We start from the raw sequence: 56831 nt of genomic DNA, 5'->3' as shown, positions 1-56831 counted from the left end.
GCTACGGATATCCCTGGGCGGCCAGCCAGCCGCGAAGCATGCGCCGATGCTCCGGGGCCATTCCCCGCAGCACCTCCTCCAACCCCGCCCCACCCTGCAAGGCACGCACCAGCGGCGCCAGTTCGATCCCCTGCAGGTGCCAGATGCCCAGCGGCTGATCGGCGCTGACCACCACGTCGGCCTCGTCGATCAGGCCGTCGCGGATCACCGGCAGGCGCTCCACCCGTACCTGGCCGAAGTCGGCGGCGGCATGCAGTGGCTCGGCATCCGGCCAGGCGCTGCGCTTGCGCCAGAACGGCTGGTCCGCCCAGCGCTGTTCCAGCGCGTAGAAATCGCGTCCGGTGCGGGCGAAGCGCAGGAACAGTTGCTCCACCCGCGACTGGTGGAAGCGCCGGGCCAGTTGCGCGCGTTCGGGATGGCGCAACAGGGTGTTGATCACCGCCGGCGCCTGTAGCGCCGAGGACAGCGACTGGAAGATGCCGTTGCCGGACAGCGGGTCCACCGCCATGGCCGCGTCGCCCACCCGCAGCCAGTTCGCCCCGCTGGCCTCCTGGAACAGGATCGCCGTGCTGCTGCGCGCATGCAGTTCCGCAGGTTGCAGGGCCGTCGCGCCGAACAGCTCGCTCACCAGCGCGGACTGCCGGCGCCGCTCGGCGCACCAGGCAGGCAACCGTTCCTTGGCCGGCAGTCCGGCACTGGCCACGTCCAGGGTGATCTGCCAATAGCAGCGGCCATCGGCCAGGCGCGCCATCCAGGCCCAGCCGTCGGGCAGGCTCTGCACTGCCGAGGCCGGTGCGCCGGGCGCTTCCCGCCACTGGTTGAGCAGGCTGAGGGTTTCCGGTCCGCGCAGGCGGCCGGCGGCGAGCGGCGCCTGGCGGCCACGCGCCTCGACGAGGAAGTCGGCCCGGCGGGTCTCGCCCGGATCGAGATGCAGCAGATGGCCGGCGGCATCGCTGCCCACGCTGCGCACCCGCGCCTCGACCAGTTCGACGCCCGCCGCGCGCAGGTCCTCGCGCAGGGCGGCATCGAAGCTGGGGCGGTCCAGCAGGCACTCCTGGTTGGCGGACTGGCCGTCGCCGTTCCACTGCACCCGCCGTGGCGAAGGCGGCGCGGCGCTGGCCAGGGCGCGGGTCAGGCCGGCGTGGCGCAGGCCTTCCAGCACGCGCTGGGAAACGCCCTCCACCGCCGCGAAGCGGCGCCATTCGCTGATCACGCACACTTCGTAGCCCAGGCGCGCAAGGCCGATGGCCACCGCCGCCCCCGCCGGCCCGGCTCCCAGCACGGCGATGCGCGCGTCAGCCATGCTCCGCCCCCCGGCGCTCGGGACCGATAAAGGCCGCGCCGCTGCGCAGATGCTCCAGCACCGCCTCGCGCCCCGCGTCCGGCCGGTCTTGCAGGAAAGCGGCGATCTGCCCGCTCAGCGCCGCGCAGGCGACACTGGCACCCGCCAGCCCGGAGGCCGCGTTGACCGGCGCGCCGAAATCGGCCTGGGGGCTGTCCAGCCAGGACCACTGCCCCGGCGCGCAACGGGCATCCCCGGTAACGCGGATCACCCCTGGATAGCTGGCGGGAAACACCGGCTCGCCCCGCGCCGGGCTGGAGGCGCAGAGCAGCACGCCGGCCTCCAGCGCCATGGCGCAGGCTTCGCGCAGCACCGGCCGATCGTTGCGCAGGCCGAGGCTGAGGTTGATCAGCGCCACCCGCCGCTCCACCAGCCAGTGCAGCGCGGCGGCCACCTGCAGCGGGCTGGTCGCCCAGCGCTCGGCGAATACCTGGGCGACGTACACGGGCAACGGCCCCGCCTGGGCCGCCAGGGTGTCGAGCAGCGCACTGCCATGGCCTAGGCGATCCGCCTGGGCCTCGCCTTCGTGCAATTCGCCGCCCGCCAGCCAGAAACGCCGGGAGCCGGCCACCCGGCTCGCCTGGGCCGGCGAATGGCCGCTGTCGATCAGGCCGATGCGCAGTTCAGTGGCCATGGCCGAGGAACTCTCCTTCCAGCACCCGCAACGTCCCGCCCGCCAGGTGCAGGCGCAGGTCGGCCTCCGCCAGGGTCGTGGCACGGTGGCTGATGAGGATGCGCGTGCGCCCGGCGAACAAGTGGTCGATGGCGGCGATCACCTCGCGCTCGGTGGCCTCGTCCACCGCCGAGGTGGCTTCGTCGAGTACCAGGATCGCCGGGTCCTGCAACAGCGCGCGGGCGATGGCGATGCGCTGTTTCTGCCCGCCGGAAAGCTGCTGGCCGCGCTCGCCGAGCTGGCTGTCGAGACCCTGCGGCAGGCTGGCGACCAGGCCGTCGAGCCGGGCCAGGCGCGCCACTTCCTCGAGCTGCGCAGGGCTGGCCCCGGGCGCGCCGTAGGCCAGGTTGTCGGCCAGGCTGCCGCGAAACAGCACGATGTCCTGGCTGACCACGGCGATACGCCGGCGCAGAGCGAACAGGTCCAGCTCGCGCAGGTCCGCGCCGTCGAGCAGGATGCGCCCCTGATCCGGGTCGTAGAAGCGTTGCAGCAGGTCGATCAGGGTCGACTTGCCGACCCCGGAAGCGCCGCTGATGGCCACCTTGAGGCCGCCGGGAATGCACAGGTCGACACCCCGCAGCAACGCTTCGGCGCGTTCCTCGTGGGCGAACCAGACGCCCTCCAGGCGCAGTTCGCCCGGCCCTTCGGGCAGCGGCCGGGGCGTCTCGGGCTGGCCCACCTGCGCCGGCTCGTCGCGCAGTTCGGCGACGCGGCCGAGGCTGACGGTCATGCGTTGCAGGGCGACGTACAGGCCGAGCAGGCTCTGCACCGGCCCCACCGCCATGCCCAGGTAGGTAGAGAAGGCGATCAGCGCGCCGAGCTGCCAGGTGCCCTGCACCACCCAGTAGCCGCCGATGATGAAAGCGGCGGCCCGCGACAGCGACGTCAGGGTGCCCGGCACCGCCTGGGTGAAGAACTCGGTGACCTGCAACTTCAGCAACTGGCGCATGTAGCCCTGGCCGAGCCCTTCCAGGCGCTGCGACTCGCGCCGCTGCTGGCCGGCGGACTGGATGAACTTCATCGCCGGCAGGGTCTCGACGAGGAACGACGACACGTCCGCCGAGCGCTCGCGCAGGTGGCGCGCCTCGCGTTCCACCTTGCGCCGCATCCAGCGCAGCCAGAGTACTTCGATGGGGATCAGCACGGCCAGCAGCAGCGACAGTTGCCAGGACAGCACCAGCATCAGCGCCACGGCGCCGATCAGGCCAATCACGCTGGACACCGCGGCGAACAGCGAATCCACCGCGAAGCGCTGGATCTCGGCGACGTCGCCGTCCAACCGCGACAGCAGGTCGCCGATCCGCCGGCGTCCGTAGAAGGTCGGCGACAGTTTCTGCAGGTGGCGGTACAGGGCATCGCGCAGGGCGAACAGGATTCGCCCGGAAAGCTGGGTATGCAGGTAACGGTTGAGACCGCCCAGCAGCGTGCCGAGGATGCCCACCAGGATCATCGCCACGGCGACCTGCACCAGCACGCCGAAATCGCGGGCCAGCAGGCCGTCGTCGATCAGCATCTTGGTCAGCCAGGGCTGCGCCAGCACCAGCAGCGAGGCGCACAGGGACAGGCCGAGCAGGCGCAGGATCGCGCGCCGCTGCGGGCGCACGAAGCCGTAGAGCCAGTGCAGGGCCCGTCGCAGGCGCTCGGGATCGGTGGACTCGACCAGGCGCAGGAGCAGGCGGATCATCGTGCGCGGCGACCGCGAAATGCCGGCCGTCCGGGTATAGCCACTGCCATGTTCAGCCCCGCAACTGCTTGAGCTTGCGATACAGCGTGGCACGGCTGATGCCGAGCGCGTCGGCGGCGGCCGAGACATTGCCCTGGTGCCGTTCCAGCGCGCCGCGGATCAGCTCCAGCTCGGTCTCGCGGATGCTGCCGGGCTGCCGGCAACTGGCGGTCAGGTCGTCCAGCAGGCTGTCGGTCAGGTGGTCCAGGCCGAGCACGCTTTCGCCGCTCTCGCGCATGGCCAGGGCCGAGCGCAGGACCATCTCCAGTTGGCGGATGTTGCCCGGCCAGTCGTAGTTGCCGAACAGTTCGAGGAGGTCCTTGTCCAGGCTCACCCCGCCGGCTCCCAGCTTGTGCAGCACCACGCCGATCAGGCCGCTCATGTCGTTGCGCTCGCGCAGCGCCGGCAGGCGCAGGCTGATGCCGTTGATGCGGTAGTAGAGGTCTTCGCGGAAGCTCTTCTCGCGGACCAGCCGCTTGAGGTCGCGGTGGGTGGCGCAGATCACCGCCACGTCGATCTCCTGCTCGTCGCCGGCGCCCAGCGGCGCCACCTTGCGCTCCTGCAGCACGCGCAGCAGGCGGGCTTGCAGGCTCAACGGCATGTCGCCGATCTCGTCGAGGAACAGCGTGCCGCCATGGGCCTGCATCAATCGGCCGACCATGCCGCCCTTGCGCGAGCCGGTGAAGGCGCCGTCGCGGTAGCCGAACAGTTCGGACTCGATCAGCCCCTCGGGAATCGCCGCGCAATTGACCGCCACGAACGGCTTGTCGGCGCGCCGGCTGGCCTGGTGCAGGGCGCGCGCCACCACCTCCTTGCCGGTCCCGGTCTCGCCCAGCAGCAGCACCGGCAGGTCGCCGGCCAGCCCCTGGCTGGCCATGCGCAGCGCACGGGCCAGGCGCGGATCGTTGCCGGCCAGGGCCTCGAGCAACGGCGGCCTGGCGACCGGCGGGCGTGGCAGCGCGACGCCGTGGCCCAGGGTGGCATGGCGCGGCACCTGCAAGGCACGGAAATAGAACTCGCCCTTGGCGGTCTGCACGCTGCTCACCACGCCCTGCAGCAGGCGCGCGATGAACTGCGGGGAGCGGCTGCCCAGCAGGTCGCTGCTGTGCCGGCCGACCAGCGCCTCGCGACTCGATTGCAGCAGGCTGCAAGCCTGTTCGTTGACCGCCAGCACCTCGCCATCGAGGCTGAGCGCCAGCAGGCCGTGCCAGGCGGAGCCGAGATACTGCGGGCGGGAGTGGAAGGCCAGGACGATGTGTTCGGGGTACATGGCGCCGAACAGCCGGCTCTCGATGTTGCTCGCCGCCAGTATCAGCGCGGTGAGGCTGTCCTCGGGCTGGCTCATGACGCCGTCGCGGGTCAGGTCGAGCACGCCGACCACCTTGCCTTGCGGGTCCTTGATCGGCACCGAGGTGCAGGCGAAGCGGCTGAGCCGGTCGAGGAAATGCTCGCCGCAGTTGATCAGCGTCGGCCGCGCCTCCACCAGCGCGGTGCCGAGGGCGTTGGTACCGCGCAGCGACTCGCTCCAGCAGGTGCCGAGGCGCAAGTCGCCGAGCCCGGCGTTGTACAGGCAGTCGGTCTGCCCCTCGATGGCGAGTACGTTGGCCTCGGCATCGCCGAGAATGATCAGGCCGCCCTTGCCCTGCTGCCGGACCAGGTATTCCAGCTCCGGCGTGCTCGCGTCGAGCAGCAGCCGGTTGCTGGCCAGCAGGGCCTCCAGGTCGCGGGCGGTTTCCCGGCCCCGGGCCTCACCCTCCAGGCAGTTCAGTCCGTGCTGCAGGCTGCGCCGCCATGAGGCGTCGATTTCTTCGCGCAGCAGCCCCTGGGGCAACTGTCCTTCGCTGCGCAGTCTCTGGCGGACCTGCCGGGCGTTGGACAAGGAATCATCAATTGTTGTTATTCGAATGCTTTGCGCCATGCCTCGCTCCAGCCTACCCCTCGGCCGGCGCGGCCAGAATGGCCACGCACGGACACGGCGGGGGGAGTTGCCTGCCCTGAATGTCTACACCCGCCGCACGCCCCCGTAAAGGGCCAAGGCGTGCTGACCCGGGTACGACAGCAAGGCAAGTATCAGGCCATGCAGCGTCCGTCAGCCGTGCGCTACACATTGTTTGCCCGCTGTTGACAGACAGCTTTGCACAGGCTTACGTTAACGTAAAGGTAAACGAGACGACGAGCCCCGCCCATGTCCATCACTTATGGCATTTCCGATCTGGCCCGCGAACTGGACGTCACCACCCGCGCCATCCGCTTCTACGAGGAGCAAGGCATGCTCAGCCCCGAGCGGCGCGGCCAGGAGCGCATCTACAGCGCCAAGGACCTGGTGGCGCTGAAGCTGATCCTACGCGGCAAGCGCATCGGCTTCTCGCTGGCCGAGTGCAAGGAGCTGATCGACCTCTACGACCCCAGCAGCGGCAACCGCAGGCAACTGGAGACCTTCATGGAGAAGATCGCCGCCCGCCGCGCCCAGCTCGAACAGCAACTGCTCGACATCCAGCAGATGCAGCTCGAGCTGGACACGGCCGAGGAACGCTGCCTGGCGGCCATGGCCGAAACCGATAGAAAACAACGTGTTACTTCCTGAACCTGACAAACACAATTACAGGTGGAACCATGAGCTACCCCTCCCTCAACTTCGCCCTGGGCGAAACCATCGACATGCTCCGCGAGCAGGTGCAGTCCTTCGTCGCCGCCGAGCTGGCGCCGCGCGCCGCCGAGATCGACGGCAGCAACCAGTTCCCCATGGACATGTGGCGCAAGTTCGGCGACATGGGCCTGCTCGGCATCACCGTGGAAGAGGAATATGGCGGCTCGGGCCTGGGCTACCTGGCCCACGTGATCGCCATGGAGGAGATCAGCCGTGGTTCGGCCTCGGTCGCCCTCTCCTACGGCGCCCACTCCAACCTCTGCGTCAACCAGATCAAGCGCAACGGCAACTCCGAGCAGAAGGCCAGGTACCTGCCCAAGCTGGTCAGCGGCGAGCATGTCGGCGCCCTGGCGATGAGCGAGCCGAACGCAGGCTCCGACGTGGTTTCCATGAAGCTGCGCGCCGACAGGAAAGGCGACCGCTACGTGCTCAACGGCAGCAAGACCTGGATCACCAACGGCCCGGACGCCAACACCTACGTGATCTACGCCAAGACCGACCTGGACAAGGGCCCGCACGGCATCACCGCGTTCATCGTCGAGCGCGACTGGAAGGGTTTCTCCCGCGGCAACAAGTTCGACAAGCTGGGCATGCGCGGCTCCAACACCTGCGAGCTGTTCTTCGACGACGTGGAAGTGCCGGAAGAGAACGTGCTGGGCAAGGAGAACGGCGGCGTGCGCGTGCTGATGAGCGGCCTCGACTACGAGCGCGTGGTGCTCTCCGGCGGCCCGGTGGGCATCATGCAGGCGGCCATGGACGTGATCGTGCCCTACATCCACGACCGCAAGCAGTTCGGCCAGAGCATCGGCGAGTTCCAGCTGATCCAGGGCAAGGTCGCCGACATGTACACCCAGCTCAACGCCAGTCGCGCCTACCTGTACGCCGTGGCCAACGCCTGCGACCGTGGCGAGACCACCCGCAAGGACGCCGCCGGGGTGATCCTCTACACCGCCGAACGCGCCACGCAGATGGCCCTCGACGCCATCCAGATCCTCGGCGGCAACGGCTACATCAACGAATTCCCCACCGGCCGCCTGCTGCGCGACGCCAAGCTCTACGAGATCGGCGCCGGCACCAGCGAAATCCGCCGGATGCTGATCGGACGCGAGCTGTTCAACGAAACGAAATAACGGCAGCTACAAGCCGCAAGCTACAAGCTGCAAGCAAGAGCGCCCCGCTGTTCTCTTGCAGCTTGAGGCTTGTAGCTTGCAGCTCATGGAGAAGCCATGATCCTGCACACTCAGATCAATCCGCGTTCCCCCGAGTTCGCCGCCAATAGCGCGGCCATGCTCGAGCAGGTGGACGAGCTGCGCGCCCTGCTCGCCCGCCTGCACGAAGGCGGCGGCAAGAAGGCCCAGGCGCGTCACACCGCACGCGGCAAGCTGCTGCCGCGCGAGCGCATCAACCGCCTGCTCGACCCCGGCTCGCCGTTCCTGGAAGTCGGCCAGCTCGCCGCCCATGAGGTCTACGGCGAGGACGTGCCCGCCGCCGGGGTGATCGCCGGTATCGGCCGGGTCGAGGGCGTCGAGTGCATGATCATCGCCAACGACGCCACGGTGAAGGGCGGCAGCTACTACCCGCTGACGGTGAAGAAGCACCTGCGCGCCCAGGCCATCGCCCGCGAGAACCGCCTGCCGTGCATCTACCTGGTGGACTCCGGCGGCGCCAACCTGCCGCGCCAGGACGAGGTGTTCCCCGACCGCGAGCACTTCGGCCGGATCTTCTTCAACCAGGCCAATATGAGCGCAATAGGGATTCCCCAAATTGCAGTCGTCATGGGTTCCTGCACCGCCGGCGGCGCCTACGTGCCGGCGATGAGCGACGAGACCATCATGGTGCGCAACCAGGCCACCATCTTTCTCGCCGGCCCGCCGCTGGTGAAGGCCGCCACCGGCGAAGTCGTGAGCGCCGAGGACCTCGGCGGCGCCGACGTGCACTGCAAGACCAGCGGCGTGGCCGACCACTATGCCGACGACGACGAGCACGCCCTGGCCCTGGCCCGACGCAGCATCGCCAACCTCAACTGGCGCAAGCTCGGCCAGCTCGACGCCCGCGCCCCCGTCGCCCCGCGCTACCCGGCCGAGGAGCTGTACGGGGTGATCCCGAGCGATGCCAAGCAGCCTTTCGACGTGCGCGAGGTGATCGCGCGCATCGTCGACGACTCGCTGTTCGATGAGTTCAAGGCGCTGTTCGGCAGCACCCTGGTCTGCGGTTTCGCCCGCATCGACGGCTACCCGGTGGCGATCCTGGCGAATAACGGCATTTTGTTCGCCGAGTCGGCGCAGAAAGGCGCGCACTTCGTCGAACTGGCCTGCCAGCGCGGCATCCCGCTGCTGTTCCTGCAGAACATCACCGGTTTCATGGTCGGGCAGAAATACGAAGCCGGCGGCATCGCCAAGCACGGCGCCAAGCTGGTCACCGCCGTGGCCTGCGCCCAGGTGCCGAAGTTCACCGTGATCATCGGCGGCAGCTTCGGCGCCGGCAACTACGGCATGTGCGGCCGCGCCTACGACCCACGCTTCCTGTGGATGTGGCCCAACGCCAAGATCGGCGTGATGGGCGCGCAGCAGGCCGCAGGCGTCTTGGTACAGGTCAAGCGCGAGCAGGCCGAACGGGCCGGCCAGCACTACTCGGACGAAGAGGAACAGCGCCTCAAGCAGCCCATCGTCGAGCAGTACGAGCGCCAGGCCCATGCCTTCTACTCCAGCGCGCGGCTGTGGGACGACGGCGTCATCGACCCGGCGCAAACCCGCGAGGTGCTGGCCCTGGCGCTGTCGGCCAGCCTCAACGCCCCCATCGAGCCGACCCGCTTCGGCGTGTTCCGCATGTAAAAGCAGCGGCAAGCTTCAAGCTATAAGCTGCAAGCAGTGCTCTTTGCGGCTTGCGGCTTGCCGCTGGCGACCGAAGGTAGCCTTATGACCGACTTCATCACTATCGAGCTTGAAAAAGACCCGCGCGGCATCGCCACCCTCTGGCTCAACCGCCCGGAGAAGAACAACGCCTTCAACGCCGAGACCATCCGCGAGCTGATCCTCGCCCTTGACGAAGTCGGCGCCGACAAGGCCGTGCGCCTGCTGGTCCTGCGCGGCCGTGGCAAGCATTTCTGCGCCGGCGGCGACCTGGCCTGGATGCAGCAGCTCGGCGAGCTGGACTACAACGGCAACCTGGCCGACGCCCAGCAACTGGCCGAGCTGATGTACAACCTCTACCACCTGAAGAAACCGACCCTGGCCGTGGTGCAGGGCGCCGCCTTCGCCGGCGGGCTGGGGCTGGTCAGTTGTTGCGACCTGGCGATCGGCGCCGACAACGCCCAGTTCAGCCTGTCCGAGGTGCGCATCGGCCTGGCCCCGGCGACCATCGCTCCGTTCGTGGCCAAGGCCATCGGCCAGCGCGCCGCGGCCCGCTACTCGCTGACCGCCGAGCGCTTCGACGGCCGGCGCGCGGTCGCCCTCGGCCTGCTCGCCGAATGCTATCCGGCCGAGGAACTGGAGGCCCAGGCCGACGCCTGGATCGCCAACCTGCTGCTCAACAGCCCGGCCGCCATGGTCGCCTGCAAGGCGCTGTTCCATGAAGTCGCCGGCGGCGAACTGACTCCGGCGCTGCGCCGCTACACCGAAAGCGCCATCGCCCGCATCCGCATGAGCCCGGAGGGCCAGGAAGGCCTGCGCGCCTTCCTCGACAAACGCAAACCGGCCTGGCAGGAGTCCCAAGCATGACTATCACCACCCTCCTCGTCGCCAACCGTGGCGAGATCGCCTGCCGGGTGATGCGCACCGCCAAGGCCCTGGGCCTGAAGACCGTGGCCGTACATAGCGCCATCGACGCCAATGCACGGCATGTGCGCGAGGCCGACCTGGCGGTGAACCTGGGCGGCGCCAAGCCGGCGGAAAGCTACCTGCTGGTCGACAAGCTGATCGAAGCGGCCAGGGCCAGCGGTGCCCAGGCGATCCACCCCGGCTATGGTTTTCTCTCGGAGAACGCCGGCTTCGCCCGCGCCATCGAGGACGCCGGGCTGATCTTCCTCGGCCCGCCCGCCAGCGCCATCGACGCCATGGGCAGCAAGTCGGCCGCCAAGGCGCTGATGGAGGAAGCTGGCGTGCCGCTGGTGCCCGGCTACCACGGCGAAGCGCAGGACATCGAGACCTTCCGCGCCGCCGCCAAACGCATCGGCTACCCGGTGCTGCTCAAGGCCGCGGCCGGTGGCGGCGGCAAGGGCATGAAGGTGGTCGAGCGCGAAAGCGAGCTGGCCGAGGCCCTGGCCTCCGCGCAGCGCGAGGCACAGGCGGCGTTCGGCGACTCGCGCATGCTGGTCGAGAAGTACGTGCTCAAGCCGCGCCACGTGGAGATCCAGGTGTTCGCCGACCGTCACGGCAACTGCCTGTACCTCTTTGAGCGCGACTGCTCGATCCAGCGCCGCCACCAGAAGGTGGTCGAGGAAGCGCCGGCCCCCGGCCTGACGCCGGAACTGCGCCGGGCCATGGGCGAGGCGGCGGTCAAGGCCGCCCAGGCCATCGGCTACGTCGGCGCCGGCACCGTGGAATTCCTGCTGGACGAGCGCGGTGACTTCTTCTTCATGGAGATGAACACCCGCCTGCAGGTCGAGCACCCGGTCACCGAGGCGATCACCGGCCTCGACCTGGTGGCCTGGCAGATTCGCGTGGCGCGCGGCGAGCCGCTGCCGATCACCCAGGAACAGGTGCCGCTGAACGGCCACGCCATCGAAGTGCGCCTGTACGCGGAAGACCCGGACAACGACTTCCTGCCCGCCACCGGCACCCTCGCCCTCTATCGGGAAGCCGCCGCAGGCGCCGGTCGCCGCAGCGACAGCGGCGTGGCCGAGGGCGACGTGGTGTCGCCCTTCTACGACCCGATGCTGGGCAAGCTGATCGCCTGGGGCGAGAGCCGCGAGGAAGCACGCCTGCGCCTGCTGGCCATGCTCGACGACACCCTGGTCGGCGGGGTGAAGACCAACCTGGCCTTCCTGCGCCGCGTGCTGGCCCACCCGGCCTTCGCCGCCGCCGAGCTGGATACCGGCTTCATCCCGCGCCATCAGGACGTGCTGCTGCCCCTGCCCGGCGAGCTGCCGGACGCCTTCTGGCAGGCCGCCGCCGACGCCTTCATCCAGAGTGAGGCCGAACAGCGCCGCAGCGACGACCCACACTCGCCCTGGAGCGCCCGCAGCGGCTGGCGCGCGGGCGTGGCGGCGGAGACCGAGTTGCATCTGGTCTGCAATGGCGTCGGCCGCAAGGTGCGGCCCGGCGGCAATGCGCAGCTCCAGGGCGAAACGCTGACCTGTGGGAGCCAGCTTGCTGGCGATGCCTTGATCGCGAGCAAGCTCGCTCCTACAACAGCGGTGCAGCGCCGGCTGCACGCCATCCGCCGTGGCGATACCCTGTACCTCGAATGGAACGGCGAACTGCACGCCATCACCCGCTTCGACCCGATCGCCGAAGTGGAGGCCAGCCACAGCCACCACGGCGGCCTGACCGCGCCCATGAACGGCAGCATCGTCCGCGTGCTGGTGGAAGCCGGCCAGCGGGTCGAGGCCGGCACCGCCCTGGTGGTGCTGGAGGCGATGAAGATGGAGCACAGCATCCGCGCGCCGCAGGCCGGCACGGTCAAGGCGCTGTACTGCGTCGAGGGCGAGCTGGTCAGCGAAGGCACCGCCCTGGTGGAACTGGAGTCGGAATCGTAGGCTGGCACAGACCAGTTCCCTCTCCCCCCGGGAGAGGGTTAGGGTGAGGGGCCGAGTTTCCAAGGGCACACAGCCGAACCTGACTCACGTTGCAGGGTGGAAAACCCACGAAGCGGTTTTCCACCACAGAACGGTGGATGGATAAAGCGTCATCCCCCCCACGGAGAAATTGCATGAACCTGCCCCAACACGTGCGCCTGGTCGAAGTCGGCCCGCGCGACGGCCTGCAGAACGAGAAACAGCCGATCAGCGTGGCCGACAAGGTCCGCCTGGTGGACGACCTCACCGCCGCCGGGCTCGGCTACGTCGAGGTCGGCAGTTTCGTCTCGCCCAAGTGGGTGCCACAGATGGCCGGCAGCGCCGAGGTGTTCGCACAGATCCAGCGCAAGCCGGGCGTCACCTACGCCGCGCTGACGCCCAACCTCAAGGGCTTCGAGGCGGCGCTGGAGTCCAGGGTCGAGGAAGTAGCGGTGTTCGCCGCCGCTTCCGAAGCCTTCTCGCAGAAGAACATCAACTGCTCCATCGCCGAAAGCCTGGAGCGCTTCGTGCCAGTGATGGAGGCCGCCCGGCAGCACGGCGTGCGCGTGCGTGGCTACGTGTCCTGCGTGCTCGGCTGCCCCTACGAGGGCGAAGTGAAGCCCGAGCAGGTCGCCCATGTCGCCCGCGAACTGTTCGCCATGGGCTGCTACGAGGTGTCCCTCGGCGACACCATCGGCGTCGGCACCGCCGGCGCCACCCGGCGCATGTTCGAGGTGGTCGGCCGCGACGTGCCGCGCGACAGGCTCGCCGGCCACTTCCACGACACCTACGGCCAGGCCCTGGCCAACATCTACGCCAGCCTGCTCGAAGGCATCGCCGTGTTCGACAGCTCGGTCGCCGGCCTCGGCGGCTGCCCCTACGCCAAGGGCGCCACCGGCAACGTGGCCAGCGAGGACGTGCTCTACCTGCTCGACGGCCTGGGTATCGAGACGGGCATCGACCTCGACCGGCTGATCGCCGCCGGCCAGCGCATCTGCCAGGTGCTCGGCCGCGCCAACGGCTCGCGGGTCGCCCGCGCCAGGAACCCGGACCGCATGGCATGAAGGCACCGGAAGAGCTCAAGGACTACCAGCGCGTCCGCCTGCTGGCGATCCGCTCGCTGTTCGAGATCGTCGAGCAATCCAGCGAAGGCACGGTGATCGTCGACCGGGACGCGCGGATCGTCTGGATGAACGAGCGCTACGCCCGCCGCTTCGGCCTGGAGAGCGCCGAGCAGGCCATCGGCAAGCCCTGCGAAAGCGTGATTCCCGGCTCCCTGATGCGCGAGGTGGTGCGCAGCGGCCGGCCGATCCTGCTGGACATGCTCGACGCGCCCAAGGACCCGCTGGTGGTGATGCGCCTGCCGATCCACGACGACCAGGGCGTGACCATCGGCGCCATCGGCTTCGCCCTGTTCGACCAGTTGCGCTCGCTGTCGCCGCTGCTCACCCGCTACCAGGCCATGCAGGCCGAACTGGCCTCGACCCGCTCGCTGCTACAGGCGCGCCAGGCCAAGTACAGCTTCTCGCACTTCATCGGCACCAGCGCCGCCAGCCTGGAGGTCAAGCGCCGCGCCCGGCGCAGCGCCACCACCGAGTCGCCGGTGCTGCTGCTCGGCGAGACCGGCACCGGCAAGGAACTGCTCGCCCACGCCATCCATTCCGCCTCGCCGCGCGCCGGCAAAGCGTTCGTCAGCGTCAACAGCGCGGCGATTCCCGAGGCGCTGCTGGAGGCGGAGTTCTTCGGCACCGCGCCGGGCGCCTTCACCGGCGCCGAGCGCAAGGCGCGACCGGGCAAGTTGCAGGTCGCCCAGGGCGGCACGCTGTTCCTCGACGAGATCGGCGACATGCCGCTGAACCTGCAGAGCAAGCTGCTGCGCGTGTTGCAGGAAAAGGAGTTCGAGCCGGTCGGCTCCAACCAGGTGATCCGCAGCGACGTCCGCCTGATCGCCGCCACCTCCATCGACCTCGAGGACGCCGTGCGCCAGGGCCGCTTCCGCGCCGACCTCTACTATCGCCTCAACGTCCTGCCGATCCAGGTGCCGCCGCTGCGCGAACGGCTGGAAGACCTGCCGGTACTCTGCGAGTCGATCCTCGACGAGCTGCGCCTCGGCGCCGGCCACCAGCACCATGAGCTGGACGACGAAGCCCTCGCCCTGCTCGCCCGCCACGCCTGGCCGGGCAATATCCGCGAACTGCGCAACGTGCTGGAACGCGCCGCCCTGCTCGGCGACGACACCCTGCTCGGCGCCGAAGCGCTGCGCGCGGCCATCGGCACCCTGTCGCCGCTGCCGGAACCACGGCCCTCGGCGAACGCGGCACTGCACATCGCTCCCGGCCTGGACTTCCAGAGCGCCCGCGAAGCGTTCGAGCGCCAGTTGATCGGCGAAACCCTCGCCGCGCACGACGGCAACGTCAACGAGGCCGCCCGGCAACTGGGCCTGGGCCGCTCGACGCTGTACAAGAAGATGGCGACGCTGGGGCTTTCGTCCTGATCCGGAGACAAAGTCTCCAATCAGAGACAGTCGTCCATGGCCTGAGAAATCGGTCTTCCCGCCCACAGCCTGGCTCCAGATCGTCTCCATTTCGAGACATAATCTAGATGTCGTCTAATAAATAAAATATAAGTTATTGTTTTTAAACGATTTAAATATCTGGCACGAAAAGCGCTATTGGGTTCCTGCGGCCAGTCCGCAGCCGAATAACAACAAGACCGCTGCACGTTGTGCGAACGCTCCCCCGGAACGCTCCGGCACCGTTCCCGTTCGCCACGTCGCCGTGCCAGGAGTCATACATGAGCCATAAGCTCACCCAGGGCCTCGCCCTCGCTACCTTCGGCATCACCGCCAGCCTTTCCGCCTCCGCCCATGCCGCCTTCCTCGATGACAGCAAGGCCAGCCTGGAACTGCGCAACTTCTACTTCAACCGTGACTTCCGCCAGGACGGCGCCGCCCAGTCGAAGGCCGAGGAATGGGCGCAAGGCTTCCTGCTGCGCTACGAATCCGGCTTCACCGAAGGCCCCATCGGGGTTGGCGTCGACGCCATCGGCCTGCTCGGCGTCAAGCTGGATTCCAGCCCCGACCGCGCCGGCTCCGGCCTGCTGCCGCGCGACCGCGAAGCCCCCAGGGGCGCCCATGACGACTACAGCGAGCTCGGCCTGACCGCCAAGCTGCGCGCCTCCAACAGCGTGCTGAAGGTCGGCACCCTGTTGCCCAAGCTGCCCAGCGTGCTGGCCAACGACTCGCGCCTGCTGCCGCAGACCTTCCAGGGCGCGCACCTGAGCTCCAGCGAATTCGCCGGCCTGACCCTCGACGCCGGCCACCTGCGCCAGGTGAGCCAGCGCGATTCGTCGGACAGCGAGGACATGATCATCACCGGCGGCGGCGCGAAGAACATCACCTACCGCGCCGGCGACAGCAGCGACGAATTCGACTTCGCCGGCGCCAGCTACCAGTGGAACGAACGGCTCACCACCGCCTACCACTACGGCGGCCTGGACGGCTTCTACCGCCAGCACACGGTCAGCCTGCTGCACGTGCTGCCGCTCGGCGAAGGCCGGTCGCTGAAGAGCGACCTGCGCTACAGCGACTCCAGCGACGACGGCAGCAGCAACGTCGACAACCGGGCCTTCGGCGCGATGTTCACCTACAAGTCCGGCGCCCACGCGCTGGGAGCCGGCTACCAGTCCATGAGCGGCGACACCGGTTTCGCCTACATCAACGGGACCGACGCTTTCCTGGTCAACTTCGTGCAGATCGGCGATTTCGCCAACAAGGACGAGAAATCCTGGCAGCTCCGCTACGACTATGACTTCGCCGCCCTCGGCGTGCCCGGCCTGACCTTCATGACCCGCTACCTGTCCGGCGACGACATCGACCTCGGCGCCGGCCGGCCCGAAGGCAAGGAGTGGGAACGCGACACCGACATCGGCTACGTGGTGCAGAGCGGCGCCCTGAAGAACCTCGGCGTCAAATGGCGCAACGCCACGGTGCGTTCCAGCCACTTCGGCAGCGACCTGGACGAGAACCGGCTGATCGTCAGCTATACGCTGCCGCTCTGGTAAGGGATGCGGGCTCGCGGGCCACCCGGTCCGCGAGCCCGTGAACGGCAACGAACCCACAATCACAAGAACGACAGGCGCATCGCAGGGTCCACTCCCGATGCGTCCCCCGGATCAGGAGACATCCCGATGAGTGTGCTCATCGCCCTTGCGGCCCTCGCCCTGCTGATGCTCGCCGCCTATCGCGGCTACAGCGTCATCCTCTTCGCCCCCATCGCCGCCCTCGGCGCGGTGCTGCTCACCGATCCGTCCGCCGTGGCGCCGGCCTTCACCGGCGTGTTCATGGAGAAGATGGTCGGCTTCATCAAGCTGTACTTCCCGGTATTCCTGCTCGGCGCGGTGTTCGGCAAGCTGATCGAACTGTCCGGCTTCTCGCGCTCCATCGTCGCCGCGGCGATCAGCGTGCTCGGCACCCGCCAGGCGATGCTGGTGATCGTGCTGGTCTGCGCCCTGCTCACCTACGGCGGCGTGTCGCTGTTCGTGGTGGTGTTCGCGGTCTACCCGTTCGCTGCCGAGATGTTCCGCCAGAGCGACATTCCCAAGCGCCTGATCCCCGCGACCATCGCCCTCGGCGCGTTCAGCTTCACCATGGACGCCCTGCCCGGCACGCCACAGATCCAGAACATCATCCCCACCACCTTCTTCGGCACCACCTCCTGGGCAGCGCCCTGGCTGGGCGTGGTCGGCACCCTGTTCGTGTTCGGCGTCGGCATGCTCTACCTGCACCGCCAGGCCGGCAAGGCCCGCCGCGCCGGCGAGGGCTACGGCACCGAGCTGCGCAACGAGCCGGAAACCCCGGACGACATCAAGCTGCCCAATCCCTGGCTGGCGCTGTCGCCGCTGGTGCTGGTGGGCGTGGCGAACCTGATGTTCACCAGTTGGATTCCCCAGGTCTACGGCAAGGTCCACACCCTGCAATTGGCCGGCATGGCCACGCCGATCCAGAGTGAAGTCGCCAAGCTGACCGGCATCTGGGCGGTCCAGGCGGCGCTGCTGCTGGGCATCCTGCTGGTGCTGGTGTGCGCCTTCGGCACCATCCGCGCCAAGCTGGCCGAAGGCACCCGCACGGCGGTCGGCGGTTCGCTGCTGGCGTCGATGAACACCGCCTCGGAATACGGCTTCGGCGCGGTGATCGCCTCGCTGCCGGGCTTCCTGGTGCTGGCCGACGCGCTGAAGAACATCCCCAACCCGCTGGTCAACGAAGCGATCACCGTCACCCTGCTGGCCGGCATCACCGGTTCGGCATCCGGCGGCATGAGCATCGCCCTGGCGGCCATGTCCGACAGCTTCATCGCCACCGCCAACGCCGCCAACATCCCGCTGGAAGTGCTGCACCGGGTGGCCTCGATGGCCAGCGGCGGCATGGACACCCTGCCCCACAACGGCGCGGTGATCACCCTGCTGGCGGTCACCGGCCTGACCCACCGCGAGGCCTACAAGGACATCTTCGGCATCACCCTGATCAAGACCCTGGCGGTATTCGTGGTAATCGCCACCTTCTACGCTACCGGCATCGTCTGATCGCTCCGCGCGACAAGGAGAAACACATGCACCTCACAGGCAAGACCGCACTGGTCACCGGCTCCACCAGCGGCATCGGCCTCGGCATCGCCGAGCGCCTGGCCGCGGCCGGCGCGAACATCCTGCTCAACGGTTTCGGCGACGCCGGCGCGGCCTTGGCCGAGGTCGGCCGGCACGGCGGCAAGGTCGCCCACCACCCGGCGGACATGTCCAGCCCCGAGGCCATCGCCGAGATGATCGCCTACGCCGAGCACGAGTTCGGCGGCGTCGACATCCTGGTCAACAACGCCGGCATCCAGCACGTGGCGCCGGTGGAGGCATTCCCGGTGGAGCGCTGGGACGCGATCATCGCCATCAACCTCTCGGCGGTGTTCCACACCACCCGCCTGGCCCTGCCGGGCATGCGCCGGCGCGGCTGGGGGCGGATCGTCAACATCGCCTCGGCCCACGGCATGGTGGGCTCGGAGCAGAAGGCCGCCTACGTGGCCGCCAAGCACGGCGTGGTCGGCCTGACCAAGGTGGTGGCGCTGGAAACCGCCCGCGAGCCGATCACCTGCAACGCCATCTGCCCCGGCTGGGTGCTGACCCCGCTGGTGCAGAAACAGATCGACGACCGCATCGCCGCCGGCACGCCAGCGGAGCAGGCACGCCACGACCTGCTGGCCGAGAAACAACCGTCGCTGGAGTTCGTCACCCCCGAACAGCTCGGCGAACTGGCGCTGTTCCTGTGCGGCGAAGGAGCCGCCCAGGTGCGCGGCGCGGCCTGGAACGTCGATGGCGGCTGGTTGGCGCGGTAAGGGGGGCTGGTTCATTGGATTCCCGCGTTCGCGGGCATGACGGGGTGGTGAAGGCCCGCACAAGGTTTCCCTCGTCATCCTCGCGAACGCGGGGATCCAATCGAACTCGAGGCCCCACTCTACGGGCAGTCCCCCGGGCGGCGCCGCCCGGCCTAGAATGTCCAGAGTCAGGAAAGTGGAGTTTCAGCATGCCCCGACCACTCTGGAGCCCCTCCCCGGAACGCATCGCCACCACCCGGATGGATGCCTTCCGCCGCTTCGTCAACCAGCGTCACAGCCTCGACCTCGCCGATTACCCAGCCCTGCACGCCTGGAGCGTGGAGCGCCGCGAGGAGTTCTGGCAGGCCATCGTCGACTTCTTCGACATCCGCTTCCGCACGCAGCCGAGCGCCGTGCTGGAGGAAGGCCCGGCCATGCCCAGCGCACACTGGTTCTCCGGCGCCACCCTGAACTTCGCCGAACACCTGCTGCGCCGCCGCGATGACCGGCCGGCGCTGGTCGCCGTCGGCGAGGACGGCTCGCGCGAGCAGCTCACCCATGCCGAACTGGCGCAACATGTCGCGGGCCTGCAACGAAGCCTGAAGGCGACCGGAGTTGGCGTCGGCGACCGGGTCGCGGCCTTCATGCCCAACACCTGGCAGACCGTGGTCGGCATGCTCGCCGCCACCAGCCTGGGCGCCACATGGTCGAGCTGTTCGCCAGACTTCGGCACCCAGGGCGTGATCGACCGCTTCGGGCAGATCGAGCCCAAGGTGCTGATCGCCGCCGCCGGCTACCGCTACGCCGGCAAGAACCTCGACCTGACCGGCAAGCTGAACGAAATCCTCGAACGCCTGCCATCGCTGCAACACCTGGTCGTAGTGCCCTACTCACGCTCGGATGCCCGTACGACGGATTGCAAATCCGCTGCACGAATCACCCTGTGGGATGATTTCTACCAACCCGGCGGCGAGCCGGATTTCGTCCCGGTGCCTTTCGAGCAACCGCTGTACATCCTCTACTCCAGCGGCACCACCGGGGTGCCCAAGTGCATCGTCCACGGCGTCGGCGGCACCCTGCTGCAACACGTCAAGGAACACGGCCTGCACACCGACCTGCACGACACCGACACGCTGTTCTACTACACCACCTGCGGCTGGATGATGTGGAACTGGCTGGTCTCCGGGCTGGCCCTGGGCGCCACCCTGGTGCTCTACGACGGCTCGCCCTTCCACCCCGCCCCGGAACGCCTGACCGACCTGATCGATGCGGAAGGCATCAGCATCTTCGGGACCAGCGCCAAGTACCTGGCCGCCCTGGAAAAGGCCGGCGTGGAACCCAATCGCAGCCACCGCCTGGAACGCCTCAAGGCCGTGCTCTCCACCGGCTCGCCACTGGCCCACGAGAGTTTCGACTACGTCTACCGCACCTTCAAGGACGACCTGTGCCTGTCGTCCATTTCCGGCGGGACCGACATCGTTTCCTGCTTCGTCCTCGGCAACCCGGTGCTGCCGGTGTGGCGCGGCGAGCTGCAATGCAGGGGCCTGGGCATGGACGTACAGGTCTGGAACGACGAAGGCCAACCGGTGCTCGGCGAGAAAGGCGAACTGGTCTGCGCCCGCCACTTCCCATCGATGCCGGTGGGCTTCTGGAACGACCCGGATGGCGAGAAATTCCACGCCGCCTATTTCGACAGCTTCCCCGGCGTCTGGGCCCATGGCGACTACGCGGAGATCACCGAGCACGGCGGCCTGGTGATCCACGGCCGCTCCGACGCCGTGCTCAACCCCGGCGGCGTGCGCATCGGCACCGCAGAGATCTACCGCCAGGTGGAAAAGGTCGAGCAGGTGCTGGAATCCATCGCCATCGGCCAGGAATGGGAAGGCGACGTGCGCGTGGTGCTGTTCGTCCGCCTGCGCGACGGCGTGACGCTCAGCGACGAACTGCAAGCCGAGATCCGCCAGGTCATCCGCGCCAACACCACCCCGCGCCACGTCCCGGCGAAGATCATCCAGGTCGCCGACATCCCCCGTACCATCAGCGGCAAGATCGTCGAGCTGGCGGTGCGCAACGTTGTGCACGGCAAACCGGTGAAGAACACCGACGCGCTGGCCAACCCGGAAGCGCTGGAGCTGTATCGGGATCTGGTGGAGTTGCGGAACTGACTACGAACAGCAGCCCGAGCACTATTCGGCTCATTTTATGAGCCGAATGATCGACCCATTCGGCTCACGCCGCTACGAGAGCCAAGCATGTCGACTAAAAGCTCTTCGTAGGGTGCGGAGGTTCAGATACCCCGGCGACCCGGATCTTCCGGCGGCTGGTCTTCCTCGATGTCCTCGAGTTTCAGTTCCATGCTCCAGTCGCCGGACTCGCTCGGGCGCGTGGTGGCGGCTACCGGTGCGGCGGCGGGCGCCGGGGTCGGAGCCGCTGGGGGTGGTGTTTCGCGGTACAGCTTGAGCTTGAGGCGCACGTTGTTGGCCGAATCGGCGTTCTTCACCGCCTCGTCCTCGCTGATCGCACCTTCGTTGACCAGGTCGATCAGCGCCTGGTCGAAGGTCTGCATGCCGAGGTTCTTCGACTTCTCCATGATTTCCTTGATCTCGGAAAACTCGTTGCGCTTGATCAGGTCGCGGATGGTCGGCGTGCCGAGCAACACTTCCACCGCGGCGCGGCGCTTGCCGTCGACGGTCTTGACCAGGCGCTGGGAGACGAACGCCTTGAGGTTGTTGCCCAGATCGTTGAGCAGTTGCGGGCGGCGCTCCTCGGGAAAGAAGTTGATGATGCGGTCCAACGCCTGGTTGGCGTTGTTGGCGTGCAGGGTGGAGATCGCCAGGTGGCCGGTGTCGGCGAAGGCCAGGGCGTGCTCCATGGTCTCGCGGTCGCGGATCTCGCCGATCAGGATCACGTCCGGCGCCTGGCGCAGGGTGTTCTTCAGCGCAGCGTGGAAGCTGCGGGTGTCCACGCCCACTTCGCGCTGGTTGATGATCGACTTCTTGTGCCGGTGCACGTACTCCACCGGGTCCTCGATGGTGATGATGTGCCCGCCGCTGTTGCGGTTGCGATAGTCGATCAGCGCCGCCAGGGAGGTGGACTTGCCCGAGCCGGTCCCGCCGACGAACAGCACCAGGCCGCGCTTCTCCATCACCGTCTTGAGCAGCACCTCGGGCAGCTTGAGGTCCTCGAAACGGGGGATTTCCATCTTGATGTTGCGGGCGACGATGGAGACTTCGTTGCGCTGCTTGAAGATGTTGATGCGGAAACGGCCGATGTTGGGCAGGGAAATCGCCAGGTTCATCTCCAGCTCGCGCTCGAATTCGACCCTCTGCTCGCTGTCCATGATGGAAGCAGCCACCTCCGCGACGTCTCCGGGCTTGAGGGGTTCGCTGCCGAGCGCCTTGAGCACGCCGTTGAACTTGGCGCAGGGTGGCGCGCCGGTGGACAGGTAGAGGTCGGAACCGTCCTGGCTGGCCAGGATTTTCAGCAGTGCGGAGAGGTCCATGGGAGCGCGTCCGTGAAGGTTGGCGAGAGTCCGGGGTCAGCCTGGAAAATGGCGCCATTCTGGTGGCGCGGCGAATGCTGGCACAATAGCGCCCCCGCAGAAATGAGGACAGCGTCATGGCAAAGGCAATGGCCCGCCACATCCTGGTCAAGACCGAGGCGCAAGCCACCGCGCTGAAGAAGCGCATCGCCGCCGGCGAAGCCTTCGACGTGCTGGCCCGCAAGCATTCGCTCTGCCCTTCCGGCAAGCGCGGCGGCGACCTCGGCGAAGTGCGCCCCGGGCAGATGGTGCGGGCGATCGACCAGGTGATCTTCAGGAAGCCGTTGCGCGAAGTGCACGGGCCGGTGAAGAGCCAGTTCGGCTACCACCTGGTGCAGGTGTTCTATCGAGAGTAGACACTTTTCGAACGAGTCGGACCAACCGCCGGCGCTGAGGCTCTGTGGTATGCCTCGGGAATGGGTATCGGCTCTGCTATGATCCGCCCGTTCCGACCTCCGCCTTGGGTATCACTCTCCCGTGTCGATACTGTCCTTTCCTGCCGCCCATCTCCGCATCCTGGCCCTGCTGCTCGGACTGTTCGTCATCCTGCTCCACCCGGAGCGAGCCCAGGCCGCGCTGCCCAACCCGCTGGCGGGCGGTTCCGCCAGTGGCGAGAAGGTCAACGAGGCCCAGCTCCAGCAGTCGCTGAACCAAGTGATCCAGACCCTGGAGAACGACAGACAACGCGCCGACCTGCTGAAGAAGCTGAAACAGTTGCGCGATGCCACCAAGGAAAGCAGCAAGGGCGACGATGGGGTGCTCACCCTGATCGGCAACACCCTGGGCGGCCTGGAGAAGCGCTTCCAGGGCGCCAACAGCCCGCTGGCCCTGTGGAGCAACCAGTTCCTGCTGGCGCACGCCGAACTGAAGGAGCGCCTGCCCGGTTGGCGCGACCTGCCGGCGATGATCTTCGACTTTTCCGTGGTCATCCTGCTCTGGGCCTGCCTGGCCAGCGGACTGCTCTGGCTGGGGCGGCGCATGCGCGAGCGCTTCGGCCTGGCGGCGGAACTGCCGCAGAACCCCAAGACCCGCGACCTGGCCCTGTTCGCCCTGAGCAAGCTGGGGCCCTGGCTGATCGCCTTCTTCATCACCCTCTATCTATCGGTGGTGCTGCCGGAGTCGCTGAGCAAGACCCTGGCGATGGTCATGGCCTATGTGCTGGTCTGCGGCACCCTGTTCTCCGCCCTCTGCGTGATTTCCCTGTCGCTGCTCAGCGGGCCGCACAGCATGCGCGCGCTGACCATCCTGCGGCGCCGGGCCTTCCGCCCGCTGTGGCTGATCGGCAGCCTGGCCGCCCTCGGGGAAGTGGCCCATGACCCGCGCCTTATCGCCGGGCTGGGCGAGCACACCTCGAATTGCCTGAGCACCCTGGCCAACGCCAGCGCGGCCCTGCTCACCGCGCTGTTCGTGCTGCGTTTCCGGCGGCCCATCGCCCACCTGATCCGCAACCAGCCGCTGGAACGCCGCCTCAAGGGACGCGGCCTGCACGACCTGGTGAGGCTGCTCGGCTCCCTGTGGTTCGTGCCGGTGCTGTTGCTGGTGGGGATTTCCCTGTTCGCCACCTTCATGTCCGTGGGCGATAGCAGCTTCGCCCTGCGCCGTGCCCTGGTCTGCGCGGTGCTGGCGGTGGTGGCGATCACGATCATCGGCCTGATCCGCCGCCGCTCCAGGCGGGTCGGCAGCGGGCCGCGTCGCAGCGCGACCTATATCGAGCAGTTGCAGAGTTTCGGCTACACCCTGCTGCATCTCTTCGTCATGCTGTTCTTCATCGAGATCGGGCTGCGGGTCTGGGGCCTGTCGCTGATCCGCTACGCCGAGGGCGATGGCCAGCAGATCAGCATGAAGGTGGTCAGCTTCGGCTCCACCCTGCTGGTGGCCTGGCTCGTCTGGATCCTCACCGACACCGCGGTGCAGCACAGCCTCGGCGCCGGCAGCAAGAGCCGGCCGAACACCCGCGCCCTGACCATGATGCCGCTGATCCGCAACGTGCTGTTCGTCACCATCGCGGTGATCGCCCTGATCGTCGCCCTGGCCAACATGGGCATGAACGTCACGCCGCTGCTGGCCGGCGCCGGCGTCATCGGCCTGGCCATCGGCTTCGGCGCGCAGTCGCTGGTGGCGGACCTGATCACCGGGCTGTTCATCATCATCGAGGACTCGCTGTCCATCGACGACTACGTGGACGTCGGCGGCCACCTGGGCACGGTGGAGGGCCTGACCATCCGCACCGTGCGCCTGCGCGACCTGGACGGCGTGGTGCACACCATCCCGTTCAGCGAGATCAAGAGCATCAAGAACTACTCGCGGCAGTTCGGCTATGCCATGTTCCGCTGGCCGGTACCGGCGAGCATGCCGATCGACGACGCGGTGGCCCTGGTGAACACGGTGGCCCGGGAGCTGCGCAGCGATCCGGCGATCTACCGCAGCCTGTGGTCACCGCTGGAGTTGCAGGGCGTGGAAAGCTTCGACAACGGCCAGGCGATCCTCCGCTTCCGCTTCAAGACCGCGCCGATCAAGCAGTGGGAAGTGCAACGGGCGTTCAACCTGCGCCTGCGCCGCCACCTCGACCAGGCCGGCCTGGAACTGTCGATGCCGCGCCTGAACGTCCAGCTCAGCCGGACGCGCAAGGCCAGGGCAGAACCACCGGAAGAACAGGGCACGCCGGCAGACGGCGGAATCTAGCCCGAGGCCAGATCCGTTGGCGGCGCAAGGCCGCCATACAACTGCCGTCATTCCGATAAGCATCAGTTCACCCAACGGCCGTTTCAAGGGCGCGGCGACCTCGGACAAGCGCCGCCCCGTCAGCACTACGGCCGCAGCCCCATTCTGGAAGGAAAGCCCAGCGCGGCGCACTACCAAGTTCCTCTGAAACCCAGTCGTATCTGCCTGTTTGGCCGAAGCAGTGGCTACGCACGGCTCAAATCTTCGCTCCGAGCCACTGGATTGCGTTTTCCTCGTGGCACTTTGCGCGCAATGGCATACGGTTCCTCTCCCTGTGGACCGAGCATCCAGGCTCACGGCACGTTCCCAACCGACAAGCATGTGCACGGTCATCATCGACCGTGGCGATTCATACAGCAATCGCCACGACGAACAAACTAAGAACAGTCTCATTGCTCACAGTCGGAAAGCCATGATTGCATCGGGCCCGACTGTGCATGCAGTCATTCAGGACATGCGTTGAACTCGCTCACTCGAGCGAATGACTCGCAAGGCATTTGGGTCCATGCCGTTCGACGCCTCAGCGTCAGCAATGGAACAGAGGCCAGGAGGCCCGACTCCTCAATGATGAGTGCACCACAACCCTTGCCTGGCCATCTTCAGTGCCGGCTATTTACATTGCACCCGCCCCGCACGCCAGTGGCCGCTTCGCGCTCGCCTCCCCAATGCCTCCCCCTTCGCTGCTCGCCATAAACCCACTGCGAACCGAGGAGGCCAACCATGGCCAGCCTGAGTGACCTGCGCTTCACCTTCGAACCCGCCAGCGGCGTCAAGCTCGACGTGGTGAAGTTCCGCCTGGAAGAAGCCCTCTCCGAATGTTTCACCCTGGACCTGGACCTGGTCAGCAGCGACCCCGCCATCGACTTCGGCCAGGTCCTCGACCAGCCCGCCCTGTTCACCCTCTGGCGCGGCGAGCAGCCCGTCCGCTACGTCCACGGCATCGTCTCCGAGTTCGAGCAACTCGACACCGGCTTCCGCCGCACCCGCTACCGCGCCCTGGTCGAACCCTCCCTCGCCCACACCCGGCTGTGCTCGGACTGGCGCATCTTCCAGCAGAAAAGCGTCCCCGACATCCTCCAGGCGCTGCTCAAGGAGCACCGGGTACACGACTACGAACAGCGCCTGGATTTCGAGCACGCTACCCGGGAATACTGCGTGCAACCGGGCGAGAGCGACTACCAGTTCCTCGCCCGGCTCGCCGCCGAGGAAGGCATCGTCTTCGTCTTCCTGCATTCCCGGGAAGGCCACCAACTCATCCACACCGACCACGTCAGCATGTTCGGTTACCTGAGCGGCGCGCCGGTGGAGTACCACCCCGCCACCGGCGGCGACCGACCCGGCCCCGCCCTGTGGCGCTTCAGCTACGCCGAACGGGTGCGCACCAGCACCCAGACCCAGCGCGATTACACGTTCAAGCATCCCAGGTTCAACCAGGAATACAGCCACACCACCCCGCACCTGGAGCACCAGGGGCAGTACGAGCGCTACGACTACCCCGGCCGCTACAAGAGTGAACCCGGCAAGCCCTTCACCGCCACCCGCCTGCTGGCGCTGCGCGGCGACGCCCGCACCGCCGAGGCCATCGGCGACGACGCCCGCCTGAAACCCGGCATCGTCTTCACCCTGAATGGCCACCCGCGCGAGGACCTCAACCGCACCTGGCTCCCGGTGCGCATCATCCACGAGGGCAAGCAGTTCAGCAGCCTGGAAGAAGAGTCCGCCGACGCCGACCACGGCACTCACTACGAAGCCCGCGCCAGCCTGGTGGACGCCAATACCGAATGGAAAGCGCCGCTGTGCGACAAACCCCGCATCGACGGCCCGCAGATCGCCACCGTGGTCGGCCCGCCCAACGAGGAAATCCACTGCGACAACTACGGCCGCGTGGTCGTCCAGTTCCCCTGGGACCGCGAAGGCAAGCAAGACGAACACAGCTCCTGCTGGATACGGGTGACGCAGAACTGGGCCGGCGCCACCTGGGGCCACATGGCCATCCCGCGCATCGGCCAGGAAGTGGTGGTGGACTTCCTCGACGGTGACTGCGACCAGCCGATCATCACCGGGCGCACCTACTCGGCGCTGACGCTGCCGCCCTACGAGCTGCCGCGCCACAAGACGCGCATGACCATCAAGAGCCAGACCCACAAGGGCGAGGGCTACAACGAACTGCGCTTCGAGGACGAGCACGGCCAGGAAGAGATCTTCGTCCACGCCCAGAAGGACCAGAACATCCACGTCAACAACGACGAATCGACCACCATCGGCAACGACCAGAGCCTTGCCGTCACGCGTGACCGGACCAAAAGGATCGGCCGGAACGACAGCACCACCATAGGCGAGGATCGCAAGGCTCATGTCCGCCAGGACGCCTTCACCACCATCGACCGCAACGAGATCCGCAAGGTCGGCAACACATTGAAGGAAGAGATCGCCTCCAGCCACCTCGTGCAGATCGGCGAAAACGAAACCATCGAGATCGAAGGCGTGCAGACCGTGCAGGTCAAAACCGCCTTGCGCACCTTGACCCGCGACTACCAGCTCCAAGGCACGGACCGCATCACCATCCGGGGGCCGGCCGGGAAGTTCGTGATCGACTCCAGTGGCGTCACCATCGACGCCCCCAGCATCCGCCTGCAGGGCGATGTCCAGATCACGAGCCCCGCCGGCGATCAGGTACAGGCCATCGAGGCCGCTATCCGCCAGGGCTCACCCCTGATCGAAGAATGCCCATTCGCCGGGAAGGATAAGCTATGAGTCTCCATGACCACTTGCAGTCGCTGGGCATTGCCAGCCGCGGTCCGCAATTCCGTCTGTTCGTACTGATAGAAGGCTCCGCACACAAGGAACTCATCGCCCGCCAGGAGTTTCATGAAGCGCAACTCCGCCCCCTGTGGCGGACCGAGGACCGGCCCGAACTGGAGAAGCATGCCCCTTACCTCAGCCTGGTGGAAGCGCACAGCGATTTCGACGCCTGGCTGGGCAGCATCCAGGCAAAGACACGCTGGACCGCCATCTACAGTCTATTGACGCTGGACCAATTGGCGACGCAGCTACGCCGCTTCAGCAAGTTCCAGAACGAGGATCGCCGCTTCTTCCTTCGACTGGGCGACCCCAACTCGCTGCATCTGTACCTGGCCTCGATCGCGGAGGACGCCACGACCGTGGGCCGGTTCTTCGCCAACGGCGGCATCGACGAATTCTATTTCCATGCCCCGGAGGCCCGGCTGTCGCAACGCGTACAACCGCTGTTCGAACAGAAGGACGTACCCGCCCCCTACCTCGACGGCTACCTGATCCGTATCAACGTGCAGGAGGTGGGTTGATGGCCCTTGACAGGATAGACCTCGACGCCATGGAACGAGGCGCCTACCGGCAGGCCGACCGCGACCTGGCGCAGTATCTGTGCGAGAACATGGCCCCCGTGCTCGAACGCGTGCCCGCCAGCCACGACGATGTGCCCCGGTTTGTCGAACTCGCCGGCGAGCACGCCCGCCAGAACGGCTACGGCGCCGGTCGCATGTACGGCCACTACATCATGACGGCCCTGTTGCTGGGATACGAATGGATGCAGGACCCGGTCTGGACCGACCTGGCGGCCATCCACGACGACCCCGGCCTGGATTTGGACAGCCGCTTGAACCTGGGCTTCAACCGGGCCATAGCCGCCCACCGGAAACGGGATGCCGCCTTGCCAGGGATGCTCGACATCACCTGTACCGTGCTGGCCCTTCGCAACGATGTGCTGACACTGCACGAACAGTGGAAAGCCTTCAAGCAGTTGGCCGCCCTTCGCGACATCACGGAATCGGATGCAGTGCTCCGGTATTTTGAAACCTACGAAGCGGACTTCAGGCAGCGGTTCAACCTGCCGCCAATACAGCGCACCAAGCTGACGGCATACCAACGGCTGGGCTATCAGCACATGGCGATGGCCCTGCCCGAACCCGTCGACGACATCCGCGACCTAAAGCCCCTCGGCGTTCAGCTCATGACCCAGTACATGCTGCTGGCGATGACGTTTGGCCGCTTCTACCTCGACAACCCATTGCTCGCCGCGCTTCACGAACGGCTGAAGCGCACGGAAATTCCCAGCCAGCAAGTCGAAGCGCTACGGGCGTTCCTGCAAGCGCATCGCCGTCTGCTGACGGAGGACGCTTCATGAGCAACTCAGCGCTCGACACCGCCTACGAAACGCTGGCCCAGGATGCGCTGGAGGGCAACCTGCCCCACCCGGCCACGGTCTGCAAGGACTGTACGGAAATCGGCGTTCCCTTCTCTCTCAACACTGGCGACGGACCTCGTGATGCCGACCTTGCCTTGGGTATCCCTTCCACGGAAACAGCGGCAACTGAAACCTGGTTCACCAGCAATCCCTGGATCAATGATGAGCTACAGAACTTCCGGGACACCTTTGCCCTGCGCGTACTGATGCGCCTCGGCGAACTGAAGGGGGAAGCCTTCCTGGCTGAGTTTCAGGCTTACATCAAATCCAGGGGTTTTGAACTCGACTGCCTCGACTACATGATCGACGAAGGCGAGGTTTTGACGCCGCCCGAGCTGGAAAACATCACCCACGGCACACTCATCGATAAAGAGCTTCAGTGCGCCGACACCAATTTCAATTTCCATGGAAAAAACGTCTATTACTGGACGTTCACCACCGCGCGTTTTACCGAGGGAGGTCATCGAGAAGGCGTCTTCTACAATCCGTTCCCGCCGGTCGACTGGCACGTCTCGGGGCGATTCGACATCGACCGCGCCGCCCAATGCCTGGTGACTTCGTTCGAACAGCAGAAGCAGCGCGACAAGCAGTGGGAAGTGGTGAAGATGGTGGGCAGGATCGGGCTCGGCATCCTGACCTTCATTCCCGCCGTCCGGGTAGTGACGCTGGGTGCCAGAGGGCTCCGCTACTCCATTGCCGTCATTGAAGCGGTCATGTCGGCCAACGAGATAGCCAGCGGTAGCACCTCCCTTATCAAAGGCGAAGGGATCGACCTCGGCGAGACGATGTTCGAGAGCCTGGCAAAACTCGCCGACCCCAAGAGTGATGGTGAACGCGGCCGCCAAGTCTTCATGTTCATCAACCTTGCGCTGATTGCGCCATCGATCCAAGACGGTGCGCGCTGGGTGCTTCGCAGGATCTGGAACACGCCATCCTCGATACGCTATGACCTGAAGGCACTGCCCGAACCCGACCGCAAGGCCCTGAACAACCACGCCAGTGCGGAACCGAAAGCCATCGAGTTGCGGGGCAGTAGACGCGGAAGGAGCAACGACGACAGCGTTGAATGGTTTGATCGTCCCTCGCTGGATACCAACAGCAGCCAGGTGGGGCTGACCACGGCGACGGGCAAAGCCAACTACGCCGTGATGACCAACACCTTGCGCGCACGCCTGGCGATGCTGATCCTTCACAACGGCGGCAAACTGCGAGTCACGGGGCGTGTAGGAAAGGTGGTCGGGGATGCGGGAGAAGAAGTGCTGGTGGCAGCGTTGATAGAGCGGATGAAGTTCAGGCCTGAAAATATCCTGGGCTACAGTCTGGACCCCAGCAAAATTCCCCACCGTATTGGCTTATCCAACAAAAGTAATCAGGGCTTAGATGTTCTGGTCTACGTTCCCCCACCACCCTCACTTGAGGTCAGGGTACCTACAACGGGAGCGATGCGCCACGGCATAGACGGCATGAACGGTAAGGCCGAAACAGAAAAAATCCATTTCACCAAGAAAACCCTTTTGGTATTTGAAACTAAAACAACACTCAGCAAAGACTTTACACCAGACTTTAACCCCACTCAAAGAAATGGGCTCAAGAAGGTTAATGAAGTAAAGAGAAATATTTCCGGAAAAAAACGCAGATGGAAACCTCACACCATGAGGCAAGTCGATCCAGATTACATGGGAAAGCTCGACGCCATTGAGGAAGCACAAAAATCTGGAGACATTGCATTTATCCACGCACAAGTATTTCTCGATGAACAAGGCATCCCGCGCAAGCTTGTAGGCGGTGGAAGCGGCATACAGCTCAATATATGGTGACACTGTAATGACCAAAGCAGCTAAAAATAGAATGCAAAAAATTCTATCTGAAGTTTTTGACTGGGCGACTGATGTCGCCCCGACGAGTGACAATCGGCTACGAAATTACGAAGCTGGCAATGGCAGTATTGCTCTAGCCAACATTGATCTATCCCGATATGGAATGCATGCCATAAGCGAGGGCCTTGCAGAAGCATACTCAGGCAAACACCTCAACGCCATTCGCCTGATGTCATTTGGATTTACTCGTATGCTATATGCACATTTGACAGATATTCGAATTTTGAAGGAGTCAGACCGCCAAGGCAGTGAAACATTAGATGACTGTACACACCTTATGTTAGGTGTGATCACATTAGGCCGCCCCCATCTTGTAAGACCATACTTACAAGAAGTCACTGATGGGTTGGATAGTGGCTATGGGGTTAGTGATGGGCACGACCTCCCCTACGGAACTACTCTGCGCTATTCAGCCTTCGGCCTGAGCATTATCAGCGATTGGCTCGGCCAGCCACTGGATCTGGACAAATATGCCCTGCCCCGCGACCCAGCCTGGGGCCAACTGGTGGCGCACTGGCGCGAACCCGACCCGGAAAAGCTGCTCCCCGTGCTGCTGGCCGCCTGCGACATACATATCGAACGCATGGCCGTGACAGACCGCGAAGCTGATGATAGCGAGAATTTTGAATTCAACTCCGTGTTCATGGCCGTGCATCCCACCGAAATCCTGGCCGTACTGCGCCTGCGCGACTTGCTCGGCCTGCCCAACCCGCTGCAGATCGACCACCCGCTAATGCAGACACCCTATGCCGCCATCACCTGCCGGCCGGGCGACGTCACCGAAAACGACGAGCTGCTCGACCGCTACCTGGCCGCGATACGCCAGCGCGATCCGCATGTGCTGCCGCCTGGCCTATAGCGGTCACCGTTGCCCCGCGCGCGGTCATTGGCCATTGAATGAACGCCCCACTGGACGCTGGCCACAGCGTAGTGCGGCGACACGCGCCGTCTGCACCACCATCCGCAACAGGGAGAAGGAAATGCCCACGAAGCCGCAAATTGGACCAGGACTGCTGATGGCATGGCTTGCAACGGTATCCAGGGAAGATAAGGCATGAGCAATACAGCGCTCGACGCCACCCTCGAAACGCTGGGCCAGGATGCGATGGAGGGCAACCTGCCCCGCCCGACCACGGTCTGCAAGGACTGCACGGAAGTCGCCGTACCGTTCTCCATCAACGCTGGCAATGGTCCCCGCGACGCGGACCGGGCACGGGGCATTCCCTCCCATGACGGAGCCGCCACGGAAGCCTGGTTCCTCGACAACCCCTGGATCACGGACCGCATTCAGAACTTCCGCGATACCTTCCTGCTCCGTGTACTGCTGCGTTTCGGCGAACTCAAGGGCGAGGCGTACATGGCGGAATTCTATACATACATCGCCGCCAAGGGCCTTGAGCTGACCAGCATCGAAAACCTGATGGTTACGGAGAAGTACATCACTCCCAATTTCATGCACTAGGTTGTCAAGGCCAAGGTAGAACGCCCCAAGGTTGAATGTAACAGCGGCAACTTCGTGTTTCTCAACAGTTCCATCTACTTCTGGAGCTTCACCTCTGCCCAATTCATCGATGACACCCAGGTCGGGGCCCAAGGCCAACGTTACGACACCGTATTTGCCTGGGACCTCTCCGGCCAGTACGACATCGCCCGCGCCGCAAACGACCTGGCCGCTGCCTTCGAACGAGAGAAGGCCATCGACAAAACCTGGAACAGAATCTACGGTGCCGTGAATCTCGGGCTGGGCGTGCTCTCCATCATTCCCGCGGTCCGCGTGCTCAGGACGGGCGCCTCCGGCATCCGCTATGCCTACGCCGCACTTGATGCGGCCCTGGCCGCCAACTCCATCGCCAGCGGCAGCACCTCCCTCATCACGGGTGAAGGGATCGATCTGGGCGAGACGATGTTCGCCAGCCTGGAGCCCCGCGCCATCGAGCTGCACGGCAGCAAGCCGGGCGACGACGATACCGGGAAGATCGACTGGTTCGAGCGTCCCTCGCTGGACACCAACCGCAGCCAGGTGGGCGTGGCACTGCAAACGGGCCGCGCCAACTACGCGGTGATGTCCAACACGCTCCGCTCACGCCTGTCGATGTTGATCCATAACCACGGGACAGACGTACGTTCGGTCAAGAACCTCAGCAATGTTATCGGTGACGCGGGCGAAGAAGCCATGGTGGCGGCGATGGTGGAACGGATGGATTTCGATCCCAAGAACATCCTGGGCTACAGCCCGGCCCCGGGGAAAATCCCCCACCGCATCGGCCTGTCCAACAAAAGCAGGCATGGTCTTGATGTGCTGGTATATGTGCCTCCGCCGCCATCGCTCACCGCGCGCGCGCCCAGCAGCAACGGCATGCGCAACAGGATCGATGATGCAAGAAAACCGGCACCTCCCATAGTCATGAAATTTGAAGAGCGAACATTGCTTGTGATCGAAACAAAGTCGACGCTTGGCTACAGAAGAACCCCCGGGCTCAATGACACTCAGACGAATGGGGTTGGCAAGGTCGATGATGTCTTGAACAAGATCAGAACAAATCACCAGATGTGGAGTGATAACAGTCTTTCCTCAGTCGATCCAAACCACATGGAAAAGTACAAATCCCTCAGAAGGGCAAGAAGTAGCGGGAAGATCGCATATCTACACGCGCAAATATTTTTTGATTCAAATGGCCAACTAAATAAAAACGTTGGCAACGGAACCGGCATCCAGCTCAATAGCTGGTAATGGAGAGCCATGATGAAGGAATTACAGTCGGCCAGATTAAATAAATCTCTATCCAAGGTTCCCAAGTGGGCAGACGACCGGCGCCCCTTAAGTGATGACGACCTACAGTCGTACATTGAGGGTGATCCAGAAGTTGATGCCGGACTTGTATGTTTTGAGCTGTTCGACTACGGCATGCTGGCTGTAAGCCAAAGTCTGCTCGCGGCACACGACAAGCGAGCGACAGAGGCCAACCGACTCATGTCCTTTGGCATCAAAAGGATGCTGTATGCAGACATGATCACACTAAAGAAGGTCCAAGTGACGCGGACTGGAGGATTCGTCGGCACCTTGGATGGCTGTACCCATCTTATGCTCGGTGCCATTGCACTAGGCCAGCCTCAACTCGTCGCTCCGTTCTATCAGGAAGTGCTGGACGGCGTAGAAGGCGGATATGGCGCCGGAGATGGCCATAAACCGCCAGTCAGCAGCACGCTGCGTTATGCCGCATTCGGCCTGAGCATCATCAGCGAATGGCTCGGCAACCCGCTGGATCTGGACAAGCATGCCCTGCCCCGCGACCCCGCCTGGGGCCAACTGGTGGCGCACTGGCGCGAACCCGCCCCGGAAAAGCTGCTCCCCGTGTTGCTGGCCGCCTGCGACGTGCATATTGAGCGCATGGCCGTGACGGACCGCGAAGCCAGCCAGGACAAGAAATACGAGTTCAGCTCGACCTTCCTGGCCGTACACCCCACCGAAATCCTGGCCGTGCTACGCCTGCGCGACCTGCTCGGCCTGCCCAACCCGACCCAGATCGACCACCCGCTGATGCAGACGCCCTACGCAGCCATCACCTGCCGGCCGGGTGAAGTCACCGAAAACGACGAGCTGCTGGACCGCTACCTGGCCGCGATGCGCCAGCACGATCCGCATGTGCTGCCGCCAGGCTTATGAGCGAGCGGAGCGATAGCATGCAGATTCCAACGTGGGAGCAATTCTCTGCCGTGTTCGCCGCTCCCGGCGACGAACAGGCACGCGCCGTGCGCGAGGCATTTATCCAGCAGCACAACGAACGCGAGGGGGATGAGGCGACATCGTCGGTAGAAGACTACGTGAATGCTTTGATCACGCTCTATGGGTATTTCCTGGATCACAAGGAAGGAACCTTCAGTGTCGTCGAATGGCTGGACGACAAGCTGGGGGATGCGTTCACCATCGATTTCGATGATGACGGCGAGGCGGTAGAAGTACGCTTTGGCGGCAGGAAGATCGTGCTCTCCCATCACTCGATGGGAACCGATGAGCTCGAGCAGGACGTGGCACAGCTCGAACGACTGATGGAGGAACGGTACTACATCATCTATCAGTGCATCGGCGAAGGGTTCAGTGACACCTTGGAATTGTTGCTGGTGCCCTCCGATCATTGGCGCCGGGCAGAAATGATCTATGGCCAGGCCTGGGTCGCAGCCCATTTCATGCGCTGCGTCGGTGAAGAGCCATTCGCGCCCCAAAGCGATGCGCCGCCCGCCAGCACGGGCCAAGCACCGGTTGCCAACAGGCGTTCCAGTGAAGAGAGCGAGTGGGACACGTTCTACCACTTCAAAGCCAAGATATTCCTCTGGTTCGTTCTGCCAGTGCTGGTCGCGTTCGCGCTCTACGTGGCGTGGGGGGTGCTGAAGAGCGATACCCTGCCGCCCCCTCAGCCCGAGGGCTGCGAGAACGTGGACAGGACATTCCGCAACCTGCCGGCGGAACAGGCCGAGCCCCTGAAGGAGCACATGCGCCGGCAGCTCGGTTGCAATAGCGAATAAAACTGTACGGTGCCCTGCACCGAAGGAGAGAACACATGCCAGGACGCGGCGCGATCCGCCTGGGCGACAGCCATACCGGCGGCGGCACGATGATCGAGGCCAGCGGCATTCCCGTGGATGGCATCCCGCAATGCCTGCTCGGCGACAAGGCGCAATGCCCGAAATGCAAGGGTACCTACCCGCTGGTTTCGGGCGGTGACGGCACCGCCATCCACAATGGCCGCCCCATGGTGTTCGAGCCGGCGCAGCTTGCCTGCGGCTGCACCGTCTCGTCATCCTGCACAGGGCACTACGACAAAGCGTAGCGCTGCCGGGCATACAAGGAGGTAATCGCAATGGGATTGGTACCGCCCCGGCACCACGGTGACAAAGTCAGGCTATTGGTCCGACAGGACATCACCAACGACGAACTGAAACAACTGATCGAGGACGGCATCACGATTACCGTTATCGAAAACGACAATCGCAGCGTTCGGTTCCACTTTTCGGCCGCCATGTCCGTCAAGATTCTGCGTGAGGAACTGCTCTCCTCCACCGACGACATGACAGCAGGGTGAACGCACGCAACCGCCCCGGCCAATCCGGCCCGATGCCGACCGGGGCGGTGCGTAACCTGGTTTTCCCAAGGCCAAGTGGCCTATCGGAACCTATACCGGGTGAACACCGGCATAGGCAGGACGTTCGATGATTTCGCGGATCGAGACGCCCCGCTCCAAGTCGAACCCCTCGACGGTAAAGACCGATCCGTGGGTGCTCATGAAGCGGTCGCGGACGGATGCCCCATACAGCTCCTCGATGAAGCCGGATGCGTTGTCGGCCATTTCGGCCAGCCCCTGAGCGAGCGGTTTGCGTCGTAGCGATAGCGAGACCTTGTGTTTTTTCCCCTTCCAGGCCAGGTCCGAAACTCTAAGCATCAGGCGCTGACCCTGGCTAGTCTGTAGGTGGAGCCCCAGGTGGAGCCATCTGGGACGGAGCGCGTCGAAGCGTGCGTTGATCTCTATGAGCTTCTTTCTGGCCTCGGCTATCATCGCGGCGATCAGCGCTTCGTCTTCCGGCTCGTCCGAGTCGTCGAGCAAATCGCCGAAGTACTTTTCGGCGGTTTCCGTCGAAAGCCCCGGGGAAAGCTTGAACTCCGGCGGCAATTCGCGCAGCCATTCTTCGCGCTGGGCGATGGCGCGGGCCCGGGCTTCATCTTCACCACCATACTGATCGATCCTGAACCAGGCGCGCTTGATGCCATGCTTGCTGGTCAATTGCGCCAGCCAGGCGGGATGCTTGCCCCATTGCACGTTGGGAAAGATGCCCGGCACGCCGGTCTTGTTGCGCACCTGTGGGGTACGGGCGAGATGACGGTTGATGGCCGGAGGAATCAGGCTGACGATGGCATCACGGTAGGCTTTGGCCATCGCTAACGCCTCTTGTTCACTACCATAGATACCGTGCGTGAATGTACGAGAGATACGCAGACCGCGTCGCGAGATGTGGACAACCCACACACGCGCACCATTCCGGCTGCGCCATGGCATGATGCCATAAAGATCGTCCGGCTCAGATGGTGTGGAATGCTGCTGAGGCTGTTCCGTGCTTTGCGTATCGATCGGCTTACCCGTCACTTCCGTGTCCCCCAGACCACATCGTGGATGGCTGGATGTTACCGACCAACTTGTGATTTAGGCTCCGCAATGGTCCGAATAAGAAAATTCCGAACGATAAGCGGCCAGACGCACGTACTGCGTCTCGGGGGTTCGCATGGACAGGTCAAACGGCCTTAGAAGGGGGCCTCGGCATCCTCGCTCGCCGAAAGCCCCTTCGTCTTTCCGCCAGGCAAGGGCGGGCTGTGGATCAGGGAGCCAAGTGTTACCATTAGCCACTTTCACGCCTCGCTGGATGCTCCAGACATCCGTAGGCGCCGGCAGTACGACGCCTGACACACCTATGCGACAATCTGCCCGATATCAGGCCTAAACCCCGCCTTTATTGCTCAGCAGCTCGGCCACTCAGTGCAGATGCTGCTGACTCGATATGCCCGCTGGCTGGATGGCGCGAGTGACTGGGCAGAAATGGAAAAATTAACTTTTGCCCCAAAAGTGCCCCAAGCCGAATCGTAACCCTCTGAAACCCGCGAGATAGAGCCTCTTGATTTCCACCGCAAATATCACCATGCAGTTCGGCGCCAAGCCGCTGTTCGAGAACGTCTCCGTCAAGTTCGGCAATGGCAACCGCTACGGCCTGATCGGCGCCAACGGCTGCGGCAAGTCGACCTTCATGAAGATCCTTGGCGGCGACCTGGAGCCTTCCGCCGGCCAGGTGATGCTCGAAGCCAACACCCGCCTCGGCAAGCTGCGCCAGGACCAGTTCGCCTACGAGGCCTTCAGCGTGATCGACACGGTGATCATGGGCCACGAGCAATTGTGGAAGGTCAAGGCCGAGCGCGACCGCATCTATTCCCTGCCGGAAATGAGCGAGGAAGACGGCATGGCAGTGGCCGAGCTGGAAGTGGAGTTCGCCGAGATGGACGGCTACACCGCCGAATCGCGCGCGGGCGAACTGCTGCTCGGCCTGGGCATCCCGCTGGAACAGCACTTCGGCCCGATGAGCGAGGTGGCGCCCGGCTGGAAGCTGCGTGTGCTGCTGGCCCAGGCGCTGTTCTCCGACCCGGACGTGCTGCTGCTCGACGAGCCGACCAACCACCTGGACATCAACACCATCCGCTGGCTGGAAAGCGTGCTGACCGCGCGTAACAGCACGATGATCATCATTTCCCACGATCGTCACTTCCTGAACAGCGTCTGCACCCATATGGCCGACCTGGACTACGGCGAGTTGCGCCTGTTCCCCGGTAACTACGACGAGTACATGACCGCCGCCACCCAGGCCCGCGAGCGCCTGCTGTCGGACAACGCCAAGAAGAAGGCGCAGATCGCCGAGCTGCAACAGTTCGTCAGCCGCTTCTCGGCCAACGCCTCGAAGGCCAAGCAGGCCACCAGCCGTGCACGGCAGATCGACAAGATCCAGCTCGAAGAGGTCAAGCCGTCCAGCCGGGTCAGCCCGTTCATCCGCTTCGAGCAGTACAAGAAGCTGCACCGCCAGGCGGTGACCGTGGAGAAACTGACCAAGGGCTTCGACGACAAGCCGCTGTTCAGCAACTTCAGCTTCCAGATCGAGGCCGGCGAGCGTGTGGCGATCATCGGCCCCAACGGCATCGGCAAGACCACCCTGCTGCGCACCCTGGTCGGCGACCTGGCGCCCGACGCCGGCGAGGTGAAGTGGACCGACAGCGCCGACGTCGGCTACTACGCCCAGGACCATGCCGACGACTTCTCCGACGATGTCAGCCTGTTCGACTGGATGGGCCAGTGGACCCAGGGTGGCGAGCAGATCGTGCGCGGCACCCTCGGCCGCATGCTGTTCTCCGGCGACGAGATCGGCAAGTCGGTGAAGGTGATCTCCGGTGGCGAGCAGGGCCGCATGCTGTTCGGCAAGCTGATCCTCAAGAAGCCCAACGTGCTGGTGATGGACGAGCCGACCAACCACCTCGACATGGAGTCCATCGAGGCGCTCAACCTGGCGCTGGAGAACTACCCGGGCACCTTGGTCTTCGTCAGCCACGACCGCGAGTTCGTTTCCTCGCTGGCCACCCGGATCATCGAGCTGGGCGAGAACGGCGTGGTCGACTTCAGCGGCAGCTACGACGAGTACCTGCGCAGTCAGGGCATCCTGGTCTGACGGGCGATCGCGGGAGTCGGCGAGCCGGCTCCCGCATCCGGGCTACGGTTTCAGAACCACTCCGTAGACCACGCCATAAGAGCCGTGAATAAGTACCAGGCTCATCGTTAGCTAGCTTCCTTTTGTTTCCAGCAGCGGCCATTATTGGCGGGTCTTTCGACTTGCACGCTGCCCACGATGCCCAGCACCCAGACCAACTCGACGGCGATCACCCTGCAGATTCTCTCCGTCGTGTTCTTTTCCTTTCTCGGCTACCTGTGCGCAGGCATTCCCCTCGCGGTCCTGCCCGGCTACGTGCACCAGCAACTCGGCTTCGGCAGCGTGATCGCCGGCCTGGCCATCGGCTTGCAGTATTTCGCGACACTGTTCAGCCGCCCGCTGGCCGGGCGCCTGGCCGACACCTACGGCAGCAAGCCGGGGGTGCTCTACGGGTTGCTCGGCATCGCCGCCAGCGGTGTGCTGACCCTGCTCTCCCCCCTGCTCCAGGACTGGCCGTTGCCCAGCCTGCTGTTCCTCCTGGCTGGCCGTGTGGTGCTCGGCGCGGCGTTGAGCATCATCGGTATCAGCGCGATCAGTTGGGGGATCGCCCGGGTCGGCGCCGAACACACCGCGCGGGTGATCTCCTGGAACGGCATTGCCGCCTACGCCGCCATCGGCATCGGTGCGCCGCTCGGGGTGGCCATGGCCGATGCACTGGGGGTATGGACCATCGGCGCGGCGCTGGCCTTGCTCGCGGGCCTGGCCCTGCTGTTGATCTGGCCGAAGCCGGCGCCCTCGGTAATTCCCGGCGAGCGCCTGTCGTTCATGTCGGTGCTCTGGAAGGTCAGCCCCTACGGCATGGGCCTGGCGTTCGGCTCGATCGGCTACGGCGCCCTGACCACCTTCATCACCCTGTTCTATGCCAGCCGTGGCTGGACCGGAGCGGCCTATTGCCTGACGGCATTCGGCATCGCCTTCATCGTCGCGCGGTTGTTGTTCATCAACAGCATCAACCGTCTCGGCGGCTTCAACGTGGCCATCGCCTGCCTGGGCATCGAGGCCCTTGGCCTGCTGTTGCTGTGGCTGACACCGTCACCGGCGTTCGCGCTGCTCGGTGCGGCGCTCGCCGGCTTCGGTCTGTCGCTGGTCTACCCGGCGCTGGGCATGGAGGTCATCGGGCGCATCCCGGCCAGCAGCCGCAGCGCCGGCTTGGGCGCCTACGCGGTGTTCTTCGACCTGGCACTGGGCATCGCCGGCCCGCTGATGGGCATGGTCGCCAGCGACCATGGCTATGCCGCGATCTTCCTGGTCGCGGCATTGCTGTCGGCGGCCGGCATGCTACTGAGCCTGGGGCTCGCCCTGAACAAGCGCTAGGAGCGTCGGACGACGCTCCGCTTCACGGCGGGCTGAAACCTGTCGTCAGGCGGCGGTAGTCTCGAACAGTTCGCCAATCCGTGCCCGGGCCTGCTCGATGGCTTCGCCGCGCGCCGCGTCGCCCATCGCCAGGCCATGGGCATGCACGACCTGCACGTCGGTGATGCCGACGAAGCCCAGCACGAACTTCAGATAATCCTCATGGGCCGCGGCGCTCGGCTGGCCGACGTGCTGGCCGCCTGCGCTGGAGACGATCACCACCCGCTTGCCGACTGCCAGGCCTTCCGGGCCCTGCTCGGTGTAACGGAAGGTCTTGCCGGCCACCGCGATGCGGTCGATCCAGGCCTTCAGTTGGCTGGGCAGCGCGAAGTTGTACATCGGCGCGCCGATCACGATGGCGTCGGCGGCGAGGAACTCGGCCAGGGTGCTCTCGGCACGCTCGGCTTCCAGCTTCTGTGCCGCATCGCGCAGCTCGGCCGGGGTATTGGTGGCGACCAGGCTGAGCGCGGACAGGTGGCCAAGCTCGTCGGTGGCCAGGTCACGGTAGCTGACCTCGACGCCGGTTTCCGCCGCCTGCCAGGCCTCGACCACGGCGCGGCTGAGTTGGCGGGACGCGGAAGCATCGCCGAGGATGCTGGAATCGATGTGGAGAAGTTTCATGGGCAAGACTCCTAGATGAGGATCGCCGAACCGGCGATCACGTTGCATAAGATGCTACCCATGGATCGAATACCTGATTAGTCTGTAATTCTGCGATAGATCGTCCCACCGACAGAACGATATCCATGCAAGACCTCAACGATCTCCACTACTTCGCCCGCGTCGTCGAGGCTGGCGGGTTCGCCGCCGCCGGCCGCTTGCTGGGCATTCCCAAGTCGCGCCTGTCGCGGCGCATCGCCGAGCTGGAGCAGCGCCTCGGTGTGCGCCTGTTGCAACGCACCACCCGCAAGCTGGCGCTGACCGACATCGGCGAACGCTTCCTGCGTCACTGCCAGGCCATGCTGCTGGAGGCTGAACAGGCCGAGGAAACCGTCGCCGCGTTGAGCAGCGAGCCACGCGGGCGCTTGCGGGTGTCCTGCCCGCAGGTGGTGCCCGGTTTCCAGGAAACGCTGCTGTCGTTTCTGGCGAGCTATCCGCAGGTGCAGGTCGAGGTGCTGATCACCAGTCGGCGCGTCGACCTGATAAACGAAGGGGTGGACGTAGCCATGCGCGTACGCACCCTCGACGATGAAGACCCATCGCTGATCACCCGGCGCCTGTCCCCTGCGGAGGGCGCCCTGGTCGCCGCGCCCTCGCTGCTCGAAGGCCACCGCATCGCCGCTCCGGAAGACCTGCTCGACCTCCCGGCCCTGGGCGCACTGGAGGCCGACCGCAAGGTCCACTACCGCCTGGAAGACAAGGCCGGTAACCGACGCGACATCGCCCTGGAGCCACGCCTCGGTATCGAGGATTTCGCCATCCGCAAGGCCGCGGCCCTGGCTGGCCTGGGCATGACCCTGCTGCCACGGATGTACTGCGAGGAAGAGCTGAACGACGGGCGCTTGCTACAGTTGCTACCCGGCTGGGAGGTGCCGAGCGGCTACCTGCAGGCGGTCTACCCGCACCGCAGCGGCATGCTGCCGGCGGTACGGGCCTGGCTCGAACACCTGACGGCCGCCTACCAGGCCTCGCCCGAACCCCGATGACAAGGAGCCTCCATGACCGCCGACGAGATCGCCGCCTTCTGCCTGCAACTACCCGGCGCCCGCGAGGACCTCAAGTGGGGCAGCAACAGGGTGTTCTCGGTGGCCGGCAACAAGATGTTCGCGATCCTCGACTTCCTCGGCGGGGGACTGGCCTTCAAGGTCGACGTGGAACTGTTCCTGGGCTACGTCGACCGCCCCGGCATCCGCCCGGCGCCCTACCTGGCCCGCGCCCACTGGATCAGCATGGACGCCCCCTTCCCGCTCGCCGACGATGAACTGCGCAGCCTGCTGACCCGATCCCACCAACTGGTGGTGCGCAAGCTGCCGAAGATCCGCCAGGTGGGACTGCTGCTCGATCAGTAGGAGAGCAGGCTGCGCAGGAGCTGGCCGCCCAGCAGCCAGTCGGCCCAGGCCACCTGATGCAATACCACGATGCTCCAGAACACCAGTTGGAATGAGAGTTTGCGGGTCTTGTGGCGGAATACCCGCTGGGCCACCAGCGCACCTGGCCAGCCGCCGAGCAACGCAGTGAGGTGCAGAGTTTTTTCCCGGGTTCTCCAGTGGCCCTTTTGTGCGCTCTGCTTGTCCCGCCAGTACTGCACGAAGCTGACCAGGCTGAGCACGGCGTAAGCCAGCAAGGGCCAGGCATCCCCGGACACCTGCAGCATCCGCAGCGATCCCAGGGCTGGCAGTACGCACAATCCTGCCAACACCAGCAGCTTTACCGGCAAGGCCTGGATGCTCCTGCTCGACTCACGTGACCTATCACTCGAGGCAGCGGCCTTGGCCAGCTTCGGTTGCCGGCGAATCGCGGGACGGTCCAGGCTGAGTGCCTCGCCGCGCATGTGCTCGGCGCGCAGGCGCCCCTGCGAATCCTTGCCAGCGATAAATAGCACCACCTGCCCCACTTGCGGACGCTGATCACCACGCATGGCGGAGATATGCACGAAGACATCACCCCCGCCACTGTCGGGCCGGATAAAACCGAAACCCTTGTCGTCGTTCCAGCTTTTCAGGGTGCCCCGCTGTTCCATGGCGCGATCAGCCCTGTGCGGTGGACCAATCGATCCAGCCCAGTTGCCAGGTCAGCAGGATCAGCATGCCGAAGCCGATGCGGTACCAGGCGAAGGCCGCGTAGCTGTGGCTGCCGATGAACTTGAGCAGGCCACGCACGGCGATCATGGCGAAGATGAAGGAGGTCACGAAGCCCACCGCGAACACCGGCAGGTCGCTGGGCTGGAACAAGTCACGGTACTTGTAGCCGGAATACACCGCCGCGCCGACCATGGTCGGCATGGCGAGGAAGAAGGAAAACTCGGTGGCCGCCTTGCGCGACAGGCCGAACAGCAGGCCGCCGATGATCGTCGCCCCGGAGCGCGAAGTGCCGGGGATCATCGCCAGGCATTGGGCGAAACCGATCTTCAGCGCCGACTTCCAGCTCATGTCGTCGACCGTCTCGGTATGGATCACGTGCTTGCGGCGCTCCGCCCAGAGCATGATCACCCCGCCGACCAGTAGCGCAACGGCCACGGTCACCGGGTTGAACAGGAATTCGTGGATCAGGTCGGCGAACAGCACACCCAGCACCAGCGCCGGGCAGAAGGCAATCAGCAGGTTGCTGGTGAAACGCTGGGCCTCGCGCTCCTTGGGCAGGCCGACGACCACTTCGAAGATCTTCCGCCGGTATTCCCAGACCACCGCAAGGATCGCGGCCAACTGGATGATGATGTTGAACGCGATGGCGCGCTCGCCACCGAAACCGATCAGGTCCGCGACGATGATCTGGTGACCGGTGCTGGAGATCGGCAGGAACTCCGTCAACCCCTCGATGATGCCCAGGATCAGCGCCTGCGCGTTAACCCAAAAATCCATGTAAATCCCCCGTGGGCGGCGCGTCGAGGTGCCGCCTTCTCTGAATCGATGCGATGGAACGGACGGTGTCCGGCGGAAAACAGACCCGCGGGCGAAAAACCGGTTCCCGAAAAGAATCTCGACGCTGCAACGCACCGGCAGGCGCACGGCTGGCTCTCGCGTCGAGGGGCCGGAATGCTATCAGAGCCGGGCGGCAAACGCCGAATGGATCGCGCAAGGACGGTGGCCAGGAGTGTATTGGCGCTGCAACAGATAGCTTCGGGCAAAGCCGGAAAAACCGAGCGAACGGTCAACTTCCGGAATATCTGTATCAATTCCGAGACACTCGCCGAAAACCTGCCGAACCCGCGTGGATACTGGGCTCCGCGCGATTTCCAGCATCGACGGGGATGAGCGACTGTTTCAAAAACCATACAGGTCGCATCACCGGGAAATACACCACCCATCGGTAAGTGCTTGATTCTTATCGCCTCCCCCATCCAGGCACGACTTCTGCGTTTGGTCACGGCGAGCACCGGACTGCCAGCCGGACAAGGAACTACTGCCATGGACCGTTACATCCGCACTACAGCGTTTTCGCTTATCGCCGTGGCCGGCCTTTCTCTTCTACCCGTAGCCCCGCCTCATGCCGCCGGCGACGGGACCATCGTTCTCAACCGTACCGTCCAGCCGCGCATGGCCACCCGGCCGACCATGGTGCCTGACCCCAACCCGATCACGGTCAATCCCAACATCTCTCCGCAGGTGCGAGGCCTGATGGAGTCGACGGAACTGAGTGATGGTGACTTCGCCCAGGTCACGTCCGGCTCGTCCCTCAATCGCCACATCCTGCCGGGCGGCCACATACCCGGCCTCAATACCGGAGCCGCGCAGACCCTGCCGGGCGCGGGCGGTGGCGCCGGTGTCGGCGCCGGCGGCAACTCGATCTCCAACCAGGTCAACAGCGCCGTGAAGCAAGGCCTGGCTCCGCTGCAAGTCCTGACGGGAGGGCGCTGAGATGAAACGCCTGCCCCTGCTTCTCGGGCTCGCCCTGCCGGCCTTCGCCCTGGCCGACACGCTCCCTTCGCAGAACAACGCCAGCGTGACCGCCAGCGCCGTCGGCTACCAGGGCGTGATGTCGGTCAACCAGGCCGCCGGCGATATGCACCAGCAGGTCAACGGCCGTGCCCTGGCGATTGGCGACCAGGCCGGGGCCACTCTCGGCTATGGCCAGTCGCGCAGCGCTGAATTGCCGGCTGGAACCCTCGACGCCACGGCCTCGATCCAGGGCAACGCCTTCAGCCGTGGAGCCGGCCTGCTGGGCGTCAACCAGTCCGCCGGCGCGGGCAACCAACAAATCAACGCTTTCCGCACGAGCCTCAGCACCCGTGGGGAAAGCCTGGATGACAGCGTCCTCGCCCAGCAGAGCGTGGCGCTGCCGAAGAGTTCGGGTCCGGCTGGAACGGAGACCGGCAGGCGGCTCGTCGATACCGACGACCGCGCCTTCGCCGGTAGCAGTGGTGTCGTGCAGCTGAACCAGAGCGCTGGGGTGGGAAACCGGATGGTCAACACCTTCAGCATCAGGGTCGCGGATTGACCCTTATAAGTCGTGATGTCAACACGTAACTGGCAAGGAGAAACACCATGAAAGCAACAATGGTAGTGAAACCGCTGGTATTCGCGATCGCTGCCGCGATGGCGACCGGGGTATGGGCCGATCGTGATCGTGACCGCGATCGCGACCGTTCGCCCTACAACACCTGGGCCGCCGGAGCTCATGCGACCGTCGACAACGAGCAGACGCTGGACAGCAACTACGTCGACAACCAGGCCACCGAGAACACGGCGGATGCCAACAACTCCGCGAATGGCAGCGCAGGCAACCTGGGTGTCAACGTGGCGGCCGGCAACGTCAACCAGCAGGCCAACGAAGCAGCCCTGGCCACCGCGGATGAAAACTTCATCTTCGGCCACGCCTACTCCAGCGTGAACGTGTATCAAGGCAACTATGGCAACAACGTGGACAACTTCTCCACGCAGAACAACGCCTCGATCACCAACATGGCCAACGGCTCGTCCGGCAACATCGGCATCAACGTGACCGCCGGCAACTTCAACCAGCAGAAAAACGCCCTGGCCGCAGCCGTATCCGGCGGCCGCCATGTCTCGGCATACGCCGGCGCCACCCAGGACATTTCCGGTGCCGACGTGAACAACGAAGCCAACATCAAGGCCAAGTACGAGAAAGTCGTCCTTGGCGTCGGTCTGGCAGGCGGTTATGCCGGTGGTGGCGGTGGGGTGATCCACGACGAAGAGCCCTACAAGATCGAAGAAGGCAAGCGCGGCAAGGACGACACCATCAAGAGCAAACCCGACAAGGACACCTTCGGCTTCGTGGAAGCCGGCGGCATCCTGCTCGGCGGTGTAGCCGCAGGCTGGGTACCGGTGGGCGCCACTGTCCAACAGGCAGTGGTCAACAACGCCACCCTGACCAACTCGCTGAACGGCAGCTCCGGCAACATCGGCGCCAACGTCTCGGCGGGCAGCCACAACCAGCAGATCAACTCGCTGTCGATCGCCGCTGGCTGTAACGCTTGCCCAAAGTGACACCGCAGGGAGGCAGAGGCTTGTCGTTCTAGTCCTCACTGTCGTACGGGAGGGGCCCACGGGCTCCTCCCCTTCTCTGCGAAGGATGACCACCATGCGCTGGATGATTGCCGGGCTCGCAGGCTGCCTGTTGCAGGGTAGCGTGCTGGCCGCCCAAGTCCCCCTCGCCGTGCTGCCAGGCGGCGCAATCGCGTTCAAGCCGGTCGAAAGCATCCGCGAGCGGCGCTTCAGCAACCTGGTCGAACAGAAGACCGACTTCAGTTGCGGCGCCGCTTCCCTGGCCACCATCCTGCGCGAGGCCTACAACCTCGACGTCGACGAGGACTTCGTCATCGAGGGCATGCTGGCCGGCGCCGACCCCGAGCTCGTCCAGAGCCAGGGATTCTCCATGCTCGACATGAAGCGCTACGTGCAGAACATCGGCATGCGCGCCCGCGGCTACCGCATCAGCACCGAGGCCCTGCAGCAGCTCAAGGTGCCGGTGATCGTGCTGCTCGACGTACGGGGCTACAAGCATTTCGTGGTCATGCAGCGCGCCGAGCGCGGCTGGATCTACATCGGCGACCCGGTGCTCGGCCACAAGCGCTACAGCCTCGAGGAATTCAGCCAGGGCTGGAACAACATCGTGCTGGCGGTGATCGGCCCCGGCTACGACAAGACCAACGCCCTGCTCTCTCCCCCTGATCCATTGACGGCCAAGGACCGTATCAATGCATTCAGGCCCGTACATGACGCCGAGTTGATGGAGTACGGCTTTATCCAGAGCGACTTTTTCTAAGTGTGCAAGGGCGAGGATGCCCAGGAGGCCAACATGAAGACCTACATGCTACTGACAGCGATCTGCCTCGCCGTCAGTGTGCCTGTCCAGGCCGCTTCGGTTTTCAAACCCGAGGAGCTCAGCGACCAGGAGCTATCGCAACTGCGCGGCCGTTTCGTCATGCCCGGGCAGATCGTCCACTTCGGCTTCACCATGATCAGCAGTTGGGAGAACGCCCAGGGCCAGGTGCTCGGCGCGCGCGTCAGCATGCAGGCCCAGCAGAACATGTACCGCCCGGTCTTCCGCGTCTCCTCGTTGAACAGCGAGCCGGGCAACGGCGTGGCCCCCGGCAATCTCCAGCAGACTGGCACCATCAGCGGCGGCGCCGGCCTGCACAAGGTCGACGGAGCCTCGCAGAGCATCCGCGCCGCGGGCGACAACAACCTGGCGCAGAACGACATCACCCTCAACGTCAAGCACAGCAATAGCGCCCCGGCCCTGGACACCACGGGCAAGCCCCTGACGTCCCCGGTCCAGGTCAGCAACAGCGCCGGCAGCGTCCAGGTGACCCCCGCCAACAACAGCGTGCAGATCGCCATCCAGAGCAATGGCCAGGGCTCGACCCTTCAGCAGATCGGCGCCGGCGCGCTGCTGCAGAACACCCGGATACTCGGCTCGAGCAACGTCGTGAAGAACCTCGCCGCACTGGACGTGGTGCTGAGGGAGAACAAAGCCACGATCAATACCCTGAACTGCAACTGGGACCAGTTGCGCGGCCTTCGTCCTTCAGGGATCTGATCTACGCTTCTGCCCAAGCCAACAGGACGGTGTGACTCGCTCATGGTCAAGCTCAACCCACTTCATTTGGCAGTATGCGTTGCAACCATCCTCCCCTCGACCTGGCTGCATGCGGCCACCGAGGAAGAGGTCCAGGCCCTCCAACGGGAGCTCCTCGAACTGCGCAGGAGCTACGAAGCGCAGCAGAACGCACTGATGGTGCTCGAACAGCGCCTGCGCCAGGTGGAAGCCCAGCCGCAGGTGCAGCAGCCGCAACGCCTGGTGCGCTCGCCCAGCGCCCCGGCGCAGACGGCGGCCGCGGGGAGCGGTGCCGGCTACGGCGAAAGCCTGAAGGATGAAGGCTCCGCGCCACGCAGCGTGGAGAACATCTACGAGGAGGCCAGCGGCTTCTTCGGTGGCACCTTCAGCGTCGAGACCGGGCTGACCTACAGCCACTACGACACCCGCCAACTGGTGCTCAACGGCTTCCTGGCCCTGGACTCGATCTTCCTCGGCAACATCAACGTCGACCAGATCAACTCCGACACCCTCACCCTGGACCTGACGGCGCGCTACAACATGGACGACCGTTGGCAGTTCGACATCAACGTGCCCATCGTCTACCGCGAGTCCACCTACGAATCGGCCGGCGCCTCGGGCGGCTCCACCTCGGAAGTGTCGTCGGAAACCGTCACCCGCGACCCGGCGCTGGGCGACATCAACGTCGGCGTCGCCTACCGCTTCATGCGGGAGAACGAGAACCAGCCCGATGGGGTCTTCACCCTGCGGGTCAAGGCGCCGACCGGGAAGGACCCTTACGGCATCAAGCTGATCCAGTCGCCCGAGAACGACAACCTCTCGGTGCCCGAGGAACTGCCCACCGGCAACGGCGTATGGTCGGTCACGCCCGGGGTATCGCTGGTCAAGACGGTCGACCCGGCGGTGCTCTTCGGCAACCTGTCCTACACCTACAACTTCGAGGAGTCGTTCAGCGACGTCAGCCCACAACAGGGAACCAAGCTGGGCGGCAAGGTTAAGCTCGGCAACTGGTTCCAGTACGGCATGGGCGTGGCCTTCGCGCTCAACGAACGCATGAGCCTGTCGATGTCCTACTCGCAACTGATCGCCCAGAAGAGCCGGATCAAGCCAGACGGCCAGGACTGGAACAGTATCTCCAGCAGCGACGCCAACGCCGGCTACTTCAACATCGGCATGACCTACGCCGCCAGCGACAACCTGACCATCGTGCCCAACCTGTCCATCGGCCTCACCCCGGACGCCCCGGACTTCAGCTTCAGCCTGAAATTCCCCTACTACTTCTGACCGGCCACGACGCGAACGGGCAGCCCTGCGCTGCCCGTTCGCGTTTGCGCTGCGGGAATCAGCGGATTCCGTGCTTGTTCAGAAGACGATAGAACGTCGGCCGGGAGATACCCAGCATGCGCGCAGCCTGGCTGCAGTTATCGGAGCACTCGGCCAGCGCGTCGCAGAGCGCCTGGCGTTCCGCCTGAGCCTTGTACTCATCCAGGGTCAGGCGTATCAGCCCCTCCGTCGTTCCAGAAGACAGGCCCAGGTCGGCAGCCTCGATCTGCCGGCCCTCCGCCAGCGTGAGGCCGCGTCGGACGCGGTTCGCCAACTCGCGGACATTCCCCGGCCATCCGTGCGCCTTCATGGCCATCTGGGCGGACTCGCTGAACCGACGGGGCCGCCGGCCGACCTCCTGGCTGTACAACTGCGAGAAGTAATCGGCCAGCAGCGGGATATCGCCAGGCCGGTCGCGCAGCGGCAGCGTCTCGACCTGCAGCACGTTGAGCCGATAATAGAGGTCCTCGCGGAAGCGCCCCGCGGCGATGGCCTTCTCCAGGTCCACGTGGGTCGCCGCCAGCACCCTGACATCGATCGGGATCGGCTGGGTGCCGCCGACGCGCTCGATCTGCCGCTCCTGGAGCACCCGCAACAGATTGGCCTGCAAGTCGAGCGGCAGGTCGGCCACCTCATCGAGCAGCAGGGTACCGCCGGCAGCCGCCTCGAAGCGGCCGATCTTGCGCTGGTGCGCGCCGGTGAAGGCGCCCTTCTCGTGGCCGAACAGCTCGGACTGGATCAACTGCTCCGGGATCGCGCCGCAGTTGACCGCCACGAAGGGACCACCGCAGCGCCGCGACTGGCGGTGCAGCGTCCTGGCCACCAGCTCCTTGCCGGTGCCGCTCTCGCCATGGATCAGCACCGTCGAGTCGGTCGCCGCCAGCTTCCTGATCAGCTTGCGCAACTCCGCCACCGGCCGGCTTTGCCCCAGCAGTTCGCACTCCTTGTCGTAATTGACCTCCCGTCCGCCATCACGCAGGCGGGCCATGCCGAACGCCCGGCCCAGGGTGACCTGGAGGCGATCCACATCGAAAGGCAGCGTATGGAAATCGAAGAACCACTCGCTGATGAAATCGCCCACCCCCCCGGCCCGCAAGGCATCCGGGCTCAGCACCGCGATCCATTCGGTATTGCTGTGGCGAATCAGCCCCTTGATGCTTTCCGGGTTCTGCAACTGGTCCGGCCCCAGACGCAGCAGGCCTACGTCACAAGGAGGCGGGGCCACGGTATCCAGTGCGCAGCTCAGCACCTCCCAGCCGGCCGAGCGCAGTTCGGGCAGTAGTTGCAAGCAGTCAACACAGGGTTCGACCACGAGCAGGAATCGAGTTGCATCCACCAGGTCGAACATTGTCGTTCCTTGGCGCCAATATTTTGGACTTCCATTAAAAAACAGTAACTTCCACCACCAAACAGGAGGCTAGCCTTTTTTTTGACACCCCTTGGACGTTTTTCTCATAAATTTATATTTATCAATAACTTGTAATGAGAATAAGACAGGCGTCCGATATCACTTATCGATCTGTTGCCAATAGATGGCCAACTGGCATAACGTCCATCTAACAAGAACACAACAAGGACGTATTCCCATGCGCACCTCCAGCCGCACCGTATCGCTCATCCTGGGCGTCCTTCTGGTCGCGCTGGCGGTACCGCTCTACTACATCGCCCGCCCCAACCTGCCCACCTACGAACCGCCCACGGAGTTGCGCTATCTCTCCCAGTGGAGCCCCGAGGCGCGCCAGACCTATTACTACACGCCGCAGGGCACGCGGGTGAAAGGCCTGCGCTACGACTGGTTCGTCGCCCTGGAACTGCCGTTTTCCCGCGACAGGCTGGCCGAGCCCTCCTACCTCGCCCGCTTCGGCTTCCTCGTCGACCCCGACCAGCAAGCCAGCGCGCTCAACCCCGGCAACCTGCCGGTCGGCTTCGCCCGCCACAGCGACGACGAAACCGGCGACCAGTACCTGGACATCACCTGCTCGGCCTGCCACTCCGGCGAACTGCGCTACCAGGGCAAGGCGATCCGCATCGACGGCGGCGCCGCCCTGCACTCGCTGGCCTCGACCGTGCCCACCCTGCGCGGCGGCAGCTTCGGCCAGGCCCTGGGCATGAGCATGGCCTTCACTTACTACAACCCGGTGAAGTTCAAGCGTTTCGCCAAACAGGTGCTGGGCGAACGCTATGACGAGGAGCGCGGCCAGTTGCGCCGCGACTTCAAGGCCGTGTTCGACCGCTTGATGGCCACCGCCTACAACGACTGGCACCGCGACCTGTACCCCACCGAGGAAGGCTTCGGCCGCACCGACGCCTTCGGGCGCATCGCCAACAGCGTGTTCGGCGACGCCATCGATCCCGCCAACTACCGGGTAGCCGACGCCCCGGTCAGCTATCCGCACCTCTGGGATATCTGGAAGTTCGACTGGGTGCAGTGGAACGGCTCGGCCATGCAACCGATGGCGCGCAACGTCGGCGAAGCCCTGGGCGTGGGCGCCACCCTGCGGTTGTTCGACGATGAAGGCCGGCCGCTGCCGGAGGACGAACGCTACGCCTCCAGCGTCCGCCCTCACGACCTGCACACCCTGGAAGAAACCCTCAAGCACCTGAAGGCTCCACGCTGGCCGGAAGACATCCTTGGCACGATCGACCTCGAGCTGGCCAGCCAGGGACGCGCGCTCTACGAGGAAAACTGCGCCTACTGCCACGCGCCCGCGCCAAAACCGGAGGATCGCCGCTACGCGCCGGACCGCGATCCCGAGTGGCGCATGCGCGTGGTGCCGATCGAGATCGTCGGCACCGACCCGACCACCGCCGACAACATCGCCGACCACCGTTTCGACATCAGCAAGCTTGGCTGGACCCACGAGCAACTGGGCAAGCTCGGCGTGCAGCTCTTCGGCGCCGATCCAGCGCAGATCGACTTCGCCAGCCTGTCCAGCGCCAAGGGCCTGGCCTACCTCACCGCCTACGTCGAGAACCGCGCCTACCGGGACGCCGGCATCAGCGCCGCAGAGCGCCCCGCCATGGACGGCTTCGGGCTACCCATCGGGGTACAGGAGAAACGCGGCTACAAGGCCCGCCCGCTGGACGGCATCTGGGCGACGCCACCGTTCCTGCACAACGGCTCGGTGCCGAACCTGTTCCAGTTACTCTCGCCCATCAGCGAGAGGTCGAGCCGCTTCTGGGTAGGCAACCATGAATACGACCCGAAGTTCGTCGGCTATCGCACGGAAGAAATCCCCGGCGGATTCCTGTTCGACACCCGGATCAAGGGCAACGGCAACCAGGGCCACGAGTTCCGCGACGGCTGCCGCAGCCAGGGCGTGATCGGCCGGGGCCTGCAACCCCTGGAGCGCTGGGCGCTGATCGAGTACCTGAAAGTGCTCGGCAACGCCGAGCTGGAAGCCAGGCTCACGCCGGTCGAGCCCAGGCCCTGGACACCCGGCCCGCTCTGCAGCGGCCAGGTAGCGCAAGTTCACTGAGGAACCGTCATGCTGAAACGATTCTGGCTATGGATCGGCCGTCTGCTCGGCCGGCTAGTCGTCCTTCTGCTGGCGCTGGGCCTGGGTGGCTGGGTCGTCGGCGAGCTTTATTACGGCTGGAAGTTTTCCGGACCGGTGTCCAGCGAAGAGGAAATCCCCGCCGGCGAGGCCGCACTGACCCGCGGGATCATCGATGACGCCATCCGCATCGTCGAACAGCACCGCGACAACACCCGCGTCCTGCGCGACGCACACGCCAAGTCCCACGGCTGCGTGCGCGCCGAGGTCAGCGTGGCGGCCGACCTGCCCGAGACGCTGCGCCAGGGCGTGTTCGGCGAGCCCGGCAAGACCTGGCAGGCCTGGGTACGCTTCTCCAACGGCAACGCCTACCCGCAGTTCGACCGGGCCCGCGACGCACGCGGCATGGCGATCAAGCTGCTCGACGTGCCCGGCGACAAGCTGCTGAGCCGGCCCGGCGGCCAGGACGAGCAGGACTTCGTGATGTTCAACAACTCGGTGTTCTTCGTTCGCGACGTCGCCGAGTACAAGAGCAATTTCGCCGCTCAGGCCGACGGCAAGAAAGTGCTGGCCTTCTTCCCCGGCTGGGACCCGCGCGAGTGGGAGGTCCGTCACCTGCTGATCGCCCTGAAGACCCTGAGCCCGGCCCCGGAAAGCCCGGTGGACACCACCTACAACTCCATCGCGCCGTTCAAGTACGGCCCGCACAACATCAAGTACCGGGTGATCCCGTCGCAGGACGGCTGCCCCGCCTATCAAGTGCCGGAACAGAACCAGGCGCTGCCCAACTTCCTGCGCAACGCGCTGTACCAGCAACTCTCGCTGGACCGCGTGCCGGCCTGCTTCGAATTGCAGGTGCAACGGCAGAACCCCGAGCACTACATGCCCATCGAGGACCCCAGCGTGGAGTGGGACGAGTCCATCTCCCCGTTCGAGACGGTCGCCCGGATCACCGTGCCGCCGCAGGATTTCGACTCGCCCGGGCAGAACCTGTTCTGCGACAACCTCTCCTTCAACCCCTGGCACGCCATCCCCGAGCACAAGCCGATCGGCGGCATCAACCGGCTGCGCAAGGCGGTGTACGAAGCGGTGAGCGCCTACCGCCAGGAGCGAAACTCGGCTCTCTGAGCGTCGTTATTACCAAAATGCGACAGTGACGAATATTTTTGCGCCACATTGTGACTCGCAGGTCAACTCCGATCATCCATATGCATAACAGATCATGAGAATCGTGATCTATCGGCATTGGGTACTTTTGGAGAATCGCCCGCATGAACGCCCCGCTCCGTTTCAACGAAGCACTTTTGATCGCCGGCCGTGCCTTTCAACCTTTCCAGTGCGTAGCCTGGTCCGCCCAGGATGGCGCCGGCGAACTCAGCCTCACCGTCATCGACCGCACCAGCACCCGCCTGGTCGGCCGTACCCAACTTTCCAGCAGCATCTACAGCGACCCCGAGTGCCTGGCCCGCGTACTCAAGCAGTCCCGCGAGGCGCTGAGCCAGCAGGGCTACGATCTCGATCCCTGGGACATGCCCGAATAATCGTTCCCGATCCACAGCGTGGGCGCCTCTTCCCGCCCACGCTGCTCCTCCCCCGCCACATCACCTCCTCCTCTCCCTGACTCCAGGAAGCCCTCGACGGGCCGGCTCGTTCCCACCGCTCTCTCTGCCCGCAGCGACTGGCAAGATAGGCGGGCTCAATGTCATTGTTGCCGACATCCCTGCCCGAGCCTTCCCGAAGCAATGAAAGGAGGAAAGACCATGCTGCAATTGCGCCCGAGTTGCGAATGCTGCGACCGCGACCTGCCCGGCGACAGCACCGATGCGTTGATCTGCTCGTTCGAATGCACCTTCTGCCGCGCCTGCGCCGAACGCCTGGGGCTGCGCTGCCCGAACTGCGGCGGACCGCTGCTGGCCCGGCCGCCGCGCCTGGGCGAAGCCCTGGCACGCAACCCTGCCTCCACCGAGCGCATCTTCAAACCTGCCGGTTGCGCCCCGTAGAACCGCAGGGTGGGCTTCAGCCCACCAGTCCAGACGCCACCGTCGCCCGGCCCACCCCACGAAAACCCAGGCATGAAAAAGGCGACCCGCAGGTCGCCTTTTTCCGTTCCGCTCACGAACGCCTCAGTAGTAGGCGTTTTCCTTGTTGCTGTGGTCGGTCACGTCGCGCACGCCCTTCAGCTCGGGAATACGCTCGATCAGGGTCTTCTCGACACCATCCTTGAGGGTCATGTCGACCATGCCGCACCCCTGGCAGCCGCCGCCGAAGCGCAGCACGGCGATGCCGTCCTCGACCACTTCCACCAGCGACACCTGGCCGCCGTGGCTGGCCAGGCCGGGGTTGATCTCGGTCTGCAGGTAGTAGTTGATTCGCTCGTTGATCGGGCTGTCCTCGTTGACCATCGGCACTTTGGCGTTCGGCGCCTTGATGGTCAGTTGGCCGCCCATGCGGTCGGTGGCGTAGTCGACCACCGCGTCTTCCAGGAACGGCTCGCTGATGCCGTCGATCCAGGCAGTGAAACTCTTCAGCGCCAGCGGCGTATCGTCGGGCTTTTCCTCGCCCGGCTTGCAGTAGGCGATGCAGGTCTCGGCGTACTGGGTGCCCGGCTGAGTGATGAAGATACGAATGCCGATGCCCGTGGTGTTCTGCTTGCTCAACAGATCAGCCAGATAGTCTTGGGCAGCGTCGGTAATAGTGATGGCGCTCATGGCAACTCCTCGCAAACATGCGAGCAGTTTACGCCAATCGGCCCGGATGGATAAAGCCCTAGCGTTTTAGTAGGAATAGTTCGCAGCTAGCGGCGTGGCCTCCGGGCTCCCCTGCTCGGGAAAGTCGCCCTGCATCCGTCATCTCCGCGGACAATTGGATTCCCGCGTTCGCGAGAATGACGGTCCAGCGCTGGCATCCCCCCCCGTCATCCCCGCGAACGCGGGGACCCAATGACGGATCAGAGATTCCTGTAGCGATTCATGTCCAGCACTCCGGCCTCGACCGGCTCGGTCTCGCGGATATGCGCCGACAGGTCGTGGAAATAGCGCCAGAACTCGGGATGGCTGCGGCGGATGCCCCAGCGCTCGATCACCTTGTCGAACGCCTCGGCCCTGTCGCGGGCCTGCTCCAGCGCCTGGACGAACTGCGGTACCTCCTCGGCGCGCAGGTTGAACAGGAAGTTCGGGTAACTGCTCAGCACGCCCGGGTACAGCGTCAGGGTGTCCAGCCCCGGCTGATAGCGCATCTCCTCGCCGAGCATGAAGGCCACGTTGCTGTGCATGCGGTTGCGCAACAGGCTGTAGATCTCGCGCTTGCCGTCCGGCAGCTCGATACGCAGCAGGGTCGCTTCGGGCAACCGGTCGATCACCCTGAGCCCGGCGGCCGGACGGCTGGCCAGGCGGCTGAGCGACTGCTCGGCCCGTTGCAGCGCCGGGTCCACGTCGGGACGGTAGCAGGCCCCGTCACGGCAGCGGTTGAACGGATCGGGACGGGCGTTGAGCGCCGCGTAACGTTCGAGCAGCGAGGTGGCGAAGGTTTCCTTGGCCCGCTCCACCGGCAGCCCCAGGCCGCTCGGCGGATCGACGTCGATGCTCTGGTAGTCCAGCCACATCTTCAGCTTGCCGCTGTTCTGGTACCAGTCCGACAACAGCGGTCTGCGTGCCTCCGGCGGCATCAGGCGCAGGAAGTTGACCTCGGCGCCGTTGCGGATCAGGTCGAAATACAGCCGTGTCTGCGCCTGGTGGGAGACGTTGCCGAACACGTCGAAGTTGACCACCAGTTGGTAATAGGTGCGCTCGAGCAGCGGATAGTCCATCCACCAGATCGTCTGCGGGATCTCGCCGATCAGCCCCTTGCGCACCGAAGCGCTGTCGTGCTGGCGGAAGATCGA

At 65.1% G+C, this 56831-nt stretch carries 50 protein-coding genes (1 of these 50 cut by a window edge); 38 read left to right on the top strand and 12 right to left on the bottom strand.

Going from position 1 to position 56831, the window contains the following annotated elements; genetic code table 11:
* Position 1: 1 nt before the first annotated feature.
* The 4 genes from qhpG to PSEWESI4_RS23855 are packed head-to-tail and all read right to left on the bottom strand — an operon-like array spanning position 2 to position 5656.
* Positions 2 to 1303 carry a flavin-dependent monooxygenase QhpG gene (gene qhpG, locus PSEWESI4_RS23870; protein ID WP_187673733.1) on the bottom strand — a complete coding sequence of 434 codons (1302 nt, stop codon included), beginning with the start codon at positions 1301 to 1303 and terminating at the stop codon, positions 2 to 4.
* Positions 1296 to 1976 carry a subtilisin-like serine protease QhpE gene (qhpE, locus tag PSEWESI4_RS23865; protein ID WP_187673732.1) on the bottom strand — a complete coding sequence of 227 codons (681 nt, stop codon included), beginning with the start codon at positions 1974 to 1976 and terminating at the stop codon, positions 1296 to 1298. The genes qhpG and qhpE overlap by 8 nt, the downstream gene beginning before the upstream one ends.
* Positions 1966 to 3699 carry an ABC transporter ATP-binding protein gene (locus tag PSEWESI4_RS23860; RefSeq protein WP_187673731.1) on the bottom strand — a complete coding sequence of 578 codons (1734 nt, stop codon included), beginning with the start codon at positions 3697 to 3699 and terminating at the stop codon, positions 1966 to 1968. The genes qhpE and PSEWESI4_RS23860 overlap by 11 nt, the downstream gene beginning before the upstream one ends.
* A gap of 52 nt (positions 3700 to 3751) precedes the next feature.
* On the bottom strand, positions 3752 to 5656 hold the full coding sequence (locus PSEWESI4_RS23855; protein WP_187673730.1) for a sigma-54-dependent Fis family transcriptional regulator: 1905 nt from the start codon (positions 5654 to 5656) through the stop codon (positions 3752 to 3754).
* A 267-nt stretch (positions 5657 to 5923) separates the two neighbouring features.
* Between PSEWESI4_RS23855 and PSEWESI4_RS23850 the strand changes: the two genes are divergently transcribed.
* The 11 genes from PSEWESI4_RS23850 to PSEWESI4_RS23800 all read left to right on the top strand — a co-directional run bounded on the left by PSEWESI4_RS23850 (position 5924) and on the right by PSEWESI4_RS23800 (position 20619).
* Positions 5924 to 6322 (top strand): MerR family transcriptional regulator, encoded by a 399-nt coding sequence (locus PSEWESI4_RS23850; RefSeq protein ID WP_187673729.1) that lies wholly within the window; start codon positions 5924 to 5926, stop codon positions 6320 to 6322.
* 29 nt (positions 6323 to 6351) lie between these two features.
* Positions 6352 to 7515, top strand: coding sequence for an isovaleryl-CoA dehydrogenase (locus PSEWESI4_RS23845; RefSeq protein WP_187673728.1), 1164 nt, complete (start codon positions 6352 to 6354; stop codon positions 7513 to 7515).
* Positions 7516 to 7611: 96 nt separating this feature from the next.
* The gene (locus tag PSEWESI4_RS23840) at positions 7612 to 9216 is read left to right on the top strand and encodes a carboxyl transferase domain-containing protein (RefSeq protein ID WP_187673727.1); all 1605 of its coding nucleotides are present in this window, start codon (positions 7612 to 7614) and stop codon (positions 9214 to 9216) included.
* An 84-nt stretch (positions 9217 to 9300) separates the two neighbouring features.
* Positions 9301 to 10101, top strand: a complete 801-nt coding sequence (locus PSEWESI4_RS23835; RefSeq protein ID WP_187673726.1) for a gamma-carboxygeranoyl-CoA hydratase — start codon at positions 9301 to 9303, stop codon at positions 10099 to 10101.
* Positions 10098 to 12080 carry an acetyl/propionyl/methylcrotonyl-CoA carboxylase subunit alpha gene (locus tag PSEWESI4_RS23830; protein ID WP_187673725.1) on the top strand — a complete coding sequence of 661 codons (1983 nt, stop codon included), beginning with the start codon at positions 10098 to 10100 and terminating at the stop codon, positions 12078 to 12080. The genes PSEWESI4_RS23835 and PSEWESI4_RS23830 overlap by 4 nt, the downstream gene beginning before the upstream one ends.
* A 173-nt stretch (positions 12081 to 12253) precedes the next feature.
* Positions 12254 to 13162 carry a hydroxymethylglutaryl-CoA lyase gene (locus tag PSEWESI4_RS23825; protein ID WP_187673724.1) on the top strand — a complete coding sequence of 303 codons (909 nt, stop codon included), beginning with the start codon at positions 12254 to 12256 and terminating at the stop codon, positions 13160 to 13162.
* Positions 13159 to 14592: a sigma-54 interaction domain-containing protein gene (locus PSEWESI4_RS23820; protein WP_187673723.1), complete on the top strand. Its 1434-nt coding sequence runs from the start codon at positions 13159 to 13161 to the stop codon at positions 14590 to 14592. Before PSEWESI4_RS23825 ends, PSEWESI4_RS23820 begins: the two co-directional genes overlap by 4 nt.
* Positions 14593 to 14891: 299 nt before the next feature.
* Positions 14892 to 16160: an OprD family porin gene (locus tag PSEWESI4_RS23815; RefSeq protein WP_187673722.1), complete on the top strand. Its 1269-nt coding sequence runs from the start codon at positions 14892 to 14894 to the stop codon at positions 16158 to 16160.
* Between the two features lie 126 nt (positions 16161 to 16286).
* On the top strand, positions 16287 to 17678 hold the full coding sequence (locus PSEWESI4_RS23810; protein ID WP_187673721.1) for a GntP family permease: 1392 nt from the start codon (positions 16287 to 16289) through the stop codon (positions 17676 to 17678).
* Positions 17679 to 17704: 26 nt separating this feature from the next.
* Positions 17705 to 18475 carry a 3-hydroxybutyrate dehydrogenase gene (locus PSEWESI4_RS23805; protein WP_187673720.1) on the top strand — a complete coding sequence of 257 codons (771 nt, stop codon included), beginning with the start codon at positions 17705 to 17707 and terminating at the stop codon, positions 18473 to 18475.
* Positions 18476 to 18663: 188 nt separating this feature from the next.
* Positions 18664 to 20619: an acetoacetate--CoA ligase gene (locus PSEWESI4_RS23800; RefSeq protein ID WP_187673719.1), complete on the top strand. Its 1956-nt coding sequence runs from the start codon at positions 18664 to 18666 to the stop codon at positions 20617 to 20619.
* Positions 20620 to 20741: 122 nt separating this feature from the next.
* On the opposite strand, the gene PSEWESI4_RS23795 is transcribed toward PSEWESI4_RS23800, so the two are convergent.
* The gene (locus PSEWESI4_RS23795) at positions 20742 to 21956 is read right to left on the bottom strand and encodes a PilT/PilU family type 4a pilus ATPase (RefSeq protein ID WP_187673718.1); all 1215 of its coding nucleotides are present in this window, start codon (positions 21954 to 21956) and stop codon (positions 20742 to 20744) included.
* Between the two features lie 116 nt (positions 21957 to 22072).
* Here PSEWESI4_RS23795 and PSEWESI4_RS23790 point away from each other — a divergent pair, with 116 nt between their 5' ends.
* From PSEWESI4_RS23790 to PSEWESI4_RS23730, 13 genes are all read left to right on the top strand, one after another.
* Positions 22073 to 22351 (top strand): peptidylprolyl isomerase, encoded by a 279-nt coding sequence (locus tag PSEWESI4_RS23790; protein ID WP_187673717.1) that lies wholly within the window; start codon positions 22073 to 22075, stop codon positions 22349 to 22351.
* Between the two features lie 121 nt (positions 22352 to 22472).
* A complete protein-coding gene (locus PSEWESI4_RS23785) occupies positions 22473 to 24677 on the top strand; it encodes a mechanosensitive ion channel family protein (RefSeq protein ID WP_187673716.1) in 2205 nt (734 codons plus the stop codon).
* A gap of 759 nt (positions 24678 to 25436) precedes the next feature.
* A complete protein-coding gene (locus tag PSEWESI4_RS23780) occupies positions 25437 to 27470 on the top strand; it encodes a type VI secretion system Vgr family protein (protein ID WP_187673715.1) in 2034 nt (677 codons plus the stop codon).
* The gene (locus tag PSEWESI4_RS23775) at positions 27467 to 28039 is read left to right on the top strand and encodes a DUF4123 domain-containing protein (RefSeq protein WP_187673714.1); all 573 of its coding nucleotides are present in this window, start codon (positions 27467 to 27469) and stop codon (positions 28037 to 28039) included. The genes PSEWESI4_RS23780 and PSEWESI4_RS23775 overlap by 4 nt, the downstream gene beginning before the upstream one ends.
* Complete coding sequence (locus tag PSEWESI4_RS23770; RefSeq protein WP_187673713.1) at positions 28039 to 28878, top strand: hypothetical protein; 840 nt, start codon at positions 28039 to 28041, stop codon at positions 28876 to 28878. The genes PSEWESI4_RS23775 and PSEWESI4_RS23770 overlap by 1 nt, the downstream gene beginning before the upstream one ends.
* A complete protein-coding gene (locus PSEWESI4_RS23765; RefSeq protein ID WP_187673712.1) occupies positions 28875 to 30755 on the top strand; it encodes a hypothetical protein in 1881 nt (626 codons plus the stop codon). Before PSEWESI4_RS23770 ends, PSEWESI4_RS23765 begins: the two co-directional genes overlap by 4 nt.
* A gap of 7 nt (positions 30756 to 30762) precedes the next feature.
* Entirely contained in the window at positions 30763 to 31674 is a 912-nt protein-coding gene (locus PSEWESI4_RS25245; RefSeq protein ID WP_235979004.1) for a hypothetical protein, read from the top strand.
* Between the two features lie 195 nt (positions 31675 to 31869).
* Positions 31870 to 32277 carry a hypothetical protein gene (locus PSEWESI4_RS23755; protein WP_187673711.1) on the top strand — a complete coding sequence of 136 codons (408 nt, stop codon included), beginning with the start codon at positions 31870 to 31872 and terminating at the stop codon, positions 32275 to 32277.
* Positions 32278 to 32331: 54 nt separating this feature from the next.
* Positions 32332 to 33546, top strand: a complete 1215-nt coding sequence (locus PSEWESI4_RS23750) for a hypothetical protein (RefSeq protein WP_187673710.1) — start codon at positions 32332 to 32334, stop codon at positions 33544 to 33546.
* Between the two features lie 9 nt (positions 33547 to 33555).
* A complete protein-coding gene (locus tag PSEWESI4_RS25240; protein ID WP_235979003.1) occupies positions 33556 to 34479 on the top strand; it encodes a hypothetical protein in 924 nt (307 codons plus the stop codon).
* Between the two features lie 17 nt (positions 34480 to 34496).
* Complete coding sequence (locus PSEWESI4_RS23740; protein ID WP_187673709.1) at positions 34497 to 35336, top strand: hypothetical protein; 840 nt, start codon at positions 34497 to 34499, stop codon at positions 35334 to 35336.
* Positions 35337 to 35371: 35 nt separating this feature from the next.
* Positions 35372 to 35641: a PAAR domain-containing protein gene (locus PSEWESI4_RS23735; RefSeq protein ID WP_187673708.1), complete on the top strand. Its 270-nt coding sequence runs from the start codon at positions 35372 to 35374 to the stop codon at positions 35639 to 35641.
* 30 nt (positions 35642 to 35671) lie between these two features.
* Positions 35672 to 35893 carry a carbon storage regulator gene (locus tag PSEWESI4_RS23730; protein ID WP_187673707.1) on the top strand — a complete coding sequence of 74 codons (222 nt, stop codon included), beginning with the start codon at positions 35672 to 35674 and terminating at the stop codon, positions 35891 to 35893.
* 90 nt (positions 35894 to 35983) lie between these two features.
* On the opposite strand, the gene PSEWESI4_RS23725 is transcribed toward PSEWESI4_RS23730, so the two are convergent.
* Entirely contained in the window at positions 35984 to 36742 is a 759-nt protein-coding gene (locus PSEWESI4_RS23725) for an AP2 domain-containing protein (RefSeq protein ID WP_235979002.1), read from the bottom strand.
* 730 nt (positions 36743 to 37472) lie between these two features.
* Between PSEWESI4_RS23725 and PSEWESI4_RS23720 the strand changes: the two genes are divergently transcribed.
* A complete protein-coding gene (locus PSEWESI4_RS23720) occupies positions 37473 to 39062 on the top strand; it encodes an ABC-F family ATPase (RefSeq protein ID WP_187673705.1) in 1590 nt (529 codons plus the stop codon).
* Positions 39063 to 39239: 177 nt separating this feature from the next.
* Positions 39240 to 40415 (top strand): MFS transporter, encoded by a 1176-nt coding sequence (locus tag PSEWESI4_RS23715; protein ID WP_187673704.1) that lies wholly within the window; start codon positions 39240 to 39242, stop codon positions 40413 to 40415.
* A gap of 45 nt (positions 40416 to 40460) precedes the next feature.
* Here PSEWESI4_RS23715 and PSEWESI4_RS23710 read toward each other — a convergent pair whose 3' ends face one another.
* On the bottom strand, positions 40461 to 41075 hold the full coding sequence (locus PSEWESI4_RS23710) for an FMN-dependent NADH-azoreductase (protein ID WP_187673703.1): 615 nt from the start codon (positions 41073 to 41075) through the stop codon (positions 40461 to 40463).
* A 125-nt stretch (positions 41076 to 41200) separates the two neighbouring features.
* Between PSEWESI4_RS23710 and PSEWESI4_RS23705 the strand changes: the two genes are divergently transcribed.
* Positions 41201 to 42100, top strand: coding sequence for a LysR substrate-binding domain-containing protein (locus PSEWESI4_RS23705; RefSeq protein ID WP_187673702.1), 900 nt, complete (start codon positions 41201 to 41203; stop codon positions 42098 to 42100).
* A gap of 12 nt (positions 42101 to 42112) precedes the next feature.
* A complete protein-coding gene (locus tag PSEWESI4_RS23700; protein ID WP_187673701.1) occupies positions 42113 to 42463 on the top strand; it encodes an MmcQ/YjbR family DNA-binding protein in 351 nt (116 codons plus the stop codon).
* Here PSEWESI4_RS23700 and PSEWESI4_RS23695 read toward each other — a convergent pair.
* Both PSEWESI4_RS23695 and PSEWESI4_RS23690 read right to left on the bottom strand, forming a co-directional pair.
* On the bottom strand, positions 42457 to 43134 hold the full coding sequence (locus PSEWESI4_RS23695) for a DUF1294 domain-containing protein (protein ID WP_187673700.1): 678 nt from the start codon (positions 43132 to 43134) through the stop codon (positions 42457 to 42459). The genes PSEWESI4_RS23700 and PSEWESI4_RS23695 overlap by 7 nt on opposite strands.
* 7 nt (positions 43135 to 43141) lie before the next feature.
* Positions 43142 to 43972 (bottom strand): undecaprenyl-diphosphate phosphatase, encoded by an 831-nt coding sequence (locus PSEWESI4_RS23690; RefSeq protein WP_187673699.1) that lies wholly within the window; start codon positions 43970 to 43972, stop codon positions 43142 to 43144.
* A gap of 546 nt (positions 43973 to 44518) precedes the next feature.
* On the opposite strand from PSEWESI4_RS23690, the gene PSEWESI4_RS23685 reads away from it, so the two are divergent.
* The 6 genes from PSEWESI4_RS23685 to PSEWESI4_RS23660 all read left to right on the top strand — a co-directional run bounded on the left by PSEWESI4_RS23685 (position 44519) and on the right by PSEWESI4_RS23660 (position 49415).
* Positions 44519 to 44968, top strand: a complete 450-nt coding sequence (locus PSEWESI4_RS23685) for a hypothetical protein (RefSeq protein ID WP_187673698.1) — start codon at positions 44519 to 44521, stop codon at positions 44966 to 44968.
* Position 44969: 1 nt separating this feature from the next.
* A complete protein-coding gene (locus PSEWESI4_RS23680) occupies positions 44970 to 45548 on the top strand; it encodes an adhesin (protein ID WP_187673697.1) in 579 nt (192 codons plus the stop codon).
* A gap of 47 nt (positions 45549 to 45595) precedes the next feature.
* Entirely contained in the window at positions 45596 to 46558 is a 963-nt protein-coding gene (locus PSEWESI4_RS23675) for a heme utilization protein (protein WP_187673696.1), read from the top strand.
* Positions 46559 to 46652: 94 nt separating this feature from the next.
* On the top strand, positions 46653 to 47336 hold the full coding sequence (locus PSEWESI4_RS23670; protein WP_408004334.1) for a C39 family peptidase: 684 nt from the start codon (positions 46653 to 46655) through the stop codon (positions 47334 to 47336).
* 33 nt (positions 47337 to 47369) lie between these two features.
* Entirely contained in the window at positions 47370 to 48113 is a 744-nt protein-coding gene (locus tag PSEWESI4_RS23665; protein ID WP_187673695.1) for a hypothetical protein, read from the top strand.
* A gap of 42 nt (positions 48114 to 48155) precedes the next feature.
* A complete protein-coding gene (locus tag PSEWESI4_RS23660; RefSeq protein ID WP_187673694.1) occupies positions 48156 to 49415 on the top strand; it encodes a transporter in 1260 nt (419 codons plus the stop codon).
* Between the two features lie 58 nt (positions 49416 to 49473).
* Here PSEWESI4_RS23660 and PSEWESI4_RS23655 read toward each other — a convergent pair whose 3' ends face one another.
* Positions 49474 to 50802 (bottom strand): sigma-54 dependent transcriptional regulator, encoded by a 1329-nt coding sequence (locus PSEWESI4_RS23655; RefSeq protein ID WP_187673693.1) that lies wholly within the window; start codon positions 50800 to 50802, stop codon positions 49474 to 49476.
* 238 nt (positions 50803 to 51040) lie between these two features.
* Here PSEWESI4_RS23655 and PSEWESI4_RS23650 point away from each other — a divergent pair, with 238 nt between their 5' ends.
* From PSEWESI4_RS23650 to PSEWESI4_RS23635, 4 genes are all read left to right on the top strand, one after another.
* Complete coding sequence (locus tag PSEWESI4_RS23650) at positions 51041 to 52933, top strand: c-type cytochrome (protein WP_187673692.1); 1893 nt, start codon at positions 51041 to 51043, stop codon at positions 52931 to 52933.
* Between the two features lie 9 nt (positions 52934 to 52942).
* Entirely contained in the window at positions 52943 to 54079 is a 1137-nt protein-coding gene (locus tag PSEWESI4_RS23645) for a catalase family protein (RefSeq protein WP_187673691.1), read from the top strand.
* Positions 54080 to 54222: 143 nt separating this feature from the next.
* The gene (locus tag PSEWESI4_RS23640; protein ID WP_187673690.1) at positions 54223 to 54492 is read left to right on the top strand and encodes a hypothetical protein; all 270 of its coding nucleotides are present in this window, start codon (positions 54223 to 54225) and stop codon (positions 54490 to 54492) included.
* 219 nt (positions 54493 to 54711) lie between these two features.
* A complete protein-coding gene (locus PSEWESI4_RS23635; protein WP_187673689.1) occupies positions 54712 to 54951 on the top strand; it encodes a DUF1272 domain-containing protein in 240 nt (79 codons plus the stop codon).
* Positions 54952 to 55074: 123 nt separating this feature from the next.
* Here the strand turns inward: PSEWESI4_RS23635 and nfuA are convergent, their stop codons facing one another.
* The gene (nfuA, locus tag PSEWESI4_RS23630; protein WP_187673688.1) at positions 55075 to 55659 is read right to left on the bottom strand and encodes a Fe-S biogenesis protein NfuA; all 585 of its coding nucleotides are present in this window, start codon (positions 55657 to 55659) and stop codon (positions 55075 to 55077) included.
* A gap of 239 nt (positions 55660 to 55898) precedes the next feature.
* Positions 55899 to 56831, bottom strand: partial view of a fatty acid cis/trans isomerase gene (locus PSEWESI4_RS23625; RefSeq protein WP_187673687.1) — the 3' portion only. It continues 1341 nt past the right edge of the window; the window shows 933 of its 2274 coding nt (coding positions 1342–2274); the start codon falls outside the window, past its right edge; it ends in the stop codon at positions 55899 to 55901.

It is taken from the genome of Zestomonas carbonaria, assembly GCF_904061905.1.
Taxonomy (GTDB): domain Bacteria; phylum Pseudomonadota; class Gammaproteobacteria; order Pseudomonadales; family Pseudomonadaceae; genus Aquipseudomonas; species Aquipseudomonas carbonaria.
Note: the sequence above shows the minus strand (reverse complement) of the source record. Positions and strands in the feature narration are given on the sequence as shown.

Excerpts from the sequence above, each read along its gene's own strand:
- PSEWESI4_RS23845 (WP_187673728.1), top strand. The coding sequence starts at position 6,352 with ATGAGCTACCCCTCCCTCAACTTCGCCCTGGGCGAAACCATCGACATG.
- PSEWESI4_RS23775 (WP_187673714.1), top strand. The coding sequence starts at position 27,467 with ATGAGTCTCCATGACCACTTGCAGTCGCTGGGCATTGCCAGCCGCGGT.
- PSEWESI4_RS23835 (WP_187673726.1), top strand. The coding sequence starts at position 9,301 with ATGACCGACTTCATCACTATCGAGCTTGAAAAAGACCCGCGCGGCATC.
- PSEWESI4_RS23715 (WP_187673704.1), top strand. The coding sequence starts at position 39,240 with ATGCCCAGCACCCAGACCAACTCGACGGCGATCACCCTGCAGATTCTC.
- PSEWESI4_RS23825 (WP_187673724.1), top strand. The coding sequence starts at position 12,254 with ATGAACCTGCCCCAACACGTGCGCCTGGTCGAAGTCGGCCCGCGCGAC.
- PSEWESI4_RS23800 (WP_187673719.1), top strand. The coding sequence starts at position 18,664 with ATGCCCCGACCACTCTGGAGCCCCTCCCCGGAACGCATCGCCACCACC.
- PSEWESI4_RS23740 (WP_187673709.1), top strand. The coding sequence starts at position 34,497 with ATGCAGATTCCAACGTGGGAGCAATTCTCTGCCGTGTTCGCCGCTCCC.
- PSEWESI4_RS23640 (WP_187673690.1), top strand. The coding sequence starts at position 54,223 with ATGAACGCCCCGCTCCGTTTCAACGAAGCACTTTTGATCGCCGGCCGT.
- PSEWESI4_RS23690 (WP_187673699.1), bottom strand. The coding sequence starts at position 43,972 with ATGGATTTTTGGGTTAACGCGCAGGCGCTGATCCTGGGCATCATCGAG.
- PSEWESI4_RS23770 (WP_187673713.1), top strand. The coding sequence starts at position 28,039 with ATGGCCCTTGACAGGATAGACCTCGACGCCATGGAACGAGGCGCCTAC.
- PSEWESI4_RS23705 (WP_187673702.1), top strand. The coding sequence starts at position 41,201 with ATGCAAGACCTCAACGATCTCCACTACTTCGCCCGCGTCGTCGAGGCT.
- PSEWESI4_RS23830 (WP_187673725.1), top strand. The coding sequence starts at position 10,098 with ATGACTATCACCACCCTCCTCGTCGCCAACCGTGGCGAGATCGCCTGC.
- PSEWESI4_RS23655 (WP_187673693.1), bottom strand. The coding sequence starts at position 50,802 with ATGTTCGACCTGGTGGATGCAACTCGATTCCTGCTCGTGGTCGAACCC.
- PSEWESI4_RS25240 (WP_235979003.1), top strand. The coding sequence starts at position 33,556 with ATGATGAAGGAATTACAGTCGGCCAGATTAAATAAATCTCTATCCAAG.
- PSEWESI4_RS23660 (WP_187673694.1), top strand. The coding sequence starts at position 48,156 with ATGGTCAAGCTCAACCCACTTCATTTGGCAGTATGCGTTGCAACCATC.
- PSEWESI4_RS23700 (WP_187673701.1), top strand. The coding sequence starts at position 42,113 with ATGACCGCCGACGAGATCGCCGCCTTCTGCCTGCAACTACCCGGCGCC.
- nfuA (WP_187673688.1), bottom strand. The coding sequence starts at position 55,659 with ATGAGCGCCATCACTATTACCGACGCTGCCCAAGACTATCTGGCTGAT.
- PSEWESI4_RS23855 (WP_187673730.1), bottom strand. The coding sequence starts at position 5,656 with ATGGCGCAAAGCATTCGAATAACAACAATTGATGATTCCTTGTCCAAC.
- PSEWESI4_RS23650 (WP_187673692.1), top strand. The coding sequence starts at position 51,041 with ATGCGCACCTCCAGCCGCACCGTATCGCTCATCCTGGGCGTCCTTCTG.
- PSEWESI4_RS23850 (WP_187673729.1), top strand. The coding sequence starts at position 5,924 with ATGTCCATCACTTATGGCATTTCCGATCTGGCCCGCGAACTGGACGTC.
- PSEWESI4_RS23665 (WP_187673695.1), top strand. The coding sequence starts at position 47,370 with ATGAAGACCTACATGCTACTGACAGCGATCTGCCTCGCCGTCAGTGTG.
- PSEWESI4_RS23635 (WP_187673689.1), top strand. The coding sequence starts at position 54,712 with ATGCTGCAATTGCGCCCGAGTTGCGAATGCTGCGACCGCGACCTGCCC.
- PSEWESI4_RS23805 (WP_187673720.1), top strand. The coding sequence starts at position 17,705 with ATGCACCTCACAGGCAAGACCGCACTGGTCACCGGCTCCACCAGCGGC.
- PSEWESI4_RS23795 (WP_187673718.1), bottom strand. The coding sequence starts at position 21,956 with ATGGACCTCTCCGCACTGCTGAAAATCCTGGCCAGCCAGGACGGTTCC.
- PSEWESI4_RS23645 (WP_187673691.1), top strand. The coding sequence starts at position 52,943 with ATGCTGAAACGATTCTGGCTATGGATCGGCCGTCTGCTCGGCCGGCTA.
- PSEWESI4_RS23735 (WP_187673708.1), top strand. The coding sequence starts at position 35,372 with ATGCCAGGACGCGGCGCGATCCGCCTGGGCGACAGCCATACCGGCGGC.
- PSEWESI4_RS23820 (WP_187673723.1), top strand. The coding sequence starts at position 13,159 with ATGAAGGCACCGGAAGAGCTCAAGGACTACCAGCGCGTCCGCCTGCTG.
- PSEWESI4_RS23710 (WP_187673703.1), bottom strand. The coding sequence starts at position 41,075 with ATGAAACTTCTCCACATCGATTCCAGCATCCTCGGCGATGCTTCCGCG.
- PSEWESI4_RS23755 (WP_187673711.1), top strand. The coding sequence starts at position 31,870 with ATGAGCAATACAGCGCTCGACGCCACCCTCGAAACGCTGGGCCAGGAT.
- PSEWESI4_RS23670 (WP_408004334.1), top strand. The coding sequence starts at position 46,653 with ATGCGCTGGATGATTGCCGGGCTCGCAGGCTGCCTGTTGCAGGGTAGC.
- PSEWESI4_RS23680 (WP_187673697.1), top strand. The coding sequence starts at position 44,970 with ATGAAACGCCTGCCCCTGCTTCTCGGGCTCGCCCTGCCGGCCTTCGCC.
- PSEWESI4_RS23815 (WP_187673722.1), top strand. The coding sequence starts at position 14,892 with ATGAGCCATAAGCTCACCCAGGGCCTCGCCCTCGCTACCTTCGGCATC.
- PSEWESI4_RS23765 (WP_187673712.1), top strand. The coding sequence starts at position 28,875 with ATGAGCAACTCAGCGCTCGACACCGCCTACGAAACGCTGGCCCAGGAT.
- qhpG (WP_187673733.1), bottom strand. The coding sequence starts at position 1,303 with ATGGCTGACGCGCGCATCGCCGTGCTGGGAGCCGGGCCGGCGGGGGCG.
- PSEWESI4_RS23810 (WP_187673721.1), top strand. The coding sequence starts at position 16,287 with ATGAGTGTGCTCATCGCCCTTGCGGCCCTCGCCCTGCTGATGCTCGCC.
- qhpE (WP_187673732.1), bottom strand. The coding sequence starts at position 1,976 with ATGGCCACTGAACTGCGCATCGGCCTGATCGACAGCGGCCATTCGCCG.
- PSEWESI4_RS23860 (WP_187673731.1), bottom strand. The coding sequence starts at position 3,699 with ATGATCCGCCTGCTCCTGCGCCTGGTCGAGTCCACCGATCCCGAGCGC.
- PSEWESI4_RS23685 (WP_187673698.1), top strand. The coding sequence starts at position 44,519 with ATGGACCGTTACATCCGCACTACAGCGTTTTCGCTTATCGCCGTGGCC.
- PSEWESI4_RS23725 (WP_235979002.1), bottom strand. The coding sequence starts at position 36,742 with ATGGCCAAAGCCTACCGTGATGCCATCGTCAGCCTGATTCCTCCGGCC.
- PSEWESI4_RS23730 (WP_187673707.1), top strand. The coding sequence starts at position 35,672 with ATGGGATTGGTACCGCCCCGGCACCACGGTGACAAAGTCAGGCTATTG.
- PSEWESI4_RS25245 (WP_235979004.1), top strand. The coding sequence starts at position 30,763 with ATGACCAAAGCAGCTAAAAATAGAATGCAAAAAATTCTATCTGAAGTT.
- PSEWESI4_RS23675 (WP_187673696.1), top strand. The coding sequence starts at position 45,596 with ATGAAAGCAACAATGGTAGTGAAACCGCTGGTATTCGCGATCGCTGCC.
- PSEWESI4_RS23695 (WP_187673700.1), bottom strand. The coding sequence starts at position 43,134 with ATGGAACAGCGGGGCACCCTGAAAAGCTGGAACGACGACAAGGGTTTC.
- PSEWESI4_RS23790 (WP_187673717.1), top strand. The coding sequence starts at position 22,073 with ATGGCAAAGGCAATGGCCCGCCACATCCTGGTCAAGACCGAGGCGCAA.
- PSEWESI4_RS23780 (WP_187673715.1), top strand. The coding sequence starts at position 25,437 with ATGGCCAGCCTGAGTGACCTGCGCTTCACCTTCGAACCCGCCAGCGGC.
- PSEWESI4_RS23840 (WP_187673727.1), top strand. The coding sequence starts at position 7,612 with ATGATCCTGCACACTCAGATCAATCCGCGTTCCCCCGAGTTCGCCGCC.